Raw genomic sequence first — 57671 nt, 5'->3', positions numbered from 1 at the left:
TGACCGATCTGATCAAACAAACCGCATCCAGTTGTCACCAAGAATATCGTAACCAGGATTCCAACCATCAGAACTTTTTTATGCATCGTTTCTCCCATGATTTCCCACTAAATGTTGTTCAATGTAAGAATGATTTCGTGTGCTGTGTGTGATGGACCATTTCCCTCCTTCTCCTGCGGCTAACATGATTAGCTTGGTTAGGAGAAATTATACAATGAAATGAGACGCCTTAGAATATTACGGTCGATTATTACAGACAACGGTTAAAGAACCTGCAACAATCCAAAGACAAAATATTAATAGAAAAACCGTATTCTTCCATATTAGATGTTTATTCGAGGATCATTTCTTTTTCATTAAAAAAGATAGAGGCATCTATTTCATCTAAAGAATCTCTAATTAATGGTAGAAACTTAATATATTGATCAATTGAAATGAACTCAATCCACTTATTTGGATAACAATGCCTAAGTACAAAGAGAATGAATGATAATGGATGTAATATTCTCTTTGTACCAATTCTTATCTCATTTTTGAATCCCAAATGGAAATGTGATGCGGGATGGACATCTAAAGTATATATTTCGGGGGCGAAATCATATCTAATCGGTGTGACAGTCAATTTTAATTCTTGGTCTTGGCCCTCCATATCATAAGCTTTTTTCAGATCCCACTCCAATTCTTGGTAGTCTTGCGAATCTATCTCAATATCTAAATTCTTCACATAATCAAAAAATGTCACAAAAATATAGGGACACTCAATATAGGAATAAGTGAAATTTAATGGTCTAAACGAATTAAACCGAAAGTCAATTATGGAATTATCGAAAAGAAGAAAATTATAATAATGCTCATTGAAAGATGTACTCCAATAATCTTGATAGGTTAATCGTCTGAAGAGTGCTGCTGGATTACTAGGAGTACCAGGGTGATATTCACGATCTTTACCAAGTCCTAATCTTTTTAATAATGTCCATGCATCATTGATTTCTGTTTCAACAAGCCCACGATTCATTATTGTCTTTTCCAACAATTCTTCATGATTCTCCCTTATTTATTGATCTTTGAGCTAAAATTTCTTGAATCTCTTCAACTGAAAAATATTTCATCGCTTTTTCCAAAGCTCTCTCAGCGTTTTGCTTTCTTATAGCTTTTTCCTCTAAATCACGCTTGATCTTGTTTAACTCATCGCCACTTGGATATTCAAATCTTAAATAAGGGAAGTTTTCTAGAGCTTTATTTATTTCTTGACTACATATCTCCGCCGTCCGCCCGATGCCAGAAACCCGAACCCACCCTTTTGCTCTTGTCATAGCTGAAAAAAGAATATTTCTCTCTCTAACATTTGCCTCACCAGCAAATAATGAATCAACACCCACAATATAAACCATAAAAGCTTCATTGCCTTTAGCCTTATGTACAGTTGATAAAGTCACTCGTCCCTCTTGTTGAAAATCTTTTATTCCATAACTGTCTATATGAATATTGTTGGAAGCAATATCCTTTTCAGCTAACTTATTTGAAATAGCACTTAAATAGTCTCTTGCATTTCGATCATCGACAACGATAACAAGAATATCATCTGGACGGAGTCCATCATCAATATCTTTCTCTATTCCTAAACAAATTGAATTAATCTCATCTAAGAATTCGCTAAATACCGTGCATTGAACAATATCTTCTTTTGATTGTTCATTTGAAATAATTGGTAATGAATTTTCTAATGGACGCTCAATAATAATTTCATCACCCTCTTGAAAATTACCCCGAATTACTCTATATCCAATATCTTCCCAATGCTCTTTATTTTCAAGCATCTGTCGTATTTCACCATAAATACCAAAACCCAGTGCATGTGCACATAATAATATCTCTCTCGGGTTTCGATAACATTTATCGAGGACAATATCACTACTTAGCTCAATATCAGGGCCAATTACATCCTTTGGAGATGGTGCTTTTATCTGAAAAATAGTCTGAAGCTCGTCATATGCATACACTACTCGTGAATCTCTTGCCAATTTAACACATAACCTAATAAATGAATCGGGGAAATCCTGTCCTTCATCAACAAGTACATAATCATACATAGGTAATATTGTTGTTTTACTAAGTAAATCATTACAGACAAAATCAAAAGGATCATGATTAGATTTAAATTTTACCGAAGAAAAGGTGAGAGATTCCATATTATGAAATTGACAGGCATTATAATATACGCCCTCTTGACTCTTACCTCCCCAGGCATGCATTATCTTTAATTTATCCCAATCCGGATCCCTATCATCAAATTGCCGATAGAACCTGGTAATCATTCTTTTTATATGCTGATATAAACTTCGTGTATAAAAAGTGTAAAGAATTCGAGCATCCGGATATAAAAGATGCATCAAGGCTGCTTTCATAGCAAGTACTACTGTCTTTCCTGATCCTGCCAAACCCCGAATTCTCTGTAAACCATCAAGAATGGGCATGAATCCATCTTTTTGTTTCTGGTCAAAATTAGCAATTTGAGATTCAGTAAGATTGGCTAACCGACCTTTATAATTCGTTTTACCATCAGAAAATTGTCTCTCTTTTAATCTAATTATGCCTTTAGCACCTTCAATCGTTGATTTTAATTCTAAAAATAAACTCTCAGAAAGCCTTGATGAACTATCATTTCTTGTTGTAAAAAAAGATTGAACGCCATCAATTGAATTATAAATCTCAATATCACTCGTGGATTGAAAATTCAAATTCTTAATTAAAGGAGCAAACAAGAAGATTTCTGTAGGAAAAATCAAATCTGTCCGTGAACTGCGCAACAAATCATTTCTTAATAATTTCGAATAAATGAAACTAAAAATTTTATTCGATTTCATTTCAACTTTACTTAGATTATTATGATCATTTTCAACCGAATCATTAAATAATCCCACAACAATCACCCCATACTTAGGAGAGATCAATAATATATCGGTTGTAAAAACTTGTCCCTCAAGGTTATTATAAATTGGAAAATTTAAATAAAACTCACAATCCGTTAGTTCTACATCAGTTTCAATTTGAAAAAGGAAATTATATAGATCTTCTGCAATAGGATACTTTTTCAATACTTCCTGAAGAATATTTAAATGCATTACATTTTCCTCTATTGATTCTTATGTAAGAAATATTTATTCTAAATTCTTAATTTCACCCATTTATTATTATACATTATGTAATATTACTAATAGAATTTAAACTCAATTATCTTTATCCACCTTTTTCTTTCAACTTTTTAATTCTAATGATCAATCATAAAATGGAAGCAATAACATTTGTGAATAAAACTTACCCGATGTATTTATTATTTACTCTTTTTTCTAAATTATTACCCCACCTTAACCCCCAACCACCCGGCTAACCTAAGGTCGACTGGGTGGCTGCGTGTTACGGACATTTCTCTTATTCAAACCTAAAAGAACGCTTATCCCTTCTCCTCAAAAGCGATCAGCGACTTATACTCCGCCAGGCTGCCACGATCCAGGCAGCATTGGATGATCTCGCGTCCCAGGGGCGTCAGCGCCTCCTGGTCATATTGACGCAAGATCTCGTGGAAGAATGTGTAGAGCATTTCAGCACCCTGGTCATAGGCCTCGGGACCCACTTCGGGCTGCGTATCCACCGCGAAGAACCAGCGGGAGAGCTGCCGCCCTTCGATCTGGATCTGGTGCGGATATTCACCCAACAGCGAACAGCGCGCCGGGCGTACGTTTTCCGGCAGGAAGCGGGCATGGCCGCGCCGGGCCAGATATTCCCGCATCAGCCACTGAGGCATGAAACCAACCTTCCAGGCGCCGACATGCTGGTTAGGCGTCAGAACATAGCTGGTATCGGGGCTGCTGGTGAACTGTTCCAGCAGGTAGTTGGCGTGCACGGTGCGCTTTCCGGTGGCAAAGGCCCAATAGGAGCCCACGCCCTCGGTCGAAAGACCCTTGCTGTCCGTGATGCTGGGGTTGTCATAGCCGCGCGGGGCCACCAGCCGCCAAAGCCAGGCCAGCGCCGGGGGCAAAATATGGAAAAAGCCCACAATCCCATAGCTTGGGTTCTCACGGGTACAGGGGGGCGTACGCATGCCGAAGGAACGGATATCCACATCCACCGGCTCGTTCACCACATGCGGGATAATCTTTCTGGGGACCACCACCCGCGGGTTCGGGCAGGGCTTACCAGGTGCATCCAGCACATGGTCCCAGATCATCGCGATCCCATTCGGGGCGGCGTTGATATTCAGGAAAAGCAGCGGCTCATCGGGTTCCGCCGTCAGCCGTTCAAAGTTCAGGTCAGTGCCGTAATGATGGATGTGATTGGTGCGCACAAACCAGGCGTCTTCCGCGTCCACCACGGCCAGCTTGCCGTTATGCTGCAGGGAAGGGTGGCAAAGCGCCATATCATCTGTCACCGGGTGCAGCGCGCAGGTGCGGGGCTGTTCATGCAGCCGTTTCTCACCGGTCACGATGTTCTCGCCATAGAGCATCCGTCCGTCGTCCTCGCGGTGGGGATACTCCAACATCTCACTCTTGCCCGCCCCGCTGGCACCCTCGTGCATGAAGGTCACTTCGTTGTCATAAGGCGTCACAACCCGGACAGTGGAACAGTGTGCAGTCACCCAGCCTTCCTGCTCACCCTGGTTCAGCAAAATGCTGTAGGCGGCTTTCTTGGCGCTGGGGCCGGGGTAAAGGCAGTAGGAAAAGACCTCGTGCATGCCGGGTTGGCGGTAATGCACCACCACCTGTTTATTGTTCAAATCGGTATAGCGGAAAGTCGGTGCCACATAGATCACCGAGGCCGGGTTGAAGTCCTTGTCAACCTCCTCATAGGGCGTGATCCCCTGCAGCAAAGCCAGCCCGAAGCCAAAGAAACCGGCATTGGCCGGAGCCACCACCAGAGCATCCTTGCCCAGGCCTTTCTTCCCCGTCACATAAGCATAGAGGATCAATGGATTCTTGGTCAGCCACTCAAATGTCCGCGTGCGCAAATCCGTGAAAGGATAGCCATATACTTCCTCGAAACGCGTATGGTCTGTGGGGCCGTCATCACCGATCAACATCGCGTTTGGGTCCCGCCGGCGCATATAGGGCGAAGGGTAGTTCGCTGCGATCCCATTGCGCACCCGCACCACCGTGGCATCCACCACCTTCCCAAGATTAGGAATTTGGTAGGCCACATCAAAGGTCTTGCCGTTCTCACCACAGGAGAGTTCCAACAGCTCATCCGAAGTGCCCACAATGGTCACATCCGGATTAGCTTTGAGGATGGCAGCAAGTTCTTTGGGCGGGTTATAGCGTTTCCAGTCTCGATGTTTCATAATATCCTTTGTATATCCAGTGTGTTTATCTTGAAGGTGTTCATTTTCCTCTAATCAATCATTTCAGTAGGTCAGACTTCCGAGGCAAACGTGTTGATCTCCGGGGAGTTCACGCTCATCAGCGGTGTGATAATCTCTTCGATGCGATCCGTGGTGAATGAACGCGGCCTTTCAATCGGCTGCCCCAAGGCCCGGGCCCAAACGGCATGCGCCGTTAAGCCCAACAAGCGGCTGGCACCAAACAGCACCGTGCAGAATTCCGGTTCGATCCCATAATGATGCTGCAACGTGCCGCTGATGGCGTCCACATTTGGCCAGGGGTTATTCACCTTACCCAGTTCGCCCAGCACCTCCGGTAGCACCTCATAGACCCGTTTCACCAATTGGAACAGTGGGTCCTCCGGCATATATACTTCCGCAAAACGGTATTGCGCAGTGAAGCGGGTATCCGTCCGCCGCAGCACACCGTGACCGTAACCGGGGATCACCATACCCTGCTCGAGTGTCTCCAGGGCGAAATCCTTCAGTTCCTCCTGGCTGGGCAAGCCGCCATATTGTTCTCGTAGAGCCTGCAGCCAGCGCAGGGTTTCCTGGCTGGCCAGCCCGTGCAACGGCCCAGCAAGCGCATTCAGCCCGGCGGAAGAGGATAAATACAGGTCCGAAAGCGTCGAACTGACCAGATGCGAGGTGTGGGCACTGGCGTTGCCGCTTTCCTGGTCGGAATGCAAGGTCATAAAGAGCCGGCAGAGGTCTTTATAATCCGGGTCATCCCCTTTGCCGATCATGTGCGCGAAGTTCGCGCTCCAATCCAGGTCAGGGTCAGGGATGGCTTCCGCGCCGTCCCGATATTTCAGGTTGTAAATCGTCGCGGCCAGGGTCGGCAGGTTGGCCGTGATCTTCAGTGCATCCGCCAGCATCGGCCGCCAATATTCATTGCGGTCAATCCCTTCGTGATAGGCCTTGGCTGCCACCGATTCCGGCTGCATCGCAATGATCGCCTGGGAGAACAGCGTCATCGGGTGCGTACTGGCAGGCATCGCCTTCAGCATATCCACCACGTAACCGGGCAGTCCCTGCTCCTGCCGCCAGAGGTCTTCCACTGTCATCGCATCGTCATGGGTTGGAAACTCACCCACCAGCAGCAAATGATATAAACCACCCAGCAGGGGAAAATCCGACCCTTCCACCTTGGGCAGTTTCTGCAGCAGTTCATCCACTGAATAACCTCTGATCAATAGCCCAAGGGACGGATCAACATGGGAGATTTCGGTCACCAGGGCAAAGAGACCGCGCATGCCGCCATAAACGGAAGCAACCGTGATCTCGCCGATGGGCTTATCGCCATATTGGCGCAATAACCGTGTCAAGCGGTCATGCCAACCAGGCAATTGAGCGGCGATCCTATCTTCTATGGTGAGTTTTGATCTGGATTTTAGATCTGGATACGCTGAACTAACTTTATTTTTACGACTATTCATCATAACACCTCGCAATATTTTTTATACAGGGTTCAACCGGTAAAAGGTGGCGGCTACCGAGGCCGCCCAGGCTGAACACCCTTTCGATGTTGCTGAGGGTTATAACCAAGCAATCGGGAGACCTGCAATCCGGTTCGGATGCAGTTAGTGGAAAATTTTTCGATCTTATCCTGAGTGAAGCGCTGGGTTGGGCCGGAGATTGTCAATGCCGCGACCATTTGGCCGCGCTGATTGAAGATCGGGGCAGCCACACCGGAGGCATCCACCGTCCATTCACCGTGGCTGAGGGCATAGCCGCGTTCGAGGATCAAGGCACATTCCTCTCGCAGCTTGTCCGGGTCAGTGATCGTCATTGGCGTGAAGACCTTGCGCTCCTTGGTCTCAAAAATAAGGTCGCGCTGTTCCTCGCTCATGTAGGCGAGAAATAGCTTGCCAGCCGAACCGGCATGCAGCGGCAGATAGCGGCCCACCCGGGCAACCATCCGCACGTTTTGTTCACTCTCCAACCGTTCCACGCAGACGCGCTCCATACCTTCCAAAATATACAGGCTGATGGTCTCGCCAGTGAGGCGCTGGAGGTCATAGATGAATGGTAGGGCTACCCGTCGAACATCCACCGTGGCGGTATAGATTTCCGCCCAGGCCAGCACCTTCCCCGCGAGGGCATATTGGCGGGTTTCCATATCCTGAACCAATAGCCCCAGCTCTTTCAATGAAGCCAGGACCCGCCCGGTGGTGCTGGAAGAAATCCCCGTCATACGCGCTGCTTCCCGGACGCCCAAATAAGGTTCGTCCTTGGAAAAGCAATCTATCAATCGGATAGCATTAGACAGCGTGCTGGAGGGTTTTGTCATTGATCTCCTAACTGTCCCTTTATATGGGACAGTGTCTCATAATTAGGTGTTATCATGATTATAAAGTTGGACACAAACATCTGTCAATAACTAAAACAAGCGTTAACCCACTGTTATCATTAGGATTATCACCCTCAGGAGCAATCATGGCATCACCTTTCTTTACCCTCCCGCCTAACGGAGAATCCATCATTCTGGAAAACGGCAAGTTACAAATCCCGGATCACCCCATCATCCCCTTTATTGAGGGTGACGGCGTTGGACCGGATATCTGGCAGGCAGCCCGCCCTGTGCTGGATGAAGCAGTTCGGCTGGCCTATGCCGGCAAACGCAGCCTGGCCTGGATGGAAATCCCCGCCGGTGGCAAAGCGCTAGCCCAGCTTGGCACCCCGCTCCCCCCTGAGACAGTTAAGGCCATCGCCAGGTATCATGTCGCCATTAAAGGTCCTTTGACCACGCCTGTCGGTCAGGGATTCCGCTCGCTGAATGTCGCCCTCCGTCGGGGATTGGACCTCTTCGCCTGTGTCCGCCCAGTCCGCTGGATTCCCGGCGTCCCCACCCCCGTGCGGCAGCCGGAACTGGTCAATATGGTGATCTTCCGTGAAAACACTGAGGATATCTATGCCGGGATTGAATTCCAGGCAGGCAGCGAAGTCAATGCAGCCTTTCAAGCCTGGCTGGCGAACAATCAACCTGAGGAATTTGCCAAGATCCGTTTCCCGGAGAGTTCCGCCTTCAGCATCAAGCCCATTTCCCGCCAGGGCAGTGAGCGCCTGATCCGCGCCGCAATAAACTATGCTCTGGAACACGGCCGGAAGCGTGTCACCCTGGTGCATAAAGGCAATATCATGAAGTTCACCGAAGGGGCTTTCGCCAGCTGGGGCTATGACCTGGCAGAGCGTGAATTCGGCGATCAGGTCTATACCCAGCGCCAATTCAATCAAACCCAGTCCAGCCTGGGAGAGGAAGCAGCCGAAGCTGAGCTGCAGGCTACCCTGGCAGCCGGTAAGATCCACGTCAATGATGTGATCACCGACGCCGCCTTCGAGCAGGCCCTCACCCGACCCGCGAGCTTTGATGTGATCGCAACGATGAACCTCAACGGCGACTATCTTTCCGATGCGCTCACTGCCCAGGTGGGCGGGTTGGGGATGGCTCCCGGGGCAAACCTTAACTATGACACCCAAACCGCCCTTTTCGAGGCCACCCATGGCACCGCACCGACGCTGGCCGGCAAAAATCAGGCCAACCCCAGTTCATTGATCCTTTCCGGCCAACTGATGCTCCGCTATCTCGGCTGGCATAAAGCTGCAAACCTGGTTGAAAAAGGGCTCACGGCAGCCATCGCTGCCAAGACCGTCACTGCTGACCTCCAGCGCCTGATGCCTGAAGCAGAAACGCTATCCACCAGCGCCTTTGGGCAGGCTGTCATCAATCAAATGCAATCGTTATAGACTTTTCATGGAGACCCCTATGGTAAGCACACCCGCCAATCACACCCCCGCTTTCAACTTGCTGGATTTTGCCGGTGAACGGCTGACCCAATTACCCTTTTCCCTGCGAATCCTGCTGGAAAACGCCCTGCGTCACAGCGCCCATGATCAATCCGCCTCGCAGGCCGTGGATGCCATCCTGAACTGGCAGCCTCAGGCAAAAGACCGACCGGCGGTTCCCTTCTATCCCGCCCGTGTCCTGCTGCAGGACCTGACCGGCGTGCCATTGGTGGTGGATCTGGCCGCCATGCGCAGCGCCTATGCCCGGCTGGGAGGCGACCCGGCCGAGATCGCGCCAAAAATCCCGGTGGACCTGGTGATTGATCACTCGGTTCAGGTGGATTTCACCGGCAGCTCAGATGCTTTTTCCCGCAACATGGAACGGGAATACGAACGTAACCGTGAACGCTACCAGCTTCTGCGCTGGGCGCAGGAAGCCTTCGACAATTTCCGGGTGGTTCCACCCGGTAAAGGCATCATCCACCAGATCAACCTTGAAAGCCTGGCCAGCGTGGTGACCTCCCGTGAGGTGGATGGAGTCGAATCCGTTTTCCCCGACACCCTCGTCGGCACCGATTCGCATACGCCCATGATCAACGGACTGGGCGTGCTGGGCTGGGGTGTAGGCGGCATTGAAGCCATCGCCGCTTTGCTGGGGAAGTCCCTTGAAGTGGTTCTGCCGGATGTGATCGGCCTTGAACTGATAGGCGCACTCCCCACCGGAGCAACACCTACCGATCTGACCCTGACCATCGTGGAACGCCTGCGGCAGGAGGGTGTGGTCGGCAAATTCATCGAATGTTTTGGAGATGGATTGGATACCATCTCCATCCCCGACCGGGCCATGATCGCCAACATGTCCCCCGAGAGCGGCGCCACAGTGACCCTCTTCCCGGTGGATCGGTGGACTCTGGATTATCTTCGACTGACTGGACGAAGCCCGGAGAACGTGGCACGGGTGGAAAGCTATTGCCAAACTCAGGGCTTGTTCCGCCAAACCGGTGACCCGGCGCCGCGCTTCACTAAGGTCATCCAAGTCAACCTGACCGATGTACAGCCCAGTGTCGCCGGGCCATTCCGCCCCAATGAACGAGTCACGATTCCCAACCTCAAGGCGGACTTTGAAGCCCATCTTGCCCGCGCAAAGATGGACAAAGGTTTTGGCCTGCATCCTGGGACCGATAAAGCGGAAGTGCCAGTTAAAATCGGAGATGAAACATACACAATAAATCATGGCTCACTGCTGATCGCCGCGATCACCTCCTGTACCAATACATCCAACCCCACCGTAATGCTCAGCGCAGGGGTCATGGCAAAAAGGGCACTCGAACGTGGATTAACCGTTAGCCCTATTGTTAAATGTTCATTGATGCCGGGATCCCGTGTAGTGACTGCTTATCTGCAAAAAGCGGGTCTGCTTGATTCGCTTGATAAATTGGGGTTCACCCTGGCAGGCTATGGCTGCGGCAGCTGCATCGGCAATTCTGGTCCGCTGCACCCCCGGGTTACCCGAGCCGTGCGAGATTCCAATCTAGTGACAACCAGCATCTCCTCCGGTAATCGTAACTTTGAAGGCCGCATCCATCCTCTGACCCGCGCCAATTATCTGGCTTCACCACCATTGGTGGTGGCTTATGCTCTGGCCGGCACGGTGGATATTGACCTTGAAACCGAACCTCTGGGAACGGATCAGAACGGGCAGCCGGTTTTCCTGAAAGAGCTGCTGCCGGAGGAATCCGAAATCAAGGCCTTAATGAAAGCCATCCAGCCGGAACTCTACCAGCAGATCTATGCCGACTTATTCACCGGTGACGCCAAATGGCAATCGGTTACACCAGGTGAGCCTTCCGCCCTGTTCCCCTGGGATCCACAATCAAGCTACATCAAAGAGCCACCTTATTTTGAAAATTTCACGCTCACCGAGACCCTTCCCCCGCTAGACGACATCCTGGGGGCGCGGGTACTGGCCCTGTTGGGCGATTCGGTCACCACTGACCACATCTCCCCCGCCGGGGCGATCCCTGCCGATAGTGCTGCAGGATGGTATCTCTATGACTTGCGAATTGCAGATAAGGATTTCAATTCTTTTGGGGCTCGACGCGGCAATGACCAGGTGATGGTACGCGGTACTTTTGCCAACATCCGCCTGCGCAACCGACTGACCCCTGAAAAAGAAGGCGGTTACACCCGCTTACTGCCGGATGGCAAGATCATGACGATCTTTGAGGCTTCCCAGGCCTACCAGCAAAGGCAGACGCCCCTGATCGTGATTGCCGGAAAGGAGTATGGCACCGGCTCCAGCCGGGATTGGGCCGCGAAGGGGCCGCTGCTCTTGGGCGTGCGGGCAGTGATCGCCGAATCCTATGAGCGGATCCACCGCTCCAACCTGGTCGGGATGGGAATTCTGCCGCTGCAATTCGAAGCAGGCCAAAACGCTGTTACCCTGGGCTTGACCGGTGAGGAAAAATACACAATTAGTGGCTTGTCGGAATTAGCCCCTCATGCCGTTTGTACAGTCCAGGCGGAAAGGTCAGATGGCAAGGTGATCGAGTTCACCGTGATCGCCCGCGTGGACACCCCCGCAGAGGTTGACCGGATCCGCACCGGTGGGATCATGCAGGAAGCCCTTAACGAAGCCTAAATTCAAACCTTGGCCTTCTCCATGAAGGTTTTCAATCGATCATAGTCCCCCGGCAGGTCCATATCCATTCCAAATCCTGCCTCGGGGATGATCACACTCTTGATTCGGATGCCAAAGGCAGTCCCAAGGGCTCGTTCACCATCCGCAAGGGTTGCCAGCCCCAGGCTGTATTTTGCCAACAATCCCCAGGAGTTAGGTTTCCGGCCGATTAATTTCAGCATAGGCCCCAGACTGATATTTTTCTTTTGGCGGTTGATCTTGCGGCGGCGCTGGTTCAAGTTGCCAATTAAGGTCTCCTGCACCCGGATCATGTGCGGACTGAGCGCATAGAGTTCACCGGCGATCACCTGATGATCCCGGAAACGGGCAACTACCCGCCCCGAGCCAGGGAAAGCTGCCTCCATCACGTCCTCCGGCACCAACCCGACCACGAAATCCATCCCAGGATGATAAGTCAGCCCCTGCATGAACAGGTCCACCTGTTCCTTTTTCACGCCCGGCGCATCACAGGAACTGATCGCAATCATCTCCGGGCTTTCACCCTGCGCTTCCAGATAAGACAAGCCCTGAACAAATTTCTCAGACACGTTGGCTGTTGATTTAACCGGTATAAAGGAAACCGGTACATCCGGCGTGATATCCTCCTCGGCGAGGCCAAGCAGGTAGATCTTTTCAACATAGGGGGATTGAGCCAGGGCTTCCAGCTGCCATTCGATCAGCCGCTTGCCCAGAAATGGCAGCATGGCTTTGGACTTGTATTTCCCCTCCGGGTCCAGCTCGATCATCATTTTTCGACGGGTGGCATCCCGCCCACACATCATAAAGACCGGATATTTCTTGAATGCAGTTGTCTGAGACATATAAGCCTCCTTAATCCAAGCGACAGGCAACACCCAAATTTGTTTGTTAACCCCTCGGTCTATACCTTCATTATACGCTCAATCTACGCATCCCTTCCTTCCCTGCTATAATCGAATTGAGGAGCCCGCCATGCCCAATCTCTCCATCCAGGAATTCCTTCCCCAAGCGATCCGTTATCTGCAGGAAGCCCAGCCAGAGGGCATCCCAGATTGGGGCGCGGACCAACCCTTTGAGGTCAGCCCCCTGGCGCAAGGGGAATACAACCTCAATTTCCTGGTGCGGCAGGGTAAAACTCAATGGGTACTGCGGGTAAATTCCCGCTCTGAGATCGGGCTTTCCAACGCTGAGCAGATAAGCTATGAATATCAGACCCTCAAGCTGCTGGCACCGATAAACGTCGCCCCCCAACCCTATTTTGTGGATGCCAGCCTAACCCATCTCCCCCACGGCGTGCTGGGAATGGCCTACTGCTCCGGTGACTTTCTGGTTTATCAACGCGACCTGGTGCCCGCCGCCCGGTTGATGGCGCGCTATCACCAACTCGCAGTTCCCGAAGCGCAGAACCACCTCCGCCGGGAGGAATACCCCCTAACCCAAACCTACAACCACTGCCGGCAAATGGCGCAAGTCTACCTTGAGTCGGAACTGGCAAACCTGGAGCTGAGCATCTATTTGCGAGAGGTGCTGGATTGGGCCGAGGAAGCCCGCCACCGCGAGGACTATTTTTTACACGCCCCCTGGCAGTGCCTGATCAACACCGAAGTGAACAACACCAACTGGATCGTGGACCGCACAAACGGCGCCATCCATCTGGTAGATTGGGACAAGCCGATGTGGGGCGATCCCTCTCATGACCTGTCGCATTTCCGCGTGCCCACCACCACGCTTTGGAAAACGGATTACCGCCTTTCACCCGAGGACATCAAGCAGTTGATGACCGCCTACAAGGATGCCATCGCTGACCCCCACCTGCGGAATACGATTGAAGAGCGCACCCGCCTACGGGACCCTTTCAACTGTCTGCGCGCCATCACCTGGAGCGCAATGGCCTGGGTGCAGTACCAGCGGGATGAGCACCTGGTAAAAAATGCGGACACCTTCCGTAAATTGGATCTTTATACAAATTTAGAATTCGTGCGAAGCATCTTTGATCCGTATTTACATTCCTAACCTTCTCACTAACCGAGTTTATATATCGCGAAGTCAATGATATGTTTTATTCGTCCAATACTGACAGTCAAGAATAATTTTGCCATCGCTTCGGATGCTCCCCGCAGTAACAATGCACATTGTAGGTCACGCTTCCAGCGTGACAATTTAATTTGTACCACTCACGCCGTGTTTCACAGCAAACATAAAGCATTCCAATATCAAAGAATCGTCATGCAGGTTCGACCTTCGGTCTCACCATGCATGACCTACAAATTCTAAAATATTACGATACGAATCGGTTTGTCATTGCGAGGAACGAAGCAATCTCCTGAATGTTAGGATCTTCATCAAGGATTGCTTCGCGAAGCTCGCAATGACAAAATGTAGAAAACACAATAAGGTCGTTCTGAGGTTGGTGGGCTTCCTCGGCCAGGCCATGGTTATTATCGCTGATAACATGCCGGAAGAATAAAAACACTCATTCGTTTGTCATTGCGAGGAACGAAGCAATCTCCTGAATGGTAGGATCTTCATCAAGGATTGCTTCGCGAAGCTCGCAATGACAAAATGTAGAAAACACAATAAGGTCGTTCTGGGGTTGGCGGACTTCCTCGGCCAGGCCATGGTTATTTATGCTGATAACATGCCGGAAGAATAAAAACCCTCATTTGTTTGTCATTGCGAGGAACGAAGCAATCTCCGTAATGTTTCGATCTTTATCCAGGATTGCTTCGCGAAGCTCGCAATGACAAAATGTAGAAAACACAATAAGGTCGTTCTGGGGTTGGTGGGCTTCCTCGGCCAGGCCATGGTTATTATCGCTGATAACATGCCGGAAGAATAAAAACCCTCATTATCTTGTCATTGCGAGGAACGAAGCAATCTCCTGAATGGTAGGATCTTCATCAAGGATTGCTTCGCGAAGCTCGCAATGACAAAATGTAGAAAACACAATAAGGTCGTTCTGGGGTTGGCGGACTTCCTCGGCCAGGCCAGGGTTATTTATGCTGATAACATGCCGGAAGAATAAAAACGCTCATTATCTTGTCATTGCGAGGAACGAAGCAATCTCCTGAATGGTAGGATCTTCATCAAGGATTGCTTCGCGAAGCTCGCAATGACAAAATGTAGGTCATGTGGAGCGAAGCCCACGTGACAACAAAAAAACGCCGGAGAAAACCTCTGGCGTTTTATCTTCATTTTCTTTATGTTACCCGGCTGCGGCTTCCAGCTTGGCGATCCCGGCTTCCACCCGCTTGAGAGTCTCTTTTCGACCAAGGATCTCAGCCAAAGCTGTTGCGCCACCCGGTGTGGTGGGCACGCCCGAAAGTGCGGTCCGGATCGGCCACATCACCGTCCCGGTCTTGAAGCCGTTTTCCTTGCCGAACTGCTTCAACATCTGGAACAGGTTGTCATTATCAAAAGTCTTGATATCCGCCAGCAAAGGCAGCACGCCTTTGAGCACCGACAGACTGCTCGTCTGGTCGGATTTGGATTTGTCGTGGGTATAAAGGTCCACGTCATATTCCGGCACCTCAACGAAGAAGGCCACCATCTCGGGGATATCGGTCAACTTCTCCGTTCGCACCTGCAATAATCCGCTGATCTTCAGCCTATCATAAGCGGAAAGCTCCGGTGGATAATAGGTGGAGACTAACTCGTGAAAGGCTTCCAACGAAAGCGCACGGACATGCTCACCATTCAGCCAGGTCAGCTTATCAAATGAGAATGCGGCGCTGGACTTATTGATCCGGTCAATGGAGAAGACCTCTTCCAGTTCTGCCAGGGTGAAGAATTCCTGATCATTCCCCGGGCTCCAACCCAGCAGCGCGATGTAATTGACAATCGCTTCAGGCAGATAACCCATCTTGACCAAATCCTCAAAGGAAGGATCGCCCAGCCGCTTGCTGAACTTAGTGCCATCTTCCTTGATGATCAAGGGCAAATGGACATACTCAGGGATTTCCCAGCCGAAATTCTGATAGAGCAGGTTGTACTTCGGTGTGGAGGAAAGATATTCCTGCCCGCGCATCACATGCGAGATCGCCATCAGGTGGTCATCCACCACATTGGCGAAGTTATAAGTCGGGAAGCCGTCCGATTTCAACAGGACCTGATCGTCCAGTTGGGCATTCTCGATGGTGATCTCACCATAGACATGGTCCACAAAAGTGGTGCTGCCCTCATCCGGGATACGCTGGCGGATCACGTAGGATTCACCTGCGGCCGTCTTCTCTTCGATTTGCTCAGGGGTCAGCAGCCGGCAGGGGTCCCGACGGGCAAGTTTATCCTCGCCCTCAGGCTGATCTTCCTTCTTGCAGAAACAGCGGTAAGCCGCACCCATGTCCAACAGTTCCTGGGCATATTGCTTATAGAGCGGCAGACGGTCCGATTGGATATAGGGGCCATAACCACCATCCTTATCGGGGCCTTCATCGTAGTCCAAGCCAGCCAAAGCCAGACCTTTATAGATTGCGGCAACAGCCTCAGGGATGTTGCGAACCTGATCGGTGTCTTCAATTCGTAAAATAAAAACGCCGCCATTACGACGCGCGGTCAGATAGGCATAAAGTGCCGTTCGCAAATTGCCGATGTGCATATAACCCGTTGGGCTGGGCGCAAATCGTGTTCGTACCATAGAAATAAAATACCTTTCCTACATATTAATATTCAAACGTATCTTCAGTAGCAAAATCGTACCACAAACAGAGGAGACCTACCATTGCTCCAGCAAGGTTTGTGGAATTATGTAGATCTTGACATTACCTTGGGCGAACCCAAGATCAAGATTCTGTTCAAATTTAGCCGGATTGATGGCATAGGCACTGTTTTCCAGCGAGCCAACAAAGATATAGCGGATGTCATAAAGCCGGATAATGCTCAAAGCCGTTTCCCAATCCGCGGTTTCATAAAGGGTACGGATATCCGCTTCCCGGTTACCCACTTCATCATAACTACCGCGCCATTGGCCCTCATGCCCCGGCCATCCCAGCACGGTCGGCTGACCGGAGAAAGTTGCCACCCGCGCATAGGAGGAATACTGCCCGCCTACCGCCTCGGCCACAGCGCCCTGTTCTGCCTCTTCAAGCCAATCAATCGCAGCCGCCTCGTCCGGCTGATAGAGCGCCCAATAGGCGCTGGCATCCAGTGTGAATCCTGTGCCAAAGTTGAAATTATCCGTCTTATCCGGATATGCGAAAACAGAGAAGGACAATCCCATCGCGATTAACAGCACAATCACGATTCTCGACACCCAGGAACCCTTCCTGAGAAGCACCACCGAAGCATAAGCCGCTGCCAACGACCACAACATCCAGGCCTGATAATAGAACTTGAAGATGGTGTTCATCCGGGTCCCAAAATTATCCCGGAGGTAAATAAATTCAGGCGCCAGCACCATCAGACCGCCTAAAACAACCATCAGAAGCACGAACCCGATCGGTCCCTGTTCCTGCTGTTCCTCTTCCGAATCGTTTTTCTGCATTCTCCCGATCAAGAAAGCCAGGCCAATCACCAGCAATGTCACAATAGTGAGCAGACCGAACCCATATTTCAGGCGATGAACCAGTGCCGCCGTAAACAAGCCCAAAACGGAGGACTGACCCTGCTGTACGATCAACTGCTGGCCAAAGTCTGTCCAATAAATCCCTAAAGCTATGGTCACCACGAGCACTGACAATAGCAGGCTCAGTACCCCAACCAAGAACACGCTCCAGAGCCAGTTAGCTCGCGCGCCTTTACGCCAAATCCGACCGATGAAGAGGAATATCGGGATTAATAGCGTTCCGAACATCACCCAGAGATACAGGCCGCGGGTTGGATTATACACATTTGGCAGGATACCGCCTGCCTGGGATTGGAAACTAACCAGGAAGGGCAGATTAAGAATGAAGGACAATACGCCCAGCGGAATCGTCAGGGTCAACACTTCCCCGATCCGTTCGCCTGCCCAGCCCTTAACTTTCACCTGGCGGAGCAGGAATGCCCCGACCAGCAAGCTGAAATACACCGGCAGGTCCCAGGTATTCATGAAGATGATCCCGCCGACCAGAATGGCACTAACAAAGAACAGATCCCATTTAAAGGGAATGGGCAGCCCAAATAGGCTAATTGGTTTATCCTCATCCATTGCACCCTGGTAAATATTCAAAGCCAGGTTGATGACCAGCATCACAAAGGGCATCACCAGCACATGTGGGTGCAGGTCACCCAGCACATAAGAAAAAGCCGGGAATTCATCAATGGGTGATAACGGGCTGACCACGCCCATCAAATCAATATCCTGCAACACTCGGGAGGACTGCCACCACCACCAAAACCGATGCGGGATTAATTGCAGCGGTTCACTGGGTGGGTTCAGCAGGGCTTCAATGTTGATCCACTGCCAGAAACGTGAGGTCCCCGTGGCCAGGTCCCAACCCACACCCATTTGGTGCAGCATTTCCAGGACCACTTCCAGGTTACCCACCAGCAGCAGAAAGATCGGTCCGAGTAGAGCCCAACCGATCACATTTTTAAACCCTTTATCCGTCTTTTGGAGTGCGGAAAGCAGGTCATAAAGCACGCCATAGGCCCCCACAGAGCTCAGGGCGAAAACGGCACTTAACATCAGGTTGAAGGCAACGCCCCCACTGGTGGCCGTGACCTTGGCGAGCATGGCGGCGATGATATAGCCAAAATGATAATAAGAGATGGCATAGCCGGAAAGCCAGGGGTCATGCGGCGGGAAGGTCTCAGAATGGAGGATGGCATTAATGAAAGCCAGTTCCATTGGCTTCTCTGTGCCGGAAGCCGCCGGGTTGGCGGCCCGAACGACCACCATGAAACCGAAAGCCAGCAGGAAGACCAGTTCCGTCACCAGGATCAGCCGCCAATGGCCCTTAACCCAGGCCCAGATCTCCGTCCATCGCCCCCACCCGGACCTGACCGAGATGCCCACCAGCAGCGCCAACACCAACAAAATGGCGCCGGATTGATTCTGCAGGAGGCCCAAACTTGCCAGCAGCCAGAAAGCGAATCCCCAGAGGATCAGCCCCAGAATGCGGCTAATGGCATAGCCGCGGTCCGCCACCTTGCGGAACAGCCGAAATGTGAGGGGAAAGGTCAGCCAGCCGAGGACGACCAGCAAAAGATACCAAAAGATGATTTGCCAAATCATGCCCATATCCTTGATCGGTGTGTTTGTTTATAATTACCTCAAAACAGGCACCCACCTGAAGAGTGGTTTCATTATAACAAGATCCCCCTAATTCTATCCCTTTTGGCATGCAGGATGCACCATTAATTATTTCCGGGAACTCCCGAAGCATTCTGGACGTTAATGCCAGTAGAATATAATCTAACTGAGGATAAATTATGCAGACTGCCCAACCGGCCCAGAGCCGCGCCAAATCAAATATTCCCACCGGCAGCCGACGCCGGTCGCACCAACGACCCGGGCCGGCACTTTGGGTTGTTCTGGGCGCGCTGGTAGTCTTGATCCCGCTTGTGCTGATCTGCTGCGCGATCATCACCTTCCAGGTCATGCAGTGGAACCTCCCCGGTGTGACGATCTTTGACCAGTCAGTCGGGATGATGTCCTATGATGACACCGTGGAATGGATTGACAGCTACTGGAACCAGGCCCGTCTGATCACCCTTCAAAACCCTGACGATCCGGATTTCAGCTATATCGTCATCCCCGCTGACCTGGGCTATTGGGTGGATCCAACGGCCACTGCCGATGCCGCCTATGCCATTGGCCGGGATTCAACGCCTTTTGAAGAAATCACCGCTGCGCTCTGGGGTCAGCCCCAGACCGTCCTGCCGGTGATGTATTTTGATGAGTCTCTGGCCCGCCAAACCCTGGAAACCCTCTCCACCGATCTGACCATCCCAGCCACAGAAGCCTCCGTCGCCTACCAGGATGGCGAATGGGTTGCAGTGGGCGGCGCCACCGGACAGGGACTGGATCTGGATGCCACGCTTCAAAACGTCTATGTCAACGCCTTTCCCATCCTGCTCACACAATCCGTTGCGCTGACCATGCAGGAGACACCTCCCGCGATCAGCGACCTCACACCTGTCATTGGTGAGATTGAAGCCCTCATATCACAGGACCTGACCCTGACAGCTTATGACCCGATCACCGATGACCGTACGGTTTGGTCCGTGCCAGCCGAAATCAAGCGCAACTGGGTTGCGGTCGATCCGGTCAGCTATGCAATCTCTCTGGATATTGACCCGGATGACTTGCCGGCCCTTTTGGATAATTGGAAAGAATCCCTCAGCGAGGATGCCTCGCTTTCTTTTGATGTGAACCCCAGCGAAATCGTCGAAGATTGGCAAAACGGTCTGGACCCGATCGTGATCGTCCAGCATGCCCCCACCACCTACCGTGTGAGTGCCGGAGAAAGCCTCTGGGCGATCTCCCTCAAGCTGGGTATGCCGATGTGGCGCATCATGGATGCCAACGAAGGCCTGACCACCTCCAACATCGAGGCCGGCATGCTGCTAACCATCCCCTCCAAGAATGACCTGCTCCCGCTGCCGGTGATCCCTAATAAACGCATCGTCGTGGTTATCAGCAGCCAGCGGATGACGGTCTATGAAGATGGCGAAGTTCGCAATATCTATGTCGTCAGCACCGGCATTGCCAGCTCCCCCACCATGGCGGGGGTCTTCCAGGTGCAAACCCACGAGATTAATGCTTACGCCTCCAATTGGGACCTCTATATGCCGCATTTTATGGGCATCTATGAAGCCTGGCCGGGCTTTATGAACGGTATCCATGGCCTGCCCCTGCTCTCCAGCGGCACCCGCCTCTGGGCCAGCTCCCTGGGCTCCCCGGCCTCCTATGGCTGCATCATCCTAGACCTGGGTGCTGCCGAAGACCTCTATGATTGGGCTGAGGATGGCGTGGTCATCGAAATTACACCTTAATCTCAAAATTCCTTTTTTCATAGGATTGGAATACAACTTGCACTAGATTCTCATAGATTTTGTTCTGTTTTAATGTGGAAAAAAGTCGATCATGAGAATTTACCTTGCAGGAATAGCCGAACTTTTCGCCAACGCCCCCGCTGCGATGATCAGCCATCTGATCGCGGGGCTTTCTTTGGCGTTGCTCGCCTGCCTGATGCTCCTCCAGTTCAATAAAACGGCTCAACCCAACCAACACCGCCGGATGGCGGTTGGCGCTGGGCTTTTATTAATGCTGCAGATCGTCCAGATGGCTTTCACGGCGTTCTATCTGAAAAAGATCGCCCTCTCCGCCGCCTCCATTGGGCTGGTAGATCACCTGGTGATCACCCTGACAGCGATCTGGGTGGCCTGGCTGCTGCTGGGCAGGCAACAATCCCGCAAAGCCAACCGCACCACCGCCCTGTTGAGTCTGGCAGCCCTGTTTATGACCACTCTGTCAATTCTGCTCACCTTGCTCCTACCCGGCTTGCAGGCTGAAACCGGTAATATTCTAAATCTGCTCTGGTATCTGGGCAACTTTTTGATCCTTGTAACGGCCCTGGTCCTGCTCGCTGTCCGCCGCCCTGCCAACTGGGGAATCGGTATCCTGATCCTTGCAGCCCTCACCCTCTGTCTGGGATTGCAGATTGTGACTGTTGGCAATCAATTCGGTGTGATGGGGTTGATCCGCCTTGCCCAGGCGACCAGCCTGCCCTGGTTATTAGTCCTTGCCGCAAAATCGGATAAACAGCCAATGACCCCTGAGTCCACAACCAGTGATGAAGTGGATGAATCCAAACCGGTGGATACCAAACCGGAGCTCATCAAGCAGCTGCTCGAGATCAACCTAAGCGCCTCTTATGAAGAGAAAATCAAAGCCATCATCCGGGCCCTCAGCCTGAGTGTTGTCTCCGATATCTGCTACCTGGTTCGTCTAACCCCCGATAATGAGACCGTTGAACTGCTGACAGGCTATGACTTAATCCGCGAGATCACCCTCCCCGGCGCCATCCTGCAACCCCAACAGATCCTGCACATCATGGATGCCTGGACGGAAAAACTCACCCTGAACCTTACCGACACCAAAGGTGACCTGCGGGATGCTGATACACTGACCTTGCTGTTGAAATATCACCGCATCGGCAGCCTGTTGGCCTTTCCCCTCTTTTTTGCTGACCAGCCTACCTTGGGCGGTCTGGTCCTGCTCTCCCCCTACACCAGCAAACGCTGGGGGGAGGAAACGATCCAACTCTTGGAAAAAGTTCGCTCAACTCTGACGGAAGTCCTCTTTGGGCCTGACCCGCTTGAGGAGTTACGCCTGGAAAATGAACACCAACAGGGTCTGATCGTTGAACTCAGACAAACCAGTGATCAGATGACTCTCGAACTTCAGGGAAAGGAAAAGACCCTGGAAACACTTCAATCAACCATGCAGCAGCTAAAAGCCCGCTACCAACTGGAAAAATACGAAACCGTTCAGCAAATGGACGCCATGCTGAGCGAACTGGAAACGCTGAAAGGGAAATCCTCCCAGCAATGGGACGGCAAACAACAGTTGGAACAAATCCAGGCGGAAATCCGTCAATTCTCCCAGGAGAGGGAAGAACTTCGCACGTCCCTGTCCCGGGCCAACGCCCGCATCCAGCACCTCGAGAACCAGGCCGGGCAGACCGGCCCGATCCGGCTCTCAACCGATAACCAGATCATCAGCCTGGATTCCGTGGCCGCCAACGCCCGTCTGCAGACCTCCATTCGGTTGGCTCAGACCGGTGTCAATCTGGTGATTAACAATCCCGACGGCCGCCAAATGGTCAAGACCGACCCCGAACTAGTGGGGACGATCCTCAAAGGTCTGATCGACAACGCCATCGCCGCCTCACCGGTCGGAAGCGTGATCGAACTCAGCCAATCCCTTTCACTCGAAACTGGGATGCTGATTGCAGAGGTGACCGATCACGGCGAGGGGCTCACACCCGAGGAACAGTCCGCCCTTTTCAGCGCCGGCCAAATGCTCATCCCAGGCATTGGTGACCTGGCAGCCATTCGCACCGCGATCCGGGCGATCCGAATCCTTAATGGCAAGATTTGGTTGAGCAGCAAGAAAAATGACCATACAACATTCCGCATACAACTGCCGATTCGGATCATTGATTAAACCGAATCACCATCGGCTATAATTTGTAGGAGGAATTTAGATGCCTTCCTATAAAAACCAATCATTTGGATAAATATCATGCGCTCACAACAGACACAAGCAAATCGAGTATCCCGGACAAATTCGCGGTCCAACCCAAAACAGAAGGCTGATCCCCGCCGCCACAGAAGGCAGCCGCCCAAACCATTAGAAGTCGTGGCCGTTGTTATTTTATTGTCCCTGATCTGCGTCCTGGGCTTTATTCTGATTAGCGGCTTCATTGCCAGCCTGAACCCCTCCTCGGTTGCAGCTTCATCAAGCCCAACTCAGAACCCCGTCGCAGCCCTGCCGACTGCCACACCTTTCCAACCTGGTGAGGGTGGCGAACAGGCGAACCTTCCCAGCGAAGGCGATCAGACGGGCGAAGTCCTCCCGTCGCCCACCCCCACGGAAGATATCCTCGAAAAACCTGAAGGGCAGATCAATATCCTGCTCCTTGGCTCGGATATCCGCCCGGATGATGGCGGCTTCCGCACCGATGTCATCATGTGGGTTTCGTTGAACCCCGCAGATGAATATGTCAGCATTATCTCCTTCCCCCGGGACCTGTTCGTGAGCATTCCTGGCTGGGGCAGCAACCGGATCAACACCGCCTTCCAATATGGCGGCTTTGAACTGCTGGCCGACACCTTCGAAGTCAATTTTGGCATCCGGCCGGATTATTACGTGATGGTCGATTTCAATGGCTTCAAAGCGGTGATCAACGATCTGGGCGGCATTGATGTCTATGCGGCCTATAACCTCTCCGACACCTGCGCCACTTGGATCAATGCCAGCGGCTATTGCAGTGTTGGACCCGGCTTGGTCCATATGAACGGCGAGGTCGCTCTCTGGTATGCTCGTTCCCGTCACACCACCAGTGATATCGACCGCGCCCGCCGGGCACAGGAAGTGGGCGAAGCGATCTTCAGCCGAATGGTCAGCCTGGACGCCCTGGTGCGGGCACCGGAACTCTTCAACTCTTATATCAATTATGTCCAGACGGATATCGGCCTGAGTGAAGTCGTCTCCCTGCTGCCATTTGCCAGCAAGATCAACGAGAACGGCGACATCCGCAATTACGTTGTGAATTACAACTATGCCTATGACTGGACGACCACTGCCGGTGCGCAGGTGCTGGTCCCGGATTATTACGCAATTGAGTCCCTGCTGATTGAAGCGCTCAGTCTGCGGTAACCCCCACAAACATTCTTTTAAACCAATCCCCAGCCTCTGAGGTTGGGGATTTTTCTTTTAAAGCCTGTCCGGCTACCAACTGAGATTATGATGGAGGAAATGTTTGACATTGATTGGGGTTTGATTTAAACTAAGAGCAGAAATTCGACTACACGAACCTACTTAACCGGGAGGTCCTATGTCCCAACAGCCAGCAGAACCCAAGGGCACACCAGCCCATCTGACCGAAAAATCCATGCTCCAGCCTGCCATCCAGGCCTGGAAGTTCTATCTGAATGACCAGGGGCGTTCACCGTACACTGTCAAGGCATTCATCGCCGACCTAAATCTGCTGGATTCATTCCTCCCACCTGACAAATCCCTGGGCGACATCACCCTCAAGGACCTGCAGGAATTCACCAACTGGTTAGAAAATGAACGCGGCGTGCCCTGCAGCCCCAAGAGCCTTGCCCGGCGGATCACCTCCCTTAAAAGTTTCTTCCGCTGGCTGCAGCACAGCGGCGTGGTCATTATGGACCCAGCCGACAGGCTCGTGCAGCACTCCGTATCCAGCCCCCTCCCCTTGGTCATGACCCGCGAGGAAGTGGCTAAGGCGTTGGAAACCGCCCAATCCTTCCGTGAAGCGGAAGAACCGGATGCCCGGCCTTATGTTCTATTGAAGTTATTGCTGGAAACCGCTGTGAAGAAGGGTGAATGCCAGGCCATCGGCTTGAATCACCTCTCCGTGGAAGACCCGGAAAAACCCTTCGTGTTCATCCGCTATACCAACCCGCGCTATCGCTATAAGGAACGCAAGCTGGACCTTTCCAAGGAATGGCTTGAGGCCTTTGAGGAATATACCGATCAATACCAGCCGGAAGAACGCCTCTTCCCCTGGACTTCCCGGCGGCTTGAATACATCCTGGAAGACATCACCGAAGCCGGTGCTTTCGAAAATCGGATTTCCTTTGATATGCTACGCTGGACTTCAGCCCTGATGGATCTGGTGGATGGCGTTGAACCAGACAAGATCCGCCAGAAACTGGGCGTCTCCAAGATCCAGTTCCGTGAGGTACGCCGCAAATTGCGCCAACTGGCCAAACAGCAGGGCTTCAATGTACCTGACCCTGACGAAGACTCAGATTAGACCCCCAAAAACCTTAAAACAGAAACCCCGGCTCATCTTGATGTCGGGGTTTTTATTGCCTTTATTTCAATTCTGTTCGGGTCAACTGCAAACACATGATCCGTTTGGTGTCCGATCTAACCTTATAGGGTTCAGCTGGCCGCAGCCCCGCCACCCAGGCCACCCCCCATTCGGTGCAGACCAGCGGCCACCTGTCCCGCAGGTGCTTGGGCACCTTCTCGTTAGTAAAGAAGTCAGTCAATTTTTGTGAGTGATCTTCCATTCCCAAAGGCTGCCAGGTTTCACCGGGCTGCTTTCCCCGAACGATTAACGGCAGGACAACCGCCTCGGCATCCAGCCAGGTGTCATCCGCAGGCAGGTTTCGCAATGCATCGAAATCAACCTCAGAATCAAGCGCTCGATCCGTCAGCGTTATGGTCCAGCCATTGGAGAGTTCCACTGCCTCACCCTGTATAAGTTGCACCTCGAAATCGGGTTGCGGCAGCAAAGGCAGATCATCATCGGGCAGTGGCGCGGACCAGGTCGTCACGATCAGTCGCTCACCCAGCGCCACCAGGTTCAACTTGGCAGCCAGGTCCATCTGCCGGCTCGCTGAAGGGTCCTTGACAAACGCCAGCCCCCTTTCAATCACCTCAAAGCCAATATCGCGCAGGTCCGGCCGTAATAATGCCACTGCACGGCGCAGCAAACGACGTTGAAGGGCTTTTTCCAATCGGATGAAAGTGCGTAAATTCAGAACAACTCGATCCGGGGTGTTTTCCATGTAGCACGAAGCCCAGGCCTCATCCGCCAGATTCGTCAGCAGATGATCTTCCTCCCCCAACACATTCGCCATCCGCTGCACCACTTCCTTAAAGCGGGGGTTGATTTCCGTCAATTCCGGGATCAGTTCATGCCGAAGTTGGTTGCGGAAATAGGTCGTATCCGTATTGCTCAAATCCTCCCGCGGCACCCAATCAATCTCATTAATATAGACTTCAATATCCTCCCGCCAAATATCCAATAGCGGCCGAACTAATGGGATATTCGCATCCCAGATCGGTAAAACCCGCCGGTAAGGCATCCCGGAAAGACCGGATAGGGCCGCCCCACGCAAGAAATGCATCAGCACCGTCTCCACCTGGTCATCCGCGTGATGGGCTACAGCCACCGCCTGCGCATTGGATAAGCGGGCCTGCTCAAACAAAAAGCGATAACGCACATTGCGCGCAGCCTCCTCAAGAGAGAGCTTCTCCTTTGCCGACACTTCTCGAACATCCACCCGATCCGAGACGAAGGGCACACCCAGCTCAGCCGCTTTATGCCGGACAAAATCCGCATCCGCCGCCGATTCAAGGCGCAGGGCATGATCCAAATGGGCCACTACCATGAGATAACCCAGGCGGTGCAGGCCGTCCATCAATGCCAGACTGTCTGCACCGCCGGAGACACCCACCACAATCGGTCGATCTCGATCCAGCAGACATTTTTCTCGCGCGGTTTGTTTGATGATTGAGAGGAACATACCCAAATTATAGCACTCCCTATTTAGCGGGACCTCAAATGCGGTATACTTCCATCGTTGGCAGAAAGAGATGGGATGAACAGGTTATTGATTGGTTTGACAGGGAACATCGCCACCGGTAAGAGCGTCGTTCGGCGCATGCTGGTCAATCATGGCGCTCTGGGCCTGGATGCCGACCTGATCGCCCACCGGACGCAATACCCTGGCGGGAAAGCTTATCAAGGTATTATCAGCACTTTCGGTCCTGAAATCCTCACACCTGAAAAAGAAATCTCACGCGCTAAACTCGGGGAAATTGTCTTCGCGAATCCTGATCGACTCGCCGCGCTGGAAGCCCTTGTGCACCCAGCCGTCACAGCCGATATCGAGGAACAGATTGAACGAGCAACCCTCCCGATCGTGGTGATCGAAGCGATCAAGCTATTCGAATCACCCCTGGCCGGGCTATGTCAATCCATCTGGATCAGTCAGGCTTCCCCCGAACATCAAATGGAACGGCTCTTGCACGCCAGACATATGCCAGAAGAGCTGGCCCGCCAACGGATTGAAGCCCAACCGCCCCAGGCAGAGAAACGCCAGAGGGCAAACGTTGTTATTAACACAGAAGGTGAATTTAAGCAGACCTGGCAGCAGGTCCATCAGGCGCTTAATGATACAATTCAATCAGAAGGCGTTCAACCCACTCCGTACATTAATATCGATCAGAAAATCAACGTTTATCCGGCGGGTGCCGTCCCTCCGGTGGCAATGGAAGCCTTTTGGCAAAGCAACTCCGGTAAAGCATTGGATAACCTTTATGAACAGTTGGCATTCAACGTCGTTCAGGTCCTCATGGTTCAGGATCATATCGCCGGGATGCTCATTTGTGAGGATTGGAATTTCACCAGCACTTTGAAAGAAATCCTCCTCGCCAGGGATGCCGCAATTGCAACTGAGATTATCTTAGAGGCATTTCGGATCTCAGCCATCGAACGCCAGTCTGAATTTCTGATCCTTTCAAACCAGGTTGCCGCTCATTTATCAGCGGAAGTATCCCTCAAGTCAGCCGGATATGCCCAGCAAGCGGTTCATAACCTAAGCTTTCCCGCCTGGCAGCAGGCGATCCTGCGCCAGAGCGATTCGCAAGCGGAACAACTTTGGGTGAATGTTCTCACCCGAGATTCAGAGTAACAAAACTTTTTATAAAAACGTATGACTAATTTCTTAAATGAGATTTTCTTCCTAATCCAACGTTTTGGCTGGGCAGACCTGCTGGATATCATCCTGGTCTCAGCCATCTTCTACGCGGTCCTTATCCTGCTGCGCGATACGGAAGCGTTGGTTCTGTTGCGTGGTGCGCTATTCATCATCATTTTCCTGGGCTTGCTCACATCCCTGGTGGACCTGCCGGCTTTTTCCTGGCTGATCAGCACGGTCCTGCCGGCATTGGTATTTGCCATTCCAGTCATCTTTGCACCCGAGATCCGGCGCGCGCTGGAACGTGTGGGCCGGGCTGGGAATGTCTCGTTCCTCAATCGCTCTCGCTCCATCTCCGAACAGCAGATCAAAGATACGCTGGACAGCGTCATTCAGGCTTGCACCCGCCTCTCCGAACGCCACCACGGCGCGCTCATCATTCTACAGCGCATGCAAGGCCTGGGTGAATATATCGAGACCGGTGTGACCCTGAACGCAAAAGTGACCCCCGAGTTATTACTGCAGGTTTTTTATCCCAACACCCCCCTGCATGACGGCGCCGTGATCATCGTTGATGACCAGATCGTGGCCGCCTCCTGCGTGATGCCTCTCTCAGCCAGCGGTGTCCTCAACAAGACCCCTGACCGGACGATGGGACTGCGGCACAGGGCCGCTCTCGGTATTTCCGAGGTCAGCGATGCCATTGCGGTTGTCGTTTCTGAGGAAACCGGCAGCATCTCCATCGCACACAGCGGTCGGATGATCCGCCGCCTGAACATGGAACGGCTCAAAAATGCCCTCTATGCTTTCTTCCAATCTACTGAACTGACCGGCGAGGACGGCGTCCTTAGCCGTTTCCTCGGTTTCTTCAAGCCCAAAGGACAGGGACCCAATGAGGGAGGTGACCTGTGAAAACCTTCCGCAGACTATTTAAGAACCTGCCAACCCTGGCCACGGCGCTCGTCCTTGCGACGGCTGTCTGGATTTTTGCTGTCAGTCAGGCTGACCCGACCGAAACACGGGTTTATCCTCAGGCCATCAACATGGAAATCGTCGGCCTGGATTCCAGCCTGATGATCGTGAACGACATTGACGAACAGGTAGCGCTGACCCTTAGAGCACCTTCGACCATCCTGGATGAATTGGACAACGAAAGCAACCTGATCAATGTCACCCTGGACCTCTCAGGCCTGGAGGCCGGTGTCCATACCCTGACCCCTCAGGTCAGCGTTGGGCTGTCACCCTCCGAAGTCGTTCGCATCAATCCCTCTTCGATCTTCGTCAAGCTGGAATCGGTCATCTCGAAATCTTTCCCGGTTGAAATCAAGACCCTGGGTAATGCCGCCATCGGTTATGAATTACAAGAACCGGAATTAGCGATGAACTCAGTGATCGTGACCGGCCCGCAATCCCTGGTGGATGCAGTGGATACGGTAGCAGCGGAGATTGACATTGAGGACGTCTCCGAGGATATCAACCGCCTGGTCACCGTCAAAGCCTATGATGTTGAGGATAACGAGATCAGCACCGTTTCCATCAGCCCCAGCACGATCCAGGTGAATATCCCGGTAAGTCAGCGCGGCGGCTATAAGTCCGTCGTGGTCAAGATCGTCACCAGCGGCCAGATCGCCAGTGGTTACAAACTTACGGACATCGTCGCCCTGCCGGCCACCGTGATGATTTTCTCCTCCAATCCCGACCTGATCGATAGCATCTCGGGGTATGTGGAAACCACCCCAATCAGCCTCGATGGTGCTAATGGTGATTTGGAAATTGAAGCGGACCTGGACCTGCCGGAAGGAGTCATTGTCGTCGGCAACCAAAACATCACCGTGCAGATCGGCATTTCACCCATCGAAAGCAGCATCTCCTTCGCCGATATCCCGGTCCAAATTCAGGGACTGGCCCCCGGACTGCAAGCTACGACATCCCCTGATTTTGTCGATGTCTACCTATCCGGTCCGCTCTACCTGCTTGAAAGCCTGGACCCCGCAGAACTGGTGATTATCATTGACTTGACAGACCTGGGCGTCGGAACCTATCAGTTGACTCCTGAGGTTCAACTGGAGGGTACCGATATCAGTGTGGATGCCATTTCTCCCAACACATTGGAAGTGACCATCACTAACTAATTCAATCGGTAAAATACAGCTTCTTGACTCCCTGGAAATTTATCAGGGAGTTTTTTATCAAAATTACAATTTAAGACCAATTAATATTCATTGATGATTCTCATGGGGTAATAAGGTATAATCTCAGCCTATGGCAAAACCTGTTGTGGCCCTGGTGGGCCGTCCCAATGTTGGCAAGAGCACACTCTTCAACCGCCTGACCGGCGAACGGCTGGCGATTGTTGATGACGTACCTGGTACAACCCGTGACCGGCTCCTATCGGAAGCGGAGTGGACCGGCCATTACTTCTATGTCATGGATACCGGTGGGATTGACCCCTCCAAGAACCGCAACCAGGCCCCCCTTTCCATTGGCTCCAAAGATTTCATCACCCAGATCAAAGACCAGGCCGAACTGGCGATGCAGGAATCAGACCTGATCCTGTTCATCGTCGATGGCCAGGTTGGCGTCACACCTGCGGATCATGAAATAGCCAACATTCTGCGCCGAAAACAGCGCAAAGTAGATGGCAAACTAATGCCCCCCATTCTTTTGGTGGTCAATAAAGCGGAAAGCGCCAAGATCCGTCAAATCGTTGCGGAATTCTATGAGCTTGGCATGGGCGAGCCATATGCCGTCTCCGCGCTTCACGGGACAGGCTCCGGTGATCTGCTGGATGCTATGATTGACAATTTCCCTGAGGGCGATGATGACGAGGATGAAGACGATTCGGTCAAAATTGCCATTGTGGGTAAACCCAATGCAGGTAAATCCAGCCTTTTAAATAAGATGGTGGGTAAAGAACGGGCCATAGTCAGCGACATCCCCGGCACAACCCGGGATGCAATTGATACCAAAATTGACTTTGGCGGCTTGCCGGTCACACTGATTGACACTGCCGGGATCCGCCGCCGGGGCAAGGTTGAGCCTGGGGTGGAGAAATACTCCGTTGTACGCAGTATGAAAGCCATCGAACGGGCCGATGTTGCCATCCTGGTAATTGACGCTTCGACCAGCATCACCGCCCAGGACACGCACATTGCCGGCTATATCAAAGACGCTTGGAAAAGCGCCATCGTTGTGGTCAACAAGTGGGACCTGATCGAAAAAGACACCTACACGATCAATGACTATTCCGCGCATATTCGCCAGGAATTGAACTTCATGGATTATGTGCCCTTAGTATTCATCAGCGCCCTGACCGGAAAACGTGTAGATCAGGTACTCCCCCTCGCGCTTCAGGTGCAGGAAGAACGTCTGGTCCGGCTTTCGACCTCGCAGATCAACAGAATCCTCCAAAGAGCCCAGGACGTGCATGCCGCACCCTCCAAGACTGGCCGTTCGCTCAGGATCTATTACGGCACTCAGGTGCGCAGCGACCCACCGACCTTCATGCTCTACGTCAATGATCCTCAACTGGCCCATTTCAGCTATCTCCGCTATCTCGAGAACCAAATCCGACAGGAATACCCCTTCGTCGGAACGCCCATTCGATTGGTCCTCAAGCGTCGGAATGATTAAAAAACCTGATATCAAGTTGGGATATAATAAAATTCACAAGCTCATTAACATACTGAGCGATAGCAAATAAGAGATTAATGTTGAAAAACCAATATTCAGAACCACTCACCGATAATAACGAATCTGAACCCAAAAAGGGATCGAAAAAATCTTCCTGCATGGGATTCATCATAGATACCGTTGAAACCATCCTGTTGGCTCTGATTCTGTTTTTAGGGATCAATGCTGTTTCCGCCAGAGTACGGGTTGAAAATGTCAGCATGGAACCCACTCTGATGCCAAACGAATTTTTATTAGTCAATCGTGTGGCTTATAAAATTGGAACCCCCAAAATCGGCGACATCATTATCTTCCATGCCCCTGGCACTGATGATCTGGATTACATCAAGCGGCTGATCGGGCGTCCAGGCGATACCGTTCACATTGAGGGCGGTGTTGTCTATGTCAACGATCAAGCCCTTTATGAGAGCTATATTTTGGAAGCACCGAGTTACACCGGCACCTGGGAGGTACCAGAAGGCCAATTATTTGTCCTCGGTGATAACCGGAATAATTCTAGCGATTCCCATCTTTGGGGTTTCATCTCAGAAGACTCCGTAGTCGGAAAAGCTCTACTGATCTATTGGCCGCTGGATGCGGTCTCCCTACTCACTGGCGCAACCCCTGTCCAAGCCGCCCAGTAGAAAGACCAAAATGACCGATCTCATCACTAAACCATGCATGAATTGCCAGGGTGGAATCAAAAAGTTGCGCGCTGCCACATTGATGACCTGGCTGGGCAATGAACTGATCACAGTCCCAAACTTCCCAGCTTGGGTTTGTGATATGTGTGGTCATCGGACATTTGACAATCACGCGCTGGCCCAGCTGAGCCTCCTGCTCAACCCCGAAGCGGGCACGCCCATCCAACCGATAATGCCCCCAACGCAGAATCCGCCGGTCAATCCCCCGCCAATGGCCTAAGCCATTCTCCACGGATTCGATAAGTCAACAATCATTGCAAGCCGATCCTTAATAGCGAACTTTTTAAATAAATTTTGCATCAATGACAAACATCTCAAAACAAATGGATGTTTGTCTTTTTTTCCTAGAATAATCACGATATAATCTATAAGACTTTTGATTTATGGTGTACACTTAAGTTAAAAGAAATAATGTTATAATAATATGTGCATAAGTTATATGAGTTACCCCTCTTTTCGGAGCCCTCGATCGTAAACCTGGAGCAAATTGGATGAAAAATAGTATTTCAGATACCGAAATCCACGAAATCGTCCAGCGAGTCGTCCAAAAAACTATGGATTACCCAATCACATCCCCAACATCGTCGTCAAATACTTCTTCACAGAAAACCGTCGCCCTGGGAACGGACCATGGTGGTGTAGACCTGAAAGAGATCCTGAAAAAGCATCTCACAGAAAAAGGTTTCACCGTCATTGATTGCGGTACAAACACAAAAGACTCGGTGGATTACCCCGATATTGCTCTATCGGTTGCGAAACTTGTTGCCAACGGGAAAGCCTGGCGCGGCATCATCATTGATGGTGCGGGCATAGGCTCCTGCATGGCGGCCAATAAGGTCCGTGGTATCCGAGCAGCCCTTTGTTACGATTATGCAACGGCTGTAAACAGTCGCGAACACAACAATGCAAATGTATTGACACTCGGTGCGGGTCTCGTTGGCGTAAATCTAGCTAATTTAATTGTCGATACCTGGTTGAAAACTGAATTCGGCGGAGGCCGTCATGCTCGCCGGGTAGATAAAATTATGGCAATTGAAAATAATTTTTAAAGATGGAAAGGCATCATGACCCCAGAAAAAGAAACTGTCGAGAAATTGGTTGAGGTCATTACCAGAGAAGTCCTTTTGGCAATGATCGATCAAGAAGAAAACAAGAAATTCACCACCGGCCCAAGCTGCGTTTTGGAAGAAGCAGATGGCGTGCGCGTCAAGACCTGTTTTGATGGCGCAGGGCGTGTCATTAGTGCAGGCGCGGAACGCCTGACTTCCACCGTTGGCGTAATCCCCGAGGATAAGTCCCTGGCAGGTATGATTGACCATACCATGCTCAAACCGGACGCCACCGCGGACAAAATTGCCCAACTGTGCTTCGAAGCCAAGAAATATCAATTCGCTTCCGTCTGCGTGAACCCCTCCAACGTCAAGTTGTGCGCAGAGTTACTCCACAACACCAATGTCAAAGTCTGCTCCGTGATCGGCTTCCCCCTCGGTGCGACCTCCACTGAAGTGAAGGTCTTCGAAACTCGGAATGCTATCCAAAACGGCGCTACTGAAATTGATATGGTGATCAACATTGGCGCACTGAAAGCCGGCGACAACGAAACCGTTGCGAAAGATATCAACGAAATCGCCAAGACCTGCCATGACAATGGCGCGATCCTCAAAGTCATCATCGAAGCAGCCCTGCTGTCCGATGAAGAAAAGGTCATCGTCTGCCTCCTGGCCAAGGAAGCTGGTGCTGATTTCGTCAAGACCTCCACCGGTTTTTCCAGCGGCGGCGCGACTTTGCATGATGTCGCTCTGATGCGTAAAACCGTTGGCCCGGACCTCGGCGTTAAGGCTGCCGGTGGGATTCACACCCACGAAGAAGCCGAACAAATGATTGCTGCAGGCGCAACCCGGATTGGTGCCAGTGCTGGGATCAAGATCATCCAAGCGGATGATGCTGAACCCAAGAAGAGCAAGAAATCCCCTGCCCCTGCCAAGTCCTATTAATGGAGAATAAACCATGTTGATTGCCAAAGTGATTGGTACAACCGTTTCGACCATCAAAGATGAGAAGATCGTCGGACTCAAGCTGCTGATAGTCCGCCAGGCTGACGAAAATGGCGAACCGTTTGGAAAGCCCTACGTTGCCATGGATACGGTCAATGCCGGTGTCGGCGATCTCGTTCTGACTGCTGCTGGCTCCAGCGCCCGTCAGACCACCATCACCAAAGATCGACCGGTTGATGCTGTCATTATGGCAATGATTGATTCATTGGAAGTTGATGGAAAAGTGACCTTCGAGAAAGGCTAATCCATGCCAGAGTTCGACAAGGATTTACGATCAATTCAAGAAGCCCGTGACCTTTCGACCCAGGCTTTTGCAGCCTGGAAGATCTGGTCACACGCCTCACAAGAGCAGGTTGATCGAGTCTGCGCGGCAATGTCAGCCGCTGCCCTGGCCGCCGCTGAGCGGTTAGGAACCATGGCGCATGAAGAAACAGGCTATGGCTTTTCTGAGCACAAAAAGCTGAAGAACGAATTTGCTGCGCGCAACGTCTGGGAAAGCATCAAAGATGAAAAGACTGTTGGCGTCATCCATCACGACCCCGCCATGCGGATCTACGATATCGCCTGGCCGGTCGGCGTCGTTGCCGGGCTGACCCCCAGCACCAACCCCACTTCCACCGTTATTTATAAAATACTGGTCGCAGTCAAGGCGCGGGATGCAATCATCATCGCACCCCACCCTTCTGCGGCCAAATGTTCTTACGAAGCGGCCAGAATTATGGCCCAGGCAGCCGAAGCCAACGGGGCCCCTCCCGGGTTGATCGCCTGCATGCAGAATATCAGCTTGCAGGGCACTCAGGAATTGATGCGGCACAAATATGTCGCACTGATCCTGGCCACCGGCGGTACACCAATGGTCAAGGCCGCTCATTCCACCGGGAAGCCGGCCTATGGCGTCGGCCCCGGAAATGTCCCTGCCTATGTGGACCGCTCAGCGGACATTCAAAAAGCAGCGAAATATATCGTTTCAAGCAAATCCTTCGATTGTTCCACCATCTGCGCTTCTGAGCAGGCTGTGGTTGCCGATAAGCCCATCGCCGGCCAACTGGCGCAGTTAATGCAGCAGGAAGGGGCTTATTTCACCAACGAACATGAGACCCATCTTCTGCGAAACCTGTTATTCCATCCCGATGGCAGCATGAACACCGCTACCGTCGGTAAACCTGCCACTTATGTGGCCGCCCTGGCCGGATTTGACGTCCCCCAGGGAACCCGAGTCCTGGTGACCCGGCTAAAGAAAACCGGCAAAGAAGAACCTCTTTCCCGTGAAAAACTAACAACGACCCTGGCCTGGTATGAAGAAGATGGCTGGGAAGCGGGCTGCGATCGCTGCATTGAACTCATTATGTTTGGCGGCCGCGGCCACTCTCTGATCATCCATGCCACCAACCCGGATGTCATCATGGCCTTTGGGTTGGAAAAGCCAGTCTTCCGCATCGTGGTCAACGCCATGGGCACCCTGGGTGCCATCGGACTGACCACCGGCGTGATGCCTTCGCTCACCCTGGGCGCAGGCGGCGTTGGCGGCTCCATCACGGGTGATAACGTAACCACCCGACATCTCTACAATATAAAACGCCTTGCTTATGAATTATCAGCCCCTCCGGCGGCTGCTATGGTCCCCGGTCAACCTGACCCCGGACCTTCCCCTAAGGAAATTGAACAAACTGTTCGGAGTGTGGTCGAGGAGATCCTAAACCTCAGATAAATCACATTTTTTATCTCTAGAAAGGATTGAAAACAATGGCTTTAGATTCAAAATTAATTGCACTGGGTATGGTTGAGACCAAGGGTCTGGTTGGCGCTATCGAAGCCGCCGATGCTATGGTTAAATCAGCTAACGTGGTCCTGATCGGGTCCGAATACGTTGGCGGCGGTTTTGTGACCGTTATGGTGCGCGGTGATGTTGGCGCTGTCAAGGCTGCCACCGATTCCGGCGCCGCTGCTGCCAAGCGTGTTGGTGAACTGGTTTCCGTCCATGTCATCCCCAGACCGCATGAAGATGTCGAAATGATTCTGCCCCAGAACACCAAGGGTAGTATCGGCGGCCGTGCCACAGCAGAGAAGAAATAAGACTGGCCTGATCGTTGACCGGACCAAACCTCATTGAATCAGGTTGGGCTCCGGAGGACATTCTTTCACGCGCAGAAGCGGTGATCTGGGCCGGGTCAAATGGGCATTCACCCACTGAACCCATCTCTTTCGCAAGCCCGCTTCGGGTAGGTGTGGACCTCGGGACAGCCTATACCGTCCTAGCCGTTCTGGATGAAAATGGCGTTCCCCTTGCCGGGGAATACCAATTCGCACAGGTGGTTCGGGATGGGCTGGTGGTAGATTTCATAGGTGCTGTCGATATCCTTCGAGCAATGAAAAGAAGGGTGGAGGCACGATTGGGTGTTGAACTCACCCATGCCGCCAGCGGTTACCCCCCAGGCGTTCCCCTCGCAGAAGTGCGAGCCACCGCCAATGTCGTGCAAGCAGCCGGGATGGATTGCCCGGAACTGATAGATGAACCTTCGGCTGCCAACCACGTCCTCGGAATTCAGGACGGCGTTATTGTTGATGTCGGCGGTGGCACTACCGGTGTAGCGCTGATCGAAGACGGAAAAGTGGCTTTTACAGCCGATGAGCCCACAGGCGGAACGCACCTCTCTTTGGTGATCGCCGGGGCATCTAATATCAGCTTTGAAGATGCGGAGGAACTAAAAAAGGACCCCGCCCAACAAAGCAGACTTTTCCCAATGGTCCGTCCGGTCATGGAAAAGATGGGGACCATCGTCGCCAGGCATATCCGCGGCACCAACGCTAAGTCCATCACATTAGTGGGCGGGACTACCCTCTTCCCAGGCATCGCCAGGGTCATCGAGGACGTCACCGGCCTCCCCACTCAGATAACCCCCAGTCCGTTATTTGTAACCCCGGTAGGCATTGCAATGCATGACCAGCAAGGGTTACAGGATTACTAATTGGAAGGAGACAACATGGCAGGAGATTTCTCTTTACGTTGTTATTGTTTTATCGACAGAATGCAGGCTCAGTATTCCGCATTCGTCGGGACCGTCACCCAGGGTGACCTCCCCGTCGAAGGGATGGCCTCTCTCTATGTGGAAATGGCCCCCGGCAACGAAGTCTTCCGCGTGGTAGATATTGCCGTCAAGGCAACTGAAGCTAAACCCGGCGCACAGATCGTCGAACGCGAATTTGGTATGTTCGAAGTCCATTCTCTGAACCAGGCTGCCGTCAAGGAAGCAGGTCAGGTCGTTTTGGACCGTCTCGGCCTCAAGAAAGAGGACCGGATCAAACCCAAAGTCGTTTCCACCCAGGTCATCACCCGTGTGGATTCCTACCAGGCTCAACTGCTCAACCGCTTCCGGCGCGGCAGCATCCTCGTCCCCGGTGAAACCCTCTTGGTTTTGGAATGTGCCCCGGCTGCATACATCAACTACGCATGCAACGAAGCCGAAAAGAAAGCCAATATCAAGATCATTCACGTTTCATCCGTCGGTCGTTTCGGCCGGATGTGGCTTTCCGGCACTGAGGCTGAAATCCTCACCGCCAAAAATGCTGCAACCAGCGCCCTCGAAGCCTTGGAAGGCGTTGCCGGTTAATCGTTCGTCAGATATTGTCAGGAGTTTCTATGGCCAAACAATTCTTTACAGAACACGACATTGAGGATATGGCTGCTCGTGGCCAATTCTCGCTCACCATGAGTGATGATGTTGTTCTGACAGAACTGGCTTTTGAAAAAGCAGAGAAATTGGGCGTCAAGCTGGTTCAGCCGCACGTCCTCCCCCCTGCCTCACCTGTACGGCCTTATCTTTCTGAGCCGGTCAAACCCGCCTCAGATTGCAAGACCTGCAGCGATTCAAGCCCAGTCACCCAAACCTCAGACCTTCGTCAGCGGATTCGTGACGCTGTCAAAGCCAAACTGGGCAACAAGGTCGATGGTCCCCTGTTGGAAACGATCATCACCCGCGTCCTGAACAATGTGGGAGTTGCGGAATAATGCTCTTCGGTCGTGTCCACGGCACAGCCGTCTGCACCATCAAATATCCCGGCACAGAAGGCGTCAAGCTGCTGGTTGTCCAGCCCCTGGATAAGCATCTCAAGCCCATAGGCGGCTTGCAGGTTGCTGCCGATGTGGTCCAGGCCGGTATAGGCGATTTGTGTGTGATGGTACGTTCCCGCGAGGCTGCCCTCTCCATGCGGGATGTCAAGTTCGTCCCCGTTGACCTGTCCCTGGTCGGCATTGTGGATGAGCTGGAAGTCAAATCTGATGAGGATTTCGTCTTCAACCTCCCCTCCGGCGATACAAAGTTTACCTAGCAGATTGTCGAAAATATGATCATTGCTAAAGTTGTAGGTACAGTGGTGACGACAATCAGTCACCCCCATTACAAAAACAGACGCCTTTTGGTCGTCCAGCCCCTGGTGGCGGAAGATCAGGAAGCCAACGGTGATTTCATCGCCCTGGATAATACCCATGCAGGGATCGGCGACACCGTCCTGATCAACCGTGAAGGGGGTGGCGCCCGACAGGTGCTCAATAATCCGGATGCCTGTATTATCTCAGTGATTATCGGTATCATCGACTCCGTTGAAATCGCTTGATCAACGGATCATCCTATACTCTTGACAAAAAATCCCCGGTTCGGGGATTTTCTGTTTAATTCATAAGGTAAAACTCAGGGCAACGGTAGCCAATCCGGCGAGCGATCCACCCCTGGGCTCCGCGACAAGTTGATTTGCGGTCGCCCGGTAGTGGGCATCAGGTATATTTCCAGGTTGCCATCCCGTTCAGATGTAAATGCCAGCCAATGGGCATCTGCTGACCAGACCGGATCTGTATCCACATTGGTGTCGGTCAGCACATATTCCTTCGGCTGGTGCAGTCCATTCACTTCCAGTTGAGTATAGGTCACCAGCACGATCACCTCATTCGGCCCATTATGCCGCACATAGGCAAACTGACTACCCTGCGGCGCCCAAACCGGGTCGGAGACTTCTCCAAATTCACCAAATAACGCCCGTAAGTCCAGCCCCCTTGGCGAGTCGAAATCATCCACAGCAGAGCGAAAATATAGGTAATCATGAGATGAAGCGGAGATCACATAGATCATGAAGCGTCCATCCGGCGTAAAGGTCGGGTCCCATTCCACAAAGTCGGTGCTGAGACGCTCCCGACCGCTGCCATCCGGTCTGATCCAGGTCAGCGCATAGATAGGCGTGTTACCGGCATCTCGCAGGTGGTGGGTAAAGGCAATCCGGGAGCCATCCGGCAGCCAGACCGGGTCTAATTCATCCCCGGCATGCTGTGTGATGTTCATAGGGTTGCTTCCATCCGAATCCATCACCCAGATATCAAGACCGTAATTTAATCCACCCGGCGCGACATAGGCAATCTGTGTTCCATCCGGTGACCACACCGGCTGGTCCTTGTCCCCTTCATCAAATGTCAGTTGGGTCAGAACACCGGTGACGACATCGCCCTCCGGGTTGCGCAGGACTTCCATCGTCCAAATCTGGATGGTATCACCCTCCCCACGGTCCGAGGCAAACACGATCAACCCGCTCCCACCAACCGCTTCCAGGGCTTCAGTAGCCGTTGGCGTAACGGTGACCGTCGCGGTCGGTTCTTCAGTCGCCGCCTCAGTGGGTGCTAAGACGACCTCCGTCTCAAGTGCCTCCATTATCTCTGTGGACACCGCAACCTGTACAGTTTCAGTCGCTGTGGGCGCAGCTCCCCCGTCCAGTAGATAGATCGGGCTCTGCGGAATGACAAACAGCAGTAAAGCAGCCGCAGCCAGGCAGATCACCCCCAATCCGCCAACAATGCCAATGATCCAGCCAATTTTCTTGCCTTTTTTCTGCTTACTCTTCTCCGGCCCCTTCATCACAGTCGGATCGGTGGGCTTGCTCACCACCCGGGTGGGCTCTGAAACCGCAGTAGGCGCAATCACCGAACTGATCTGTTGGCGCTCAGCATCCAAAAGGCTAAAATTTGGGTCTTTCAGCGCATTCTGGAAGGCTGTGACTGATTCAAAACGGTCCTCCGGCTTGAGCGCCAGGGCTTTAAGGATCGCATCGGCAATATTTTGAGGAATTTCAGGGTCCATCTGCCGGATTGGGACGAGAGTCTCCTTTCCCAGCACCCGCGCAATGCTATCAGCCGGTTTCGCCTGGGTCAGCAGGGCATAAACGGTGGCAGCGAGCGAAAACTGGTCAGAATAAGGTCCGGTATGTCCCTGACCATACTGTTCCGGCGGCGCATAGCCGGGCGTGTAACCCGCCGCGCCGGTGGCTGTCTGGGACTGCGCAGCGGCGGCTTTGGCAATCCCAAAATCCACCAGGATTACCTCTCCATCCGGGGTCAGTTTGATATTGGCGGGTTTGATATCACGATGGATCACCGGCGGGTTCTGGACATGCATATAGGCCAGGGCGGATGAAAGTTGGGCTGACCAACGCAGGACGTCATCCAATTTTTGAGCCCCCTCCGCCTTCAGCCGCTTTCCCAGATCTTCCCCGGGGATGTAGTCCATCACCAGGAATTGTTCGTTATCAATCACAAAATAATCGATCACCCTTGGCAGGTTTTGATGACGCAGTGCGGCCAGTAAACGGGCTTCCTTGAGGAATTGATCCACACTCTCCGGTGCCGGGTTGAAGTTGCTCTTGATCGCCACCTGCATTTCCAGCGTCTGGTCCCAGGCCAGGAAAACGGCCCCCATGCCGCCCTGCCCCAGCTTTTCGATCACTCGGTAACGTTCATGCAAAATTGTCTCAGGCTGAAGGTCCATAATGAAATGCCTCAATAGAAACCGGGAGTTATCACCATTCCATTATAGTGGAAATCGAACCCGCATTACAAAAAAGTAACACTGGAAACGCGACCTACACCTTTGCCCTCAAAAAAAAGGGCTGAATTCCGACCAGCCTGATTCAGCCCTTGATTTATTTAACTCGTCCTTTCATTTGTCAGCGAACTCATTCTCCGAAAGAAAACTCCCAAAGGCCGATGATCCTGCCATTCAGCGCGTGGTTCACAACGGTATCAAACAGGGCTAACGCTTCGGCATCCTTCGCATAGGGAGAATCGGAGGCGATCTCAAAGCCATCAAATCCGGGCTTCGAGATACACACAATTTCAATGCCCGGGAAGGCTTCCGTCATCGGACCTTGAATGGATTGGATCATATTCGGGGTACAATAGCCACCCTCATTCGGCATGGATGTGATCTCGGTGATGACCAGCGAAAAAGTGAGCTGATCAAGGTCCGAAGGCACATCGCCAAAAGCCAGGGAGTCAATCCGATAAGCCTCGCCGGTCTCGGCAATAACCTCTTCTTTAACAATGCCGTCCTCATACCTCAAAACAACCTGCTCGCCATCTTCTGCTGGTAGCACTGTCTCGACCAGCGCAGTTGCCCAGAGGGGGTGTTGTTTCCCGTCAATCTCCAGGTACACATTCCCCACCCGCCAATCCCGCTCATCAACCAGGGGGATTTTGACGTCGAACCGGGCTTCATTTTCCACCCAGCGATAATCTAAGACTTCAAGGGTCAGGTCTTCCTTGGTGACGGTCATCGGCAAGTATCGATCCAAGCCTGAAACGGCTTCGGTGGCTACCTTAACTAGGGCAGAATCAGCTGGTGATGAACTATCACCAGCACCAACCGCCCTAACAGATTGGAGCATGATTGATAACACATACGCCGCTCCAACAACGAACACAGCCAACATAACGATCTGAAACAAACGCTTCTTTTTCATGTGAGTACACCCCTTAATTATTGATGTGGTAGTTTGTGCACCAACTATACACAGGAATGCCAACAACGCTATCATCATCAACATTCCCACAAGCCCTTGTGGAAGACGCAGAAGTCACCATTCTTGTGTAAATTGATTGCCCAGACGACAATGGCGCTGGTGAAGCTTCGCTATAATCAGTAGGACCATCTACCGTCGTACCCACATAATAGTAGGACGCGGATAAAACTGTCCTAGCCCAATATGAGTGACAGGTCGGTGAATACCTTAACTCATTTAGAGCAACTGTGCTGGGAATGCGAATATAAATCGATGCGACATTTCTTGCATCACTATCACAGCCCTGGCTTGGTGCGTACCACCCCGTACAACCGGAATACGTACATGTGTACAGGTCTTTGGCTTCGTCTGAAGCATCAACACCTGATACTGGGCTTCCTACAAGGAGCAGCATCAATACAACCATAACAACAATTTTCTTTTACATGTTTCCATCCTTTCGAAAATCCACCCATTGAACCAAAACCCACTATTTCGTTCACTTACATTATATATAAAGTCAAAAAAAAACAAGTTGAAAGATATCAAACAGCCTTGAGAGGATTGATATCTTATCCTAGATCAATTATTGGGTCGTATCAGAATTGGGAAAGAAAACAAGCTTTCAGCGTGACTTAATGAAGCAAATCTTAATGAGTGCTGGATACAATTATAGTAGAGAGCCAAAGCCATTTGCAAACCCGTCTGGCTTTTGAACCCAAAGCAAATTTTATATATTTCTTACAATAAAAAATTGACTTATCAAAGTCAGCATGTTATTATTCTGATAGGTATTATCTCAATTTTTTGCACCTTAAAAAGGAGTCATTCATGTCGTTAGAACTTATTGTCCGCCTTATCGGACTCGTTGTTTTTGGTATCATTGGCGTTTTTTTGGGGGAACCTCTGGGGAGCCTTATTCAAGAAATTTGGACCGCAAGTCAGATTTCCACCACCGTCTATCAAGTCGTTACTACATTGCTTGTTGGCCTTCTCGGTTTTCTGATCGCTCCGTGGATATCCATTAAGCCCATATCCGCAATTCATAAGTATTTGAGCAAAGTTTCCGTTCAAACACTCGTTTTCGGTTTAATTGGCCTGATTGTCGGCGCTATCACAGCGGCCCTGCTGGCCTATCCGATCTCCCTCCTACCGGCTCCACTGGGTAACATTCTGCCTTTCGTAGCGCTGCTGCTATTTGGCTATCTGGGCATCGTGATCTTCGTTGCCCGCCAAAAAGACCTCCAGAATATTTTCAAATCGCTGGGTAAAGGTGGTGCCCGTGGGGGTGATAAATCTGAAGAAAGCGGCCTGAAAGATAGCCAGCGGATCCTCGTTGATACCAGCGCCATCATTGACGGCCGGATCGCCGACATCGCCCGCACCGGGTTCATCCCCGGACGGCTGCTGATCCCCCGTTTCGTGCTGAACGAACTTCAATATGTGAGTGACTCCGCCGACAACCTGCGCCGCCAACGCGGTCGCCGCGGCATGGAAGTGCTCTCTGAGCTGCAAAAAGATCCCGCCATCCCCGTGACCATCACAGATATTGATGTCGAAGGCGTCCGAGAAGTAGATGAACGCCTGATCGTGCTGGCCCGCCAGATGAGCTGTCCGATCCTGACCAATGACTATAACCTCAACCGTGTGGCTGAGCTGCAAGGCGTCTCCATCCTCAACATCAACGAACTGGCCAACGCTGTAAAAGCGATCCTCCTGCCGGGTGAATCCCTGGAAATGAAGATCATCCAGGAAGGTAAGGAATATGGTCAGGGCGTTGGTTACATGGAAGATGGTACGATGGTGGTTGTGGAAAACGGCCACAAGTACATCGGCAAGAGCATCCAAATCACCGTGACCAAAGTCCTCCAGACTGCCGCCGGTCGGATGATCTTTGCAAAGCCGGAACAAGAATAATTTTTCTAGATTTTCACCCACAGGGAGAAAAACCCCATGTCTTTACGAGTATATAACACCCTGACCCGGGACAAGTCCGCGTTTGAGACCATTGAACCTCGCAAAGTCCGCATGTATGTCTGCGGCGTCACTGTCTATGACAGCGCCCATGTCGGGCATGCCATGTCCGCCCTGGTTTTTGATATCGTTCGGCGCTATCTAACCTACAAAGGCTATGATGTCCATTACGTGATGAATTTCACCGATGTGGACGATAAAATCATCAACCGCGCTAACCAGCTTGGCATTGATCCCCATGACCTGGCTGAAAAGTACATCACCGAATACCAGCAGAACCTTGCTGACCTGAACATCCTCCCCCCAACCGAGACCCCCCGGGCGACCAATGAGATCAAACAGATCATCGACATGGTAGCCCGTCTATTGGAAAATGATTCTGCTTATGTTGCCGATGGCGATGTGTATTTCCGAGTTGAAAGCGACAAGGACTATGGCAAGCTCTCCGGCCGCAAGCTGGACGAGATGAATGCCGGTGCCCGCATCCGGGTGGATGACCGCAAGGAAAATCCCATGGATTTCGCCATTTGGAAATCCGCCAAACCCGGCGAACCCGCCTGGGACAGCCCCTGGGGTAAAGGACGTCCCGGCTGGCATATTGAGTGCTCTGCCATGAACCTGGAACACCTCGGCCCGCAGATCGACATCCACGGCGGTGGGAACGACCTGATCTTCCCCCACCATGAAAATGAAATTGCCCAAACCGAAGCAATCACTGGCAAACCCTTCGCCCGTTACTGGATGCATAACGGTATGCTCCAGCTCAAGGGCGAGAAAATGTCCAAATCCCTAGGCAATTTGATCTCGATTAATGACTTCCTGAGTGACCATCCGGGCGACGTCATGCGATTGATCGTCCTCAGTTCCAATTACCGAAGCCCCCTCACCTTCACTGATGAGGTAATTGAAGCCAATCAGAAAGCACTGGATAGGCTACTCTCAGCACTCAAACCCGCCCTGCCCAATGCCTCCGGAACATCTCCCGAGGTCCTTGAGACCCTTACAGAGCAGGTGGCGGCCACAGAGAAGGGTTTCACCGAGTCAATGGATGATGATTTCAACAGCGCCGGTGCGCTGGGCCAGCTCTTTGACCTCGTCCGGGCCATTAACCAGACCCGTGCTGAAAATGCCACCGATGAGGCATTAGCCCCCGCCCAGGATACCTTCAAGAAACTAACCGGCGTCCTCGGTTTGCAGCTAAAAACACCCGAAGCCGCTTCAACCCATGCCGACTCGTTCATTGACCTCTTGGTTTCTCTTCGTCAGGACCTGCGCAAGAACAAGAACTATGACCTGGCGGACAAGGTCCGGCTCGAACTGGCTGAACTTGGTGTGGTGATCGAAGATACCGCCCAGGGCTCATCCTGGCATTGGGAATAGGCGCTAACCATGAGTGAATGGATCACCGGCCGCAACCCGGCCTTCGAAGTCCTGCGTTCCAAAAGGCGTCAGGTTAACCGTCTCTGGCTGGCTCAGGGGATCAAACCCCAGGGGCATCTGGAAGATATCGTCAACCTGGCCCGCAGCCGTAAAATTCCGATTGAAGTCGTCAAACGCAATAATCTGGATGGGATTGACCCGCATCACCAGGGCCTGGCTCTGGAAGTCGGCGGCTATCCCTATTCAGACCTGGAAGCAATTATCCACCGTGCCGAATCACGTTATCAACCCATCTTCGTTCTGATCCTGGATCTGATCCAGGACCCCCAGAACCTGGGAACCCTTTTGCGCAGCGCAGAAGCCTTTGGCGTGCATGGTGTGATCCTGCCAACCGCCCGCGCGGCCTCTGTCACCCCTGCGGTGGTCAACGCCTCCTCAGGAGCCACAGAGATGCTGCTAATCGCCCAACATAACATCGCACAAGCCATGGACCGCCTGAAGGAAGCTGGCGGCTGGATGGTGGGCCTGGAAGGCAGCCCTGAAGCTCAGCCTCCCCAAAGGCTCAAACTGGATGGCGGGATTGGTCTGGTGATCGGCAATGAAGGCCAGGGCCTAAGGCGTTTGGTTCGCGAGAAATGCGACCTGCTGATGAAACTCCCCATGCAGGGGCAGATCGATTCGCTCAATGCGGCGGTCGCCGGGTCCATTGCACTGTTCCTCGCCCGTCAAGCCAGGAGCTGATCCATTTATGAACCGGATCATCCTCCTCCGTCATGGCGAAAACCCGGCAAACATCACCAAAGAATTCTCCTACAAGAAAATTGATTATCCTCTGACCGAAAAGGGTGTTATCCAGGCCCAACAGACAGCCGCGGCCCTGGTCGGCCGGGGTATTCAGGCCATCTACACCTCGCCGCTGATCCGCGCCCAACAGACCGCTGCCATCGTGGGAGAAGTGCTGGGACTCACCCCATTTGTGGAAGAGGCCTTTCGTGAATTCAATGTCGGCACGCTTGAAGATGTCCCTCCCAGTGATGAAACCTGGGACCAATATCACCGCGTGATCCATGCCTGGATGGAAGGCCGGGCAGAAGTGAGCTTTCCTGGCGGAGAAAATCGCACTCACCTCTGGTACCGGTATCAAAAAGGTCTGCGTAAGGTTATTCAGGCTCACCCAGACCGAACCGTGCTGATCGCCGGACATGGCGGCATTTTTACTTCAACCCTGCCCACCCTCTGCCCTGGCATCCATATCCGTGATCTATTCAAACACGAAAACCATAATGCATCATTGACTGAGGTTGATGTTGAAATCCAAGGGGATCAACTCATCGGGCATCTGATCAGCTGGGCAAACACCGATCACCTCACAGGCAAAGCTGCCCAACTCGTCTCCGGCACCCCCCATCGGGGTGAATTATCCAATAAATAAAACTGAATATTTTAAGGTTTATTTTGATATTGTTTATATTATTTATACAATCAATGTGCTATAATGTAATCATTATAAACAAGGAAATGGAGACTAAATATTATGAAAATCAGTAAAGAACTTAATTTCGCAATCAATGCACAAATTGGCCACGAATTGCTGGCTTCAAACATCTACATCAACATGGCTGCCTATTTTAATGGATTGGGACTTCTGAGACTTTCGGATATGTTCTTCAAGCAATCTGAGGAAGAACGCGAACATGCCCTCAAGTTCATCCATTACCTGCTGGATGTTGAAGGTGACGTAGCTGTCCCTGCTCTCGATGAACCCAGGACCAAATATGACAGTGTGAAACAAGCTTTTGAAAAGGCCCTCGAATGGGAAAAAGAAGTCAGCCGCAATATCAATAACTTGATGTCCATTGCCATCAAGGAAAATGACTACGCCTCACAGGACTTCCTGCGCTGGTTCGTCACCGAACAGGTTGAGGAAGAAGCCACCATGAGCCACCTGGTTCTGCTGGCTGAAGGCCTCGGCGACCGGTCCGTATTCATGCTGGAAAGCTTTCTCCCCAGCGAGTAAACCCCACTAGTACCTAACATACAAAAAGACGCCCCTTGGGGGCGTCTTTTTGATTCTAGTTTAATCATCTATAAAGTGCGAAATACCACATCACCGCCAGGCCGATCATCACCAGAGCAATGGCTAGTCGGGAGAGCACTGCCCACCCGCAGCCCATCGCCATGTGCGACGTAGAATCGAAGGCTTTCTTATGATCCTTGATCCTGATCCATTCCACCACAAAGAGCACCACCAGGGCAGCGGCCAGGCCGCCGATCGGCGTCAGCCAGATGCCGCCCAAAATCATCGCCACCCAGCTTAATCCAATCGCCCACCAGGAAGCGCCCTTGCTTCTGGCGCCGCCTGCCATGAATATGTTATCGAGGATGTTTCCCAAAACCATCAACATCGTGATGACCACAAATGTGGCGATCGTCAGCGCAAAGGTCCACGGGCCGGCGCTGAAATTGAACAGGGTAAATATTCCCCATACAAGGATCGACGCCCAGATAACCGTCAACCCGGGGAAAAATACCAGGAGGAGACCGAAGAAACCGATCAGCATCCCCAGGATAACGATGGTTAATAAGGGTATTTCAGCCCAAAGGGACATTAATCAGCCTGGATGACCTTCAGCCCACCCATCAGCGGCTGCAGCACCTCGGGCACCACAACAGAGCCATCGGCCTGTTGGTAGTTTTCGAGGACGGCAATCAGCGTACGGGGCATTCCCAAACCGGAGCCGTTGAGGGTGTGAACAAACTCGGTGCCCTTCCCCTCCGTGGGCCTATAGCGAATCCCAGCCCGGCGGGCCTGGAACGAACCTATATTGGAGATGGACGACACTTCCAGCCATTCCCGGCAGCCCGGTGCCCAAACTTCAAGGTCATAGGTCTTATGCGAGCCGAAACTGAGATCGCCCGTGGATTGGAGCAGCACCCGGTAGGTTAATCCCAACCTGACGAGTGTTTCTTCGGCATCCTTGAGCATTTTCTCATGCTCTTCGGCGGAATTTTCCGGTTTGCAGTAGGTATACATTTCCACTTTATCGAACTGGTGACCGCGTTTGATGCCGCGCACATCCCGCCCAGCACTCATCTTTTCCCGGCGGAAGCAGGCGGTATAGGCCGTGTAGTGCATCGGTAATTGATCTTCTTCAAGGATCTCGCCCATATGCAGCCCCGTCAGTGGGACTTCGGCCGTGGGCACCATCCAGAGGTCTTCTTCGACATCGTGATAGAGATTGTCCTTAAATTTCGGCAGCTGACCGGCGCTATAGAGCACTTCCTCACGCACCATGAAAGGCGGATATTTTTCCAAATAGCCCTGTTCAATATGCAAACCCACCATCCAGTAGATCAGCGCCCGCTGGAGCATAGCCCCTTTGCCGCTGAGCACATAAAACCGTGAACCGGCTAGCCGGACCCCGCGATCAAAATCAATGATCCCCAGGTCTGTGCCCAGGTCCCAATGCGGTTTGGGTTCAAAATCATATTCCGGCTTCTCACCCACAACCCGCAGGACGATATTATCCTTATCATCCACGCCCATTGGCACTTCGGGATCGGGAATATTGGGCAGCACGGCCATGATTGAAGACAGCTCAGAATCCACCTGACTCAGCTCAGCATCCAAAGCATCGATCTTGTCACCTAATTGGCGCATTTCATCGATTTTGACCTGACGCGAGTTTTTGTCCTTCATCCTGCCGATCTCTTTAGAGACGACATTCCTCTCAGAGCGCATGGTTTCAACCTGCAGGATCAGATCGCGTCGTTTGGTGTCCAATGAGAGGACCTCATCAACTACCCCTGGATCCATCTGGCGCTTCACCATTGCTTCTCGGACGATTTCCGGTTCTTCCCGGATCAGGTTTAAATCAAGCATCTTCAACATACCTCCGTGTAAAGTTCATCCATTGATTTTACCTTAATTGCCTGTTCACAATATCTGTCTATACAGCTTTTATGTCACAAAACAGCTTTTTTAGTGATTTCCGTTAATCCAAATTACACGCTATAATAATGCCATTATGCAAAAAGCGCTAAAACGAACTCTCATTCCCCTATTGGCCCTCATCCTGCTCCTTGTAGCGCCTTCTCGCATGGTGCAGGCTCAGTCCGGTGCGGGTATGTTCACCCCTTTCAACCTGAAAGCCATCCTCTCCGATAACGCCGTTTCAGATGACCCCAATAACGAGGAAGATACGACGATTATCGCTCAGGAGACTGAACCTGTGATCTATCCTGTGACAACCGCTACACCCAATGAAGATGGGATCATCATCCACAAAGTGAAATACGGCGAGACGCTCTGGGACATTTCGCAGGCTTATGGGGTTCCAATTGAGACCATCCTGGCCAACAGCAACATCAGCCTTGAAACGACTGCCGTGTATGAAGGGCAGACGCTGATTATCCAAAAAGCCACAGTCCCCACCGCCACGGCAACCCCCACCCCAACTGAGGACCCTGGCACCCCGACACCCACCCAGCCGCGGGCCACAATGACCCCCTATCCCACACAAACTCCAGCGCCTACCCAAGAGCCGACCCGCGGGCCTTCCATCATCACCCAGGCCCTGAGCAATGGTAAAAGTTTCGGAATTGGCCTGGTGGCGGTCTGTGTCGTGGGTTTGGGCGCATTGCTCTATTTCGGATTTCTTAAAAAGTCTTGAAAATGATGAAATTTTACTTGACATAGTAGAAATCTTTATGATAAACTCGTTATGTTGAGAAACCCGCCTGACTTTCAGGCTTATTAGATAAGAATCTTACAAGAAAGGACGCACCCGCATGAGCATGGTTATTTCTGCAATTTTCGTAAACCGTCTCAAATCTGCCGCTGTTGCCGGTGGATCTGGACCTACGCGGAGTGCGCCTGCCAATATTTAGCTTTACCTAAAACTCGGTAAACTGGCCACGGGCGAACTCCAACCCCCGTGGCTTTTTTTGTGTTTATCGCCAAAAACCCTCACAAGGTTTACAAACAATAAACAAACCACGGGATCAGCGGAAGCCCGTGGTTTTTATTTTTGATAATTAATTTTATTGATGATGGAGAGATGATGAGCAGACAAAAAAATTATTACCTGATGTCAGCGGCAAAGCAACAAGTAACCAGCCGCAACACGGTTTGACCCTTTCAAATCGTCAAACCTCGGAAGAAGAAGCCCAGTCTGCTAAACACTGGGAAGAATGACCTAAGAGAATGATCATGAACGCAGTAAACAAAGAAAAACAGTATCCTGCAGGGATTTATTATCCCCAAATCGTATCTAACTCATCATCTGTACTTATTGATGAAGCACGAAGAGAGAGAAGAAGAAAAATGCTGGAGAATATGACATTGACGAAAATCCGTCCCTTTACACTTAATGACGCCCAGGACGTTGTAGATCTTTTTAACGCCCATTCACAGTTCCTATATGGCGCTGATGACACCGATTTTGACGAAATGATGATCGATTGGACCAGGCCGGGCGTCAATTTGGATGACTTGGCCCGGGTGGTTGAAAACCAACAAGGCGAAATCATTGGCTACATAGAGGTTTGGGATATCTCCAAACCCCATGTGACCAAATATGCCTGGGGCTGCCTGCATCCTGATGCCTGGGATGAGGATGTCTTCCGGGCCATGATGAGTTGGGCTGAAAAACGCGGCCGTGAGCGGATTGATCTGGCGCCGGAAGGCACCCGGGTCATCCTGAGTCAGGGCATGTCTAATCTCGACATCAACAAGAAACGAGCTCTGGAAGCCTACGGATACGAAAACGTCCGCAATTTCTTCCGGATGGTGATTGAGCTGGACCAAACGCCTCCTCAGCCCCAGATTCCGGAAGGTCTGACCATTGTTCCGATCGACCTGGATAATGAGCTCCGACAAGCTGTGGAGGCCTTGGAAGAAGGCTTCTCCGATCACTGGGGCCACGTCCCGCGGTCGATTGATGAACAAATGGAACAGTGGCAGCACCATATCGAACAGTCCAAGGACTTTGATCCATCGGTCTGGTTCCTGGTCAAAGACGGTGACGAGATCGCCGGTGTCTGCCGCTGCTCCAACAAGACCACGGAAGATCCGGACATGGCCTGGGTGAACCAGCTTTGTGTCCTCAGGTCCTGGCGGCGTCGGGGTCTGGGCATGGCAATGCTCCAACATGCCTTCGGTGAGTTCTATCGCCGAGGAAAGCAGCGAGTCGGCCTCGCTGTGGATGCCACCAGTCTGACGAATGCCACCCGCCTTTATGAAAAGGCCGGCATGCATGTGAACCGCCAATTCGATACTTACACCTTTGAACTCCGTCCCGGAAAGGACATAACAACTTCCTGAGGGATGGGTTCAGAACATTGCACGAAAAAATTGAGAGAAAAAGAAATGGAAATCACAGAACAAACAAACACAATCCCGCAGGCTATCAAAAAACGCCCGCGGATACTATCCAACACATTGATCGTGTTTATGATCGCTATGGTCTTCGCGAACATCGCCTCGGAAATGTATGTGACCATGCTGCCACTCTACTTGAAACACCTTGGGGCGGATGTGGTCCAGATCGGGCTCTTCTTCACACTTTCACAGATTGTCCCGCTGGTGCTGCAAGTGTTGGGTGGCTGGGTCTCCGATACCATCGGCAGGCTCCGCAGCGTCGCCATCGGCAGTGTGATCGGCCTCGGTGCTTTCATCAGCCCCATCTTTGTGCCGACCTGGCAGTGGCTCTATCTTTCAGAGACGCTCAACGCCCTCACCCGCTCACTGATCGGCCCGAGTTTCGGCGCATTCATCGCTGAGGAGACCGCGGAGGAAAACCGCGGCAAGGTCTATGGCATCACCGACACAATCTATACCGTCGTTACCGTCATTGGCCCACCGCTAGCCGGCTGGCTGGCGGATACCTACGGGTTCAGGCTGATGCTCACAGTGGCTGCTAGCATTTATGTCTGCGCCACAACCATCCGCCTGATCCTGGCAAAAGTGGCCGGGAAACGCCGCAAGGTTGAGAAGGGCGAGAAATTATCCTTCGAATCCTTGAAGATCAATTCCAAGACCATTTTTGGTCTGGCAATTGCCGGTGGCCTGCTCACCTGGCTGCTGCTGACCGATGGCGTCCGGGACATCGCTTTTTCATTGTCCTTCAACCTGATGCCGCTTTATCTGGAAGATATCGGTGGGATGAGTCTGCAGCAAATTGGCTGGCTGGCTTCCTTCTTTGGCATTGCGTCAATGATAACCACCATCCCGGCCGGTTGGTTCTCCGACAAGGTAGGCGAACGGATCGCCATTGCGTTGGGCTTCTTCCTTGAATTTGTGGCCATGCTGCTGCTGATCAAAGTCGATGGTTTTGTTGGTTATGCCATGGTTTGGGCCGTGTTTGGTGTGGCAGTGGGCCTTATGTCACCCGCCTATCAATCACTCCTGAGCAAGGCATTGCCGGAAAGACTGCGGGGAACAGGCTTCGGCCTGATCCATGCCAGCCTGGGTATTTTCTCATTGCCCGCCCCTGCGATTGGGTCCTTCCTTTGGAAGTCCATCTCACCGCAGGCCCCCTTCTATATCACTGCGATCTTCGCCTTGGTCACCGTGATTCCGGCTTTCCTGAAATTCAAGCTGGATAAACGGGACCTGGAAAGAGTAGCAGCAGCCAACGGTGACACACCAGATGGCGATTAAATAAACAACCACTAAGCATATTCACCTGCAGGGATGGGGTGAGGCGAACTGGAAACCTGGTGAGTAGCAGACTGGATTTGTTCCCGAAAAACAACGCAACGTGAGGTTTGCACCGGTCTCAATTTCACCAGATGGAAAGTTGGCGGGGGTGGACATCACCCCACCCTGCAAACGCAACAAATGGAGGAATGTCATGAAAGCAGAAGAAATCCATATAGAAAATCCCCCCGCCATTGAAGGGCTCAAGTTCCGCCACTTTGCAGGGAAATCAGACTATCCCAAAATGCTGACAATCCTGGAAAAAGCCTCTGAAGCCGATGATGACGATTTCGCATCAACCCTTGAGGACCTGGAACACGATTACAGCCACCTGACCAATTGTGACCCCAAGGAAGATATGATCCTGGCAGAGGTCAACGGTGAGACGGTCGCTTATGGCCGGGTCAGCTGGCATTTAATTGATAAAAACAAGAACAGGATTTATTCCCAATTTATCAAAATCATCGCGGAATGGCGCTATATGGGCATTGAACAAGCCATGATGGGCTGGAACGAGAAGCGCCTGCAGATAATCGCCGCAGAACATCCCAATGATGGTAAGAGGTTCTATCAGACCTACAGCCTGGAAAACAAGGCTGAACTGAATGCCATTCTGAAGGACATGGGTTATGAACCAACCCGCTATTTCTTTGAAATGAATCGTCCTCTGGATGAAATCCCCGAGGCTGTCCTGCCTGAAGGCATTGTGGTCCGCCCTGCCAAAGAAAGTGACTACCGCAAGATTTGGGATGCCTCAATTGAGGCTTTCCGGGATCACTGGGGTTTTTCACAGCCAGAAGAGGAGGATTATATATCCTATAGCACCTCCCGCTACTTCCAGCCCGACCTCTGGCAGGTCGCCTGGGATGGTGACGAGGTGGTTGCCAGCGTGCTGAATTATATTGATGAGGAATACAACAAAAAGTTCAATAAGAAATGCGGCTGGACGGAAGAGATCTCCACCCGCCGGGAATGGCGACGAAAAGGCATTGCCAGTGCGCTGATCGCTCGCAGCATGAAGATGCTCAAAGACCTCGGTATGACCACAGTCGCCCTGGGCGTGGATACAGAAAATCCTAGTGGCGCGCTGCAGCTATATGAAGGCCTCGGATATGAAAAGATCCGAACCATGATCACTTTCCGTAAGGAAATGAACGCCTAAAAACTTCGATCCATCTACTTATATATCCCGACACCTCGTATTTTCAACGGCGGTAGCCTTGATTTTTCATTCGTACAGACATGGTAAAATCAAGCCCGTTATGAAAGAATTCGACATGGAGCCATCCCAGGGCGATCCGATCTGCTTCGGCGTGATCGCCGACACCCATATCCCCGACCGCGTCAAATCCCTCCCGGAAGGGATTCTGGCAGCGTTCAGGGACGCCGGGGTGGCTGGCATCCTGCATGCCGGCGACGTCTCATCCTGGCAGGTCATCGAAACGCTGGAGAAAATCGCCCCCGTCAAGGTGGTGCAGGGCAATCGGGATTGGTTCTTCGGGATGAAGTTACCCATGTCCGCCACATTTAAAGCCAATGGCATTGAAATCACCCTCGCCCACGGGCACCGGACGATGTTCCATTACATGGTGGATAAATGGGCCTACATCACCCGCGGTTATCTCTTCAAACGCTACTACGATCACCTCGCGGTGGATTTTCCCACTGCCGATGTGATCATCTTTGGTCACACCCATCATCAGACCTCCCTCTGGGTGGAAAACCGACTGTTTTTCAATCCCGGTGCAGCTTATCCCTGCCCGCATAACCGCTTCACACCGGAATTCGGCTTTCTCACGGTCTTGCCCGATGGCACGATTCAGACTGAATGTCGCCAGCTTGAAGAGTGAGTGGTTTGTCTATTTCTTATCGATCCCATTTTTCACAATTGAATAATTCTCCCCCTCATCCGGCGTTTCACGCCACCTTCCCCCAAAGTGGGGAAGGCAAATAGAATACAACCCATGGAAATCTATAGGCTATATTAATCAAATCGTAAATCATTCAATCTAAATAAATTTGGTAAATATTAATTACATATGAACTTCAAATCCACAATTCCTAAAGGCTTCCCCTTGAGGGGAAGCTGTCTGCGAAGCAGACTGATGAGGTGAGTCCCTCATCCAATGCTATACGCCATTCTCGATCTACGAAGGCTCTCCTCCCCAACGAAATGGTGTAAACTCAATTTATTGTTACAATAGAGTCAAATTTCCAGACTAGAATTGAGTCCTTACCCGTGGCAGAATTTATCTCCTCCCCCAATAACCCAAAAATCAAACTGGCCCGCGCCCTGCAAACCCACACCCGCGGCAGACAAAGTGACCAGGCATTCATCGCTGAAGGCGTGCGCCTGGTGGAAGAGGCCGCCTCAGTGGGTTGGCCCGTTGAATTCATCCTTTTCGATGAGACCCTTTCCGAACGCGGTCAGGCCTTGATCGACGAATTTGCCGCCCGGGGGAGTAGAGATATTATCGAAATTCCTCCCAGATTGATGGCTGAGATCAGCGGCACTGAGACTCCCCAGGGCATTTTGGCCGTTCTGAAACTCGAAGCCCTGCCCCTGCCTAAAGAGCCCACCTTCCTGATCCTGGCAGACCAGGTTCGGGACCCCGGTAACATGGGTACCCTCCTGCGCACAGCCGAGGCCGCCGGCGCGGATGGCGTGATTCTCACACCAGGCACCGTGAACGCCTTTGCGCCTAAAGTGCTCCGGGCGGGCATGGGCGCCCACTTCCACCTACCCGTTCACGCCCTCCCCTGGCAGGAGATCAACCCTTTGCTCAAAGACTTCCCCGTTTTCCTGGCCACTGCCGATGGCAGCCTCCCCATTTGGGAAGCGGATTTCACACAACCTTGTGTCCTGCTGTTGGGCGGTGAGGCCTTTGGCGCGACCCCTATGGGTGAAGCTTTGGCTACGGACCGAGTCTTCATTCCTATGCCCGGACGGGCCGAATCACTCAATGCCGCCATGGCGGGAGGCATCCTGATCGCTGAAGTCCTTCGCCAACGTTATTCAAAGAAAGCAGTCTGACATGCGCATCCGCTCCATCACCGTTTTCCTCCATCCCCACTGGCCAATCTCCGAACTGGCCCTCCAAAAGGCCGGAATCTTCGCCCAACATGCCCAGAAAGTCCTGCAGGATGCCGGTTATGAGGTCCAGACCATTCGGCTGGCAACCCCTGCCTGGCACACGTGGCTAGTGCCCGAAGATTACGCCCAAATGGTCACCACGCTGGGCTTTCTGGCCCATGCGGAAGGCTTTGAATACATCTCCCTCGGACCGGCCACAACGGAAAAGCTGGAAAGCTATGCTGTCATTCCCGAGTTACTCCCCAAGTCCAGCAACGCCTTTTTCAGCGGTCATCTGACCACCCCTGAGGGTCAAATCAGCCTGCCCGCCGTCAAAGCCTGTGCACAGGTGATCCACCAATCTGCACCGGTGGAAAAGAACGGCTTTGCCAATCTGCGTTTTGCCGCCCTGGCGAATGTCCCACCTTGGGCGCCCTTCTTCCCAGCGGCTTATCACGAAGGTAAAGCACCAGCGTTCGCCTTGGCCATAGAAGGCGCAGACCTGGCTGTGGAAGCATTTGATAATGCTTCCTCCCTGGCTGAGGCCCGATCCGAACTGATCGACACCATTCAGAGGCACGCAGCCATTCTGGAAGGTAAATGCAACGAACTGGCATCCATGTTCCAATTTGAATTCAAAGGGTTGGATTTCACCCTCGCGCCCTTCCCCGGGGAAAAAGCATCCATCGGCGGTGCGCTGGAAAACCTGGGACTGCCTGCCTTTGGGCTTTCCGGCAGCCTGGCGGCATCCGCCTTTCTGACGGACACGCTGGACCGTGTGACCTTTAAGCGTATCGGCTTCAACGGCCTGATGCTCCCCCTGCTGGAGGACAGCACCCTGGCTGAACGCGGTGCGGATGGTTCATTGTCCCTCACGGATTTGCTGCTCTTTTCATCCGTTTGTGGCACGGGGCTGGATACGATCCCCCTGCCCGGTGACACCTCTTTGGAACAGCTTCAGGCCATCCTGCTGGACCTGGCTGCCCTGGCGCTCAGGCTCAACAAACCCCTCACCGCCCGGCTGATGCCGATCCCCGGCAAACAGGCTGGCGACCCAACCGGATTCGCCTTTGAGTATTTCGCCAACAGCAAGGTGCTGAAGGTTCCCGCTCGCCCCCTCAGCGGTCTGCTGAATGGGAACGAGAACTTGGAAATCAAACCCAGACAGCGGTAAGAACCGCCTAAATTAAACCGTAAGGGCGGCCCACTGTGGGCCGCCCTATTTTGTTTTTTATTTAGCCAAATCGCTTATTGCCTGACCCGCCAATAGGCAGAGCCATCTTTTTTACGGGCCAGAAGATTACTGGAGATCAGGTCCCGCCGCAGCCCGGAGATATCCGAGTTCAGCGCGCCAATCACTGCATTGATCTC

General features: G+C 52.0%; 50 protein-coding genes (1 of these 50 only partly in view). 35 read left to right on the top strand and 15 right to left on the bottom strand.

Features of this window, described 5'->3' with window-relative positions; all coding sequences use genetic code 11:
• Window positions 1-331 precede the first annotated feature (331 nt).
• From JR338_00530 to JR338_00510, 5 genes are all read right to left on the bottom strand, one after another.
• The gene (locus tag JR338_00530) at window positions 332-1030 is read right to left on the bottom strand and encodes a DUF2290 domain-containing protein (protein ID QRN83277.1); all 699 of its coding nucleotides are present in this window, start codon (window positions 1028-1030) and stop codon (window positions 332-334) included.
• A 7-nt stretch (window positions 1031-1037) separates the two neighbouring features.
• Window positions 1038-3122, bottom strand: a complete 2085-nt coding sequence (locus tag JR338_00525) for a DEAD/DEAH box helicase (GenBank protein QRN83276.1) — start codon at window positions 3120-3122, stop codon at window positions 1038-1040.
• Between the two features lie 329 nt (window positions 3123-3451).
• Entirely contained in the window at window positions 3452-5332 is a 1881-nt protein-coding gene (locus tag JR338_00520) for a DUF4914 family protein (GenBank protein ID QRN83275.1), read from the bottom strand.
• Window positions 5333-5403: 71 nt separating this feature from the next.
• Entirely contained in the window at window positions 5404-6810 is a 1407-nt protein-coding gene (locus tag JR338_00515; protein ID QRN84316.1) for a citrate (Si)-synthase, read from the bottom strand.
• Window positions 6811-6863: 53 nt separating this feature from the next.
• Window positions 6864-7664 (bottom strand): IclR family transcriptional regulator, encoded by an 801-nt coding sequence (locus tag JR338_00510; GenBank protein ID QRN83274.1) that lies wholly within the window; start codon window positions 7662-7664, stop codon window positions 6864-6866.
• 146 nt (window positions 7665-7810) lie between these two features.
• Here JR338_00510 and icd point away from each other — a divergent pair, with 146 nt between their 5' ends.
• Window positions 7811-9118: an NADP-dependent isocitrate dehydrogenase gene (gene icd / locus JR338_00505; protein QRN83273.1), complete on the top strand. Its 1308-nt coding sequence runs from the start codon at window positions 7811-7813 to the stop codon at window positions 9116-9118.
• Window positions 9119-9125: 7 nt separating this feature from the next.
• A complete protein-coding gene (gene acnA, locus JR338_00500) occupies window positions 9126-11798 on the top strand; it encodes an aconitate hydratase AcnA (GenBank protein QRN83272.1) in 2673 nt (890 codons plus the stop codon).
• Window positions 11799-11800: 2 nt separating this feature from the next.
• On the opposite strand, the gene JR338_00495 is transcribed toward acnA, so the two are convergent.
• Window positions 11801-12658 carry a hypothetical protein gene (locus JR338_00495; GenBank protein ID QRN83271.1) on the bottom strand — a complete coding sequence of 286 codons (858 nt, stop codon included), beginning with the start codon at window positions 12656-12658 and terminating at the stop codon, window positions 11801-11803.
• A gap of 130 nt (window positions 12659-12788) precedes the next feature.
• Between JR338_00495 and JR338_00490 the strand changes: the two genes are divergently transcribed.
• Window positions 12789-13829: an aminoglycoside phosphotransferase family protein gene (locus tag JR338_00490; protein QRN83270.1), complete on the top strand. Its 1041-nt coding sequence runs from the start codon at window positions 12789-12791 to the stop codon at window positions 13827-13829.
• 1192 nt (window positions 13830-15021) lie between these two features.
• Here JR338_00490 and JR338_00485 read toward each other — a convergent pair.
• Window positions 15022-16455, bottom strand: a complete 1434-nt coding sequence (locus JR338_00485; GenBank protein QRN84315.1) for a glutamate--tRNA ligase — start codon at window positions 16453-16455, stop codon at window positions 15022-15024.
• Between the two features lie 72 nt (window positions 16456-16527).
• Entirely contained in the window at window positions 16528-18969 is a 2442-nt protein-coding gene (locus JR338_00480) for a hypothetical protein (protein QRN83269.1), read from the bottom strand.
• A gap of 197 nt (window positions 18970-19166) precedes the next feature.
• Between JR338_00480 and JR338_00475 the strand changes: the two genes are divergently transcribed.
• From JR338_00475 to JR338_00460, 4 genes are all read left to right on the top strand, one after another.
• Entirely contained in the window at window positions 19167-20732 is a 1566-nt protein-coding gene (locus JR338_00475) for a L,D-transpeptidase family protein (GenBank protein QRN83268.1), read from the top strand.
• A 91-nt stretch (window positions 20733-20823) separates the two neighbouring features.
• Window positions 20824-22908 (top strand): hypothetical protein, encoded by a 2085-nt coding sequence (locus JR338_00470; GenBank protein QRN83267.1) that lies wholly within the window; start codon window positions 20824-20826, stop codon window positions 22906-22908.
• A 78-nt stretch (window positions 22909-22986) separates the two neighbouring features.
• On the top strand, window positions 22987-24123 hold the full coding sequence (locus JR338_00465; GenBank protein ID QRN83266.1) for an LCP family protein: 1137 nt from the start codon (window positions 22987-22989) through the stop codon (window positions 24121-24123).
• 178 nt (window positions 24124-24301) lie between these two features.
• The gene (locus JR338_00460; GenBank protein ID QRN83265.1) at window positions 24302-25249 is read left to right on the top strand and encodes a site-specific integrase; all 948 of its coding nucleotides are present in this window, start codon (window positions 24302-24304) and stop codon (window positions 25247-25249) included.
• Between the two features lie 61 nt (window positions 25250-25310).
• On the opposite strand, the gene tilS is transcribed toward JR338_00460, so the two are convergent.
• Window positions 25311-26753: a tRNA lysidine(34) synthetase TilS gene (gene tilS, locus JR338_00455; GenBank protein QRN83264.1), complete on the bottom strand. Its 1443-nt coding sequence runs from the start codon at window positions 26751-26753 to the stop codon at window positions 25311-25313.
• Window positions 26754-26828: 75 nt separating this feature from the next.
• Between tilS and JR338_00450 the strand changes: the two genes are divergently transcribed.
• The 16 genes from JR338_00450 (at window position 26829) to JR338_00375 (ending at window position 38970) form a co-directional block, all read left to right on the top strand.
• Window positions 26829-27923: a dephospho-CoA kinase gene (locus JR338_00450; GenBank protein ID QRN83263.1), complete on the top strand. Its 1095-nt coding sequence runs from the start codon at window positions 26829-26831 to the stop codon at window positions 27921-27923.
• Window positions 27924-27944: 21 nt separating this feature from the next.
• Window positions 27945-28841 (top strand): TIGR00159 family protein, encoded by an 897-nt coding sequence (locus JR338_00445; GenBank protein QRN83262.1) that lies wholly within the window; start codon window positions 27945-27947, stop codon window positions 28839-28841.
• Window positions 28838-30061, top strand: a complete 1224-nt coding sequence (locus JR338_00440; protein ID QRN83261.1) for a hypothetical protein — start codon at window positions 28838-28840, stop codon at window positions 30059-30061. Before JR338_00445 ends, JR338_00440 begins: the two co-directional genes overlap by 4 nt.
• A 130-nt stretch (window positions 30062-30191) precedes the next feature.
• Window positions 30192-31562 (top strand): ribosome biogenesis GTPase Der, encoded by a 1371-nt coding sequence (der, locus tag JR338_00435; GenBank protein ID QRN83260.1) that lies wholly within the window; start codon window positions 30192-30194, stop codon window positions 31560-31562.
• A gap of 77 nt (window positions 31563-31639) precedes the next feature.
• Window positions 31640-32245: a signal peptidase I gene (gene lepB, locus JR338_00430; protein ID QRN83259.1), complete on the top strand. Its 606-nt coding sequence runs from the start codon at window positions 31640-31642 to the stop codon at window positions 32243-32245.
• Between the two features lie 10 nt (window positions 32246-32255).
• The gene (locus JR338_00425; GenBank protein QRN83258.1) at window positions 32256-32525 is read left to right on the top strand and encodes a YgiT-type zinc finger protein; all 270 of its coding nucleotides are present in this window, start codon (window positions 32256-32258) and stop codon (window positions 32523-32525) included.
• 334 nt (window positions 32526-32859) lie between these two features.
• Complete coding sequence (rpiB, locus tag JR338_00420) at window positions 32860-33354, top strand: ribose 5-phosphate isomerase B (GenBank protein QRN84314.1); 495 nt, start codon at window positions 32860-32862, stop codon at window positions 33352-33354.
• A 258-nt stretch (window positions 33355-33612) separates the two neighbouring features.
• Complete coding sequence (gene deoC / locus JR338_00415; protein ID QRN84313.1) at window positions 33613-34299, top strand: deoxyribose-phosphate aldolase; 687 nt, start codon at window positions 33613-33615, stop codon at window positions 34297-34299.
• Between the two features lie 13 nt (window positions 34300-34312).
• The gene (locus JR338_00410) at window positions 34313-34603 is read left to right on the top strand and encodes a EutN/CcmL family microcompartment protein (protein ID QRN83257.1); all 291 of its coding nucleotides are present in this window, start codon (window positions 34313-34315) and stop codon (window positions 34601-34603) included.
• A 3-nt stretch (window positions 34604-34606) separates the two neighbouring features.
• Window positions 34607-36067 carry an aldehyde dehydrogenase family protein gene (locus tag JR338_00405; protein QRN83256.1) on the top strand — a complete coding sequence of 487 codons (1461 nt, stop codon included), beginning with the start codon at window positions 34607-34609 and terminating at the stop codon, window positions 36065-36067.
• A 35-nt stretch (window positions 36068-36102) separates the two neighbouring features.
• Entirely contained in the window at window positions 36103-36432 is a 330-nt protein-coding gene (locus JR338_00400) for a BMC domain-containing protein (protein QRN83255.1), read from the top strand.
• Window positions 36433-36491: 59 nt separating this feature from the next.
• The gene (gene eutJ / locus JR338_00395; protein ID QRN84312.1) at window positions 36492-37325 is read left to right on the top strand and encodes an ethanolamine utilization protein EutJ; all 834 of its coding nucleotides are present in this window, start codon (window positions 36492-36494) and stop codon (window positions 37323-37325) included.
• Window positions 37326-37340: 15 nt separating this feature from the next.
• On the top strand, window positions 37341-37967 hold the full coding sequence (locus tag JR338_00390; protein QRN83254.1) for a hypothetical protein: 627 nt from the start codon (window positions 37341-37343) through the stop codon (window positions 37965-37967).
• A 29-nt stretch (window positions 37968-37996) separates the two neighbouring features.
• Window positions 37997-38365, top strand: coding sequence for a hypothetical protein (locus tag JR338_00385; GenBank protein ID QRN83253.1), 369 nt, complete (start codon window positions 37997-37999; stop codon window positions 38363-38365).
• Window positions 38365-38685, top strand: coding sequence for a EutN/CcmL family microcompartment protein (locus JR338_00380; protein ID QRN83252.1), 321 nt, complete (start codon window positions 38365-38367; stop codon window positions 38683-38685). Before JR338_00385 ends, JR338_00380 begins: the two co-directional genes overlap by 1 nt.
• A 15-nt stretch (window positions 38686-38700) precedes the next feature.
• Entirely contained in the window at window positions 38701-38970 is a 270-nt protein-coding gene (locus JR338_00375) for a EutN/CcmL family microcompartment protein (GenBank protein QRN83251.1), read from the top strand.
• 74 nt (window positions 38971-39044) lie between these two features.
• Here JR338_00375 and JR338_00370 read toward each other — a convergent pair whose 3' ends face one another.
• The 3 genes from JR338_00370 to JR338_00360 form a co-directional block, all read right to left on the bottom strand.
• Window positions 39045-41159: a serine/threonine-protein kinase gene (locus tag JR338_00370; protein ID QRN83250.1), complete on the bottom strand. Its 2115-nt coding sequence runs from the start codon at window positions 41157-41159 to the stop codon at window positions 39045-39047.
• A 187-nt stretch (window positions 41160-41346) separates the two neighbouring features.
• On the bottom strand, window positions 41347-42132 hold the full coding sequence (locus tag JR338_00365) for a hypothetical protein (GenBank protein ID QRN83249.1): 786 nt from the start codon (window positions 42130-42132) through the stop codon (window positions 41347-41349).
• A gap of 13 nt (window positions 42133-42145) precedes the next feature.
• Window positions 42146-42598 (bottom strand): DUF2690 domain-containing protein, encoded by a 453-nt coding sequence (locus JR338_00360; GenBank protein QRN83248.1) that lies wholly within the window; start codon window positions 42596-42598, stop codon window positions 42146-42148.
• Between the two features lie 404 nt (window positions 42599-43002).
• Here JR338_00360 and JR338_00355 point away from each other — a divergent pair, with 404 nt between their 5' ends.
• The 5 genes from JR338_00355 to JR338_00335 all read left to right on the top strand — a co-directional run bounded on the left by JR338_00355 (window position 43003) and on the right by JR338_00335 (window position 47542).
• The gene (locus tag JR338_00355; GenBank protein ID QRN83247.1) at window positions 43003-44088 is read left to right on the top strand and encodes a TRAM domain-containing protein; all 1086 of its coding nucleotides are present in this window, start codon (window positions 43003-43005) and stop codon (window positions 44086-44088) included.
• A 36-nt stretch (window positions 44089-44124) separates the two neighbouring features.
• Window positions 44125-45525 (top strand): cysteine--tRNA ligase, encoded by a 1401-nt coding sequence (locus JR338_00350; GenBank protein ID QRN83246.1) that lies wholly within the window; start codon window positions 44125-44127, stop codon window positions 45523-45525.
• Between the two features lie 9 nt (window positions 45526-45534).
• A complete protein-coding gene (gene rlmB / locus JR338_00345) occupies window positions 45535-46266 on the top strand; it encodes a 23S rRNA (guanosine(2251)-2'-O)-methyltransferase RlmB (protein QRN83245.1) in 732 nt (243 codons plus the stop codon).
• 7 nt (window positions 46267-46273) lie between these two features.
• Entirely contained in the window at window positions 46274-46957 is a 684-nt protein-coding gene (locus JR338_00340; GenBank protein QRN83244.1) for a histidine phosphatase family protein, read from the top strand.
• A gap of 102 nt (window positions 46958-47059) precedes the next feature.
• Window positions 47060-47542, top strand: coding sequence for a ferritin (locus JR338_00335; protein ID QRN83243.1), 483 nt, complete (start codon window positions 47060-47062; stop codon window positions 47540-47542).
• Window positions 47543-47606: 64 nt separating this feature from the next.
• Here the strand turns inward: JR338_00335 and JR338_00330 are convergent, their stop codons facing one another.
• The gene (locus tag JR338_00330; GenBank protein ID QRN83242.1) at window positions 47607-48134 is read right to left on the bottom strand and encodes a DUF456 domain-containing protein; all 528 of its coding nucleotides are present in this window, start codon (window positions 48132-48134) and stop codon (window positions 47607-47609) included.
• Window positions 48134-49408, bottom strand: a complete 1275-nt coding sequence (serS, locus tag JR338_00325; protein ID QRN83241.1) for a serine--tRNA ligase — start codon at window positions 49406-49408, stop codon at window positions 48134-48136. The genes JR338_00330 and serS overlap by 1 nt, the downstream gene beginning before the upstream one ends.
• A 145-nt stretch (window positions 49409-49553) precedes the next feature.
• Between serS and JR338_00320 the strand changes: the two genes are divergently transcribed.
• The 7 genes from JR338_00320 to JR338_00290 all read left to right on the top strand — a co-directional run bounded on the left by JR338_00320 (window position 49554) and on the right by JR338_00290 (window position 57474).
• Window positions 49554-50198: a LysM peptidoglycan-binding domain-containing protein gene (locus JR338_00320; GenBank protein ID QRN83240.1), complete on the top strand. Its 645-nt coding sequence runs from the start codon at window positions 49554-49556 to the stop codon at window positions 50196-50198.
• A 665-nt stretch (window positions 50199-50863) separates the two neighbouring features.
• On the top strand, window positions 50864-51850 hold the full coding sequence (locus JR338_00315; protein QRN83239.1) for a GNAT family N-acetyltransferase: 987 nt from the start codon (window positions 50864-50866) through the stop codon (window positions 51848-51850).
• Between the two features lie 45 nt (window positions 51851-51895).
• Window positions 51896-53188 carry an MFS transporter gene (locus tag JR338_00310; protein QRN83238.1) on the top strand — a complete coding sequence of 431 codons (1293 nt, stop codon included), beginning with the start codon at window positions 51896-51898 and terminating at the stop codon, window positions 53186-53188.
• Between the two features lie 193 nt (window positions 53189-53381).
• A complete protein-coding gene (locus JR338_00305) occupies window positions 53382-54389 on the top strand; it encodes a GNAT family N-acetyltransferase (protein ID QRN83237.1) in 1008 nt (335 codons plus the stop codon).
• A 100-nt stretch (window positions 54390-54489) separates the two neighbouring features.
• Window positions 54490-55077 carry a metallophosphoesterase family protein gene (locus JR338_00300; protein ID QRN83236.1) on the top strand — a complete coding sequence of 196 codons (588 nt, stop codon included), beginning with the start codon at window positions 54490-54492 and terminating at the stop codon, window positions 55075-55077.
• Window positions 55078-55466: 389 nt separating this feature from the next.
• A complete protein-coding gene (locus tag JR338_00295; protein ID QRN83235.1) occupies window positions 55467-56261 on the top strand; it encodes an RNA methyltransferase in 795 nt (264 codons plus the stop codon).
• A gap of 1 nt (window position 56262) precedes the next feature.
• Window positions 56263-57474: a DUF711 family protein gene (locus tag JR338_00290; GenBank protein ID QRN83234.1), complete on the top strand. Its 1212-nt coding sequence runs from the start codon at window positions 56263-56265 to the stop codon at window positions 57472-57474.
• A gap of 74 nt (window positions 57475-57548) precedes the next feature.
• Here the strand turns inward: JR338_00290 and JR338_00285 are convergent, their stop codons facing one another.
• On the bottom strand, window positions 57549-57671 hold the 3' portion of the coding sequence (locus tag JR338_00285; protein QRN83233.1) for a metalloregulator ArsR/SmtB family transcription factor. Its footprint extends 447 nt past the window's final position; only the last 123 of its 570 coding nucleotides appear in the window; the start codon falls outside the window, past its right edge — the gene reads right to left on this strand; its stop codon occupies window positions 57549-57551.

This window comes from Chloroflexota bacterium, from assembly GCA_016887485.1.
Taxonomy (GTDB): domain Bacteria; phylum Chloroflexota; class Anaerolineae; order Anaerolineales; family Anaerolineaceae; genus Brevifilum.
Note: the sequence above shows the minus strand (reverse complement) of the source record. Positions and strands in the feature narration are given on the sequence as shown.

Excerpts from the sequence above, each read along its gene's own strand:
- JR338_00375 (QRN83251.1), top strand. The coding sequence starts at position 38,701 with ATGATCATTGCTAAAGTTGTAGGTACAGTGGTGACGACAATCAGTCAC.
- JR338_00460 (QRN83265.1), top strand. The coding sequence starts at position 24,302 with ATGTCCCAACAGCCAGCAGAACCCAAGGGCACACCAGCCCATCTGACC.
- JR338_00405 (QRN83256.1), top strand. The coding sequence starts at position 34,607 with ATGCCAGAGTTCGACAAGGATTTACGATCAATTCAAGAAGCCCGTGAC.
- JR338_00315 (QRN83239.1), top strand. The coding sequence starts at position 50,864 with ATGACATTGACGAAAATCCGTCCCTTTACACTTAATGACGCCCAGGAC.
- JR338_00400 (QRN83255.1), top strand. The coding sequence starts at position 36,103 with ATGGCTTTAGATTCAAAATTAATTGCACTGGGTATGGTTGAGACCAAG.
- JR338_00475 (QRN83268.1), top strand. The coding sequence starts at position 19,167 with ATGCAGACTGCCCAACCGGCCCAGAGCCGCGCCAAATCAAATATTCCC.
- JR338_00310 (QRN83238.1), top strand. The coding sequence starts at position 51,896 with ATGGAAATCACAGAACAAACAAACACAATCCCGCAGGCTATCAAAAAA.
- JR338_00490 (QRN83270.1), top strand. The coding sequence starts at position 12,789 with ATGCCCAATCTCTCCATCCAGGAATTCCTTCCCCAAGCGATCCGTTAT.
- JR338_00370 (QRN83250.1), bottom strand. The coding sequence starts at position 41,159 with ATGGACCTTCAGCCTGAGACAATTTTGCATGAACGTTACCGAGTGATC.
- JR338_00355 (QRN83247.1), top strand. The coding sequence starts at position 43,003 with ATGTCGTTAGAACTTATTGTCCGCCTTATCGGACTCGTTGTTTTTGGT.
- der (QRN83260.1), top strand. The coding sequence starts at position 30,192 with ATGGCAAAACCTGTTGTGGCCCTGGTGGGCCGTCCCAATGTTGGCAAG.
- lepB (QRN83259.1), top strand. The coding sequence starts at position 31,640 with ATGTTGAAAAACCAATATTCAGAACCACTCACCGATAATAACGAATCT.
- JR338_00305 (QRN83237.1), top strand. The coding sequence starts at position 53,382 with ATGAAAGCAGAAGAAATCCATATAGAAAATCCCCCCGCCATTGAAGGG.
- acnA (QRN83272.1), top strand. The coding sequence starts at position 9,126 with ATGGAGACCCCTATGGTAAGCACACCCGCCAATCACACCCCCGCTTTC.
- JR338_00300 (QRN83236.1), top strand. The coding sequence starts at position 54,490 with ATGAAAGAATTCGACATGGAGCCATCCCAGGGCGATCCGATCTGCTTC.
- JR338_00465 (QRN83266.1), top strand. The coding sequence starts at position 22,987 with ATGCGCTCACAACAGACACAAGCAAATCGAGTATCCCGGACAAATTCG.
- JR338_00350 (QRN83246.1), top strand. The coding sequence starts at position 44,125 with ATGTCTTTACGAGTATATAACACCCTGACCCGGGACAAGTCCGCGTTT.
- JR338_00330 (QRN83242.1), bottom strand. The coding sequence starts at position 48,134 with ATGTCCCTTTGGGCTGAAATACCCTTATTAACCATCGTTATCCTGGGG.
- serS (QRN83241.1), bottom strand. The coding sequence starts at position 49,408 with ATGCTTGATTTAAACCTGATCCGGGAAGAACCGGAAATCGTCCGAGAA.
- JR338_00510 (QRN83274.1), bottom strand. The coding sequence starts at position 7,664 with ATGACAAAACCCTCCAGCACGCTGTCTAATGCTATCCGATTGATAGAT.
- JR338_00470 (QRN83267.1), top strand. The coding sequence starts at position 20,824 with ATGAGAATTTACCTTGCAGGAATAGCCGAACTTTTCGCCAACGCCCCC.
- JR338_00380 (QRN83252.1), top strand. The coding sequence starts at position 38,365 with ATGCTCTTCGGTCGTGTCCACGGCACAGCCGTCTGCACCATCAAATAT.
- JR338_00495 (QRN83271.1), bottom strand. The coding sequence starts at position 12,658 with ATGTCTCAGACAACTGCATTCAAGAAATATCCGGTCTTTATGATGTGT.
- JR338_00290 (QRN83234.1), top strand. The coding sequence starts at position 56,263 with ATGCGCATCCGCTCCATCACCGTTTTCCTCCATCCCCACTGGCCAATC.
- JR338_00385 (QRN83253.1), top strand. The coding sequence starts at position 37,997 with ATGGCCAAACAATTCTTTACAGAACACGACATTGAGGATATGGCTGCT.
- JR338_00390 (QRN83254.1), top strand. The coding sequence starts at position 37,341 with ATGGCAGGAGATTTCTCTTTACGTTGTTATTGTTTTATCGACAGAATG.
- JR338_00360 (QRN83248.1), bottom strand. The coding sequence starts at position 42,598 with ATGGTTGTATTGATGCTGCTCCTTGTAGGAAGCCCAGTATCAGGTGTT.
- JR338_00320 (QRN83240.1), top strand. The coding sequence starts at position 49,554 with ATGCAAAAAGCGCTAAAACGAACTCTCATTCCCCTATTGGCCCTCATC.
- JR338_00445 (QRN83262.1), top strand. The coding sequence starts at position 27,945 with ATGACTAATTTCTTAAATGAGATTTTCTTCCTAATCCAACGTTTTGGC.
- rpiB (QRN84314.1), top strand. The coding sequence starts at position 32,860 with ATGGATTACCCAATCACATCCCCAACATCGTCGTCAAATACTTCTTCA.
- JR338_00425 (QRN83258.1), top strand. The coding sequence starts at position 32,256 with ATGACCGATCTCATCACTAAACCATGCATGAATTGCCAGGGTGGAATC.
- JR338_00520 (QRN83275.1), bottom strand. The coding sequence starts at position 5,332 with ATGAAACATCGAGACTGGAAACGCTATAACCCGCCCAAAGAACTTGCT.
- rlmB (QRN83245.1), top strand. The coding sequence starts at position 45,535 with ATGAGTGAATGGATCACCGGCCGCAACCCGGCCTTCGAAGTCCTGCGT.
- JR338_00480 (QRN83269.1), bottom strand. The coding sequence starts at position 18,969 with ATGATTTGGCAAATCATCTTTTGGTATCTTTTGCTGGTCGTCCTCGGC.
- JR338_00410 (QRN83257.1), top strand. The coding sequence starts at position 34,313 with ATGTTGATTGCCAAAGTGATTGGTACAACCGTTTCGACCATCAAAGAT.
- JR338_00525 (QRN83276.1), bottom strand. The coding sequence starts at position 3,122 with ATGCATTTAAATATTCTTCAGGAAGTATTGAAAAAGTATCCTATTGCA.
- JR338_00515 (QRN84316.1), bottom strand. The coding sequence starts at position 6,810 with ATGAATAGTCGTAAAAATAAAGTTAGTTCAGCGTATCCAGATCTAAAA.
- JR338_00365 (QRN83249.1), bottom strand. The coding sequence starts at position 42,132 with ATGAAAAAGAAGCGTTTGTTTCAGATCGTTATGTTGGCTGTGTTCGTT.
- JR338_00450 (QRN83263.1), top strand. The coding sequence starts at position 26,829 with ATGAACAGGTTATTGATTGGTTTGACAGGGAACATCGCCACCGGTAAG.
- icd (QRN83273.1), top strand. The coding sequence starts at position 7,811 with ATGGCATCACCTTTCTTTACCCTCCCGCCTAACGGAGAATCCATCATT.
- tilS (QRN83264.1), bottom strand. The coding sequence starts at position 26,753 with ATGTTCCTCTCAATCATCAAACAAACCGCGCGAGAAAAATGTCTGCTG.
- JR338_00335 (QRN83243.1), top strand. The coding sequence starts at position 47,060 with ATGAAAATCAGTAAAGAACTTAATTTCGCAATCAATGCACAAATTGGC.
- deoC (QRN84313.1), top strand. The coding sequence starts at position 33,613 with ATGATTGACCATACCATGCTCAAACCGGACGCCACCGCGGACAAAATT.
- JR338_00340 (QRN83244.1), top strand. The coding sequence starts at position 46,274 with ATGAACCGGATCATCCTCCTCCGTCATGGCGAAAACCCGGCAAACATC.